This window comes from Caulobacter sp. 05T431, from assembly GCF_056665975.1.
In genome coordinates this window covers 57,672-115,342 of the sequence record NZ_JBFTKU010000007.1, presented here as the reverse complement: position 1 = coordinate 115,342, position 57,671 = coordinate 57,672, and the positions used below count along the sequence as shown (strand labels likewise).

The 57,671-nt window shown below is 70.4% G+C and carries 39 protein-coding genes (2 of these 39 cut by a window edge); 30 read left to right on the top strand and 9 right to left on the bottom strand.

Going from position 1 to position 57,671, the window contains the following annotated elements:
• A protein-coding gene (locus tag AC1U89_RS08775; RefSeq protein WP_479899337.1) for a TonB-dependent receptor domain-containing protein crosses the window boundary here: on the bottom strand, positions 1 to 524 show its 5' end (the start). It extends 2,524 nt beyond the left edge of the window; the window shows 524 of its 3,048 coding nt (coding positions 1–524); it begins with the start codon at positions 522 to 524; the stop codon falls past the left edge of the window.
• Between the two features lie 201 nt (positions 525 to 725).
• Between AC1U89_RS08775 and AC1U89_RS08770 the strand changes: the two genes are divergently transcribed.
• Positions 726 to 1,403, top strand: a complete 678-nt coding sequence (locus tag AC1U89_RS08770; RefSeq protein WP_479899336.1) for a TetR/AcrR family transcriptional regulator — start codon at positions 726 to 728, stop codon at positions 1,401 to 1,403.
• 13 nt (positions 1,404 to 1,416) lie between these two features.
• On the opposite strand, the gene AC1U89_RS08765 is transcribed toward AC1U89_RS08770, so the two are convergent.
• Positions 1,417 to 2,748, bottom strand: a complete 1,332-nt coding sequence (locus tag AC1U89_RS08765) for a spinster family MFS transporter (protein WP_479899335.1) — start codon at positions 2,746 to 2,748, stop codon at positions 1,417 to 1,419.
• A 282-nt stretch (positions 2,749 to 3,030) separates the two neighbouring features.
• On the opposite strand from AC1U89_RS08765, the gene AC1U89_RS08760 reads away from it, so the two are divergent.
• The 10 genes from AC1U89_RS08760 to AC1U89_RS08715 all read left to right on the top strand — a co-directional run bounded on the left by AC1U89_RS08760 (position 3,031) and on the right by AC1U89_RS08715 (position 17,931).
• Positions 3,031 to 4,680, top strand: a complete 1,650-nt coding sequence (locus tag AC1U89_RS08760; RefSeq protein WP_479899334.1) for a carboxylesterase/lipase family protein — start codon at positions 3,031 to 3,033, stop codon at positions 4,678 to 4,680.
• A gap of 40 nt (positions 4,681 to 4,720) precedes the next feature.
• Positions 4,721 to 6,292 (top strand): AMP-binding protein, encoded by a 1,572-nt coding sequence (locus tag AC1U89_RS08755; protein WP_479899333.1) that lies wholly within the window; start codon positions 4,721 to 4,723, stop codon positions 6,290 to 6,292.
• Positions 6,293 to 6,417: 125 nt separating this feature from the next.
• Entirely contained in the window at positions 6,418 to 7,326 is a 909-nt protein-coding gene (locus AC1U89_RS08750) for an SDR family NAD(P)-dependent oxidoreductase (protein WP_479899332.1), read from the top strand.
• A complete protein-coding gene (locus AC1U89_RS08745; protein WP_479899331.1) occupies positions 7,326 to 8,498 on the top strand; it encodes an acetyl-CoA C-acyltransferase in 1,173 nt (390 codons plus the stop codon). Before AC1U89_RS08750 ends, AC1U89_RS08745 begins: the two co-directional genes overlap by 1 nt.
• Positions 8,499 to 8,573: 75 nt before the next feature.
• The gene (locus AC1U89_RS08740) at positions 8,574 to 9,770 is read left to right on the top strand and encodes a DUF3089 domain-containing protein (RefSeq protein ID WP_479899330.1); all 1,197 of its coding nucleotides are present in this window, start codon (positions 8,574 to 8,576) and stop codon (positions 9,768 to 9,770) included.
• Between the two features lie 87 nt (positions 9,771 to 9,857).
• A complete protein-coding gene (locus AC1U89_RS08735; RefSeq protein WP_479899329.1) occupies positions 9,858 to 11,054 on the top strand; it encodes a hypothetical protein in 1,197 nt (398 codons plus the stop codon).
• Positions 11,055 to 11,223: 169 nt separating this feature from the next.
• Positions 11,224 to 11,826, top strand: a complete 603-nt coding sequence (locus tag AC1U89_RS08730) for an RNA polymerase sigma factor (RefSeq protein ID WP_479899328.1) — start codon at positions 11,224 to 11,226, stop codon at positions 11,824 to 11,826.
• Positions 11,795 to 12,820, top strand: a complete 1,026-nt coding sequence (locus AC1U89_RS08725; RefSeq protein ID WP_479899327.1) for a FecR family protein — start codon at positions 11,795 to 11,797, stop codon at positions 12,818 to 12,820. Before AC1U89_RS08730 ends, AC1U89_RS08725 begins: the two co-directional genes overlap by 32 nt.
• 149 nt (positions 12,821 to 12,969) lie before the next feature.
• Positions 12,970 to 16,173 (top strand): TonB-dependent receptor domain-containing protein, encoded by a 3,204-nt coding sequence (locus tag AC1U89_RS08720; protein ID WP_479899326.1) that lies wholly within the window; start codon positions 12,970 to 12,972, stop codon positions 16,171 to 16,173.
• Between the two features lie 123 nt (positions 16,174 to 16,296).
• The gene (locus AC1U89_RS08715; RefSeq protein WP_479899325.1) at positions 16,297 to 17,931 is read left to right on the top strand and encodes an alkaline phosphatase D family protein; all 1,635 of its coding nucleotides are present in this window, start codon (positions 16,297 to 16,299) and stop codon (positions 17,929 to 17,931) included.
• 221 nt (positions 17,932 to 18,152) lie between these two features.
• On the opposite strand, the gene AC1U89_RS08710 is transcribed toward AC1U89_RS08715, so the two are convergent.
• Entirely contained in the window at positions 18,153 to 24,779 is a 6,627-nt protein-coding gene (locus AC1U89_RS08710; RefSeq protein WP_479899324.1) for an MBG domain-containing protein, read from the bottom strand.
• Between the two features lie 28 nt (positions 24,780 to 24,807).
• The gene (locus tag AC1U89_RS08705; protein ID WP_479899323.1) at positions 24,808 to 26,496 is read right to left on the bottom strand and encodes a ShlB/FhaC/HecB family hemolysin secretion/activation protein; all 1,689 of its coding nucleotides are present in this window, start codon (positions 26,494 to 26,496) and stop codon (positions 24,808 to 24,810) included.
• Between the two features lie 287 nt (positions 26,497 to 26,783).
• Here AC1U89_RS08705 and AC1U89_RS08700 point away from each other — a divergent pair, with 287 nt between their 5' ends.
• From AC1U89_RS08700 to pflA, 12 genes are all read left to right on the top strand, one after another.
• Positions 26,784 to 27,911 carry an HlyD family secretion protein gene (locus AC1U89_RS08700; RefSeq protein ID WP_479899322.1) on the top strand — a complete coding sequence of 376 codons (1,128 nt, stop codon included), beginning with the start codon at positions 26,784 to 26,786 and terminating at the stop codon, positions 27,909 to 27,911.
• A complete protein-coding gene (gene rbbA, locus AC1U89_RS08695) occupies positions 27,908 to 30,652 on the top strand; it encodes a ribosome-associated ATPase/putative transporter RbbA (protein ID WP_479899321.1) in 2,745 nt (914 codons plus the stop codon). The genes AC1U89_RS08700 and rbbA overlap by 4 nt, the downstream gene beginning before the upstream one ends.
• A 4-nt stretch (positions 30,653 to 30,656) precedes the next feature.
• On the top strand, positions 30,657 to 31,787 hold the full coding sequence (locus AC1U89_RS08690; protein ID WP_479899320.1) for an ABC transporter permease: 1,131 nt from the start codon (positions 30,657 to 30,659) through the stop codon (positions 31,785 to 31,787).
• 17 nt (positions 31,788 to 31,804) lie between these two features.
• Complete coding sequence (locus tag AC1U89_RS08685; RefSeq protein ID WP_479899319.1) at positions 31,805 to 33,250, top strand: efflux transporter outer membrane subunit; 1,446 nt, start codon at positions 31,805 to 31,807, stop codon at positions 33,248 to 33,250.
• Position 33,251: 1 nt separating this feature from the next.
• Positions 33,252 to 35,447: a DUF3141 domain-containing protein gene (locus tag AC1U89_RS08680; RefSeq protein WP_479899318.1), complete on the top strand. Its 2,196-nt coding sequence runs from the start codon at positions 33,252 to 33,254 to the stop codon at positions 35,445 to 35,447.
• Complete coding sequence (locus AC1U89_RS08675; protein ID WP_479899317.1) at positions 35,440 to 36,423, top strand: phosphate acetyltransferase; 984 nt, start codon at positions 35,440 to 35,442, stop codon at positions 36,421 to 36,423. The genes AC1U89_RS08680 and AC1U89_RS08675 overlap by 8 nt, the downstream gene beginning before the upstream one ends.
• Positions 36,424 to 36,435: 12 nt before the next feature.
• Entirely contained in the window at positions 36,436 to 37,215 is a 780-nt protein-coding gene (gene fabI / locus AC1U89_RS08670) for an enoyl-ACP reductase FabI (protein WP_479899316.1), read from the top strand.
• A 16-nt stretch (positions 37,216 to 37,231) separates the two neighbouring features.
• The gene (locus AC1U89_RS08665) at positions 37,232 to 38,428 is read left to right on the top strand and encodes an acetate/propionate family kinase (RefSeq protein ID WP_479899315.1); all 1,197 of its coding nucleotides are present in this window, start codon (positions 37,232 to 37,234) and stop codon (positions 38,426 to 38,428) included.
• A gap of 156 nt (positions 38,429 to 38,584) precedes the next feature.
• Entirely contained in the window at positions 38,585 to 40,186 is a 1,602-nt protein-coding gene (locus tag AC1U89_RS08660) for an L-serine ammonia-lyase (RefSeq protein ID WP_479899314.1), read from the top strand.
• A 7-nt stretch (positions 40,187 to 40,193) separates the two neighbouring features.
• Positions 40,194 to 41,471: an MFS transporter gene (locus AC1U89_RS08655; protein ID WP_479899313.1), complete on the top strand. Its 1,278-nt coding sequence runs from the start codon at positions 40,194 to 40,196 to the stop codon at positions 41,469 to 41,471.
• Between the two features lie 21 nt (positions 41,472 to 41,492).
• Complete coding sequence (pflB, locus tag AC1U89_RS08650; protein ID WP_479899312.1) at positions 41,493 to 43,748, top strand: formate C-acetyltransferase; 2,256 nt, start codon at positions 41,493 to 41,495, stop codon at positions 43,746 to 43,748.
• 1 nt (position 43,749) lies between these two features.
• Positions 43,750 to 44,598 (top strand): pyruvate formate-lyase-activating protein, encoded by an 849-nt coding sequence (gene pflA / locus AC1U89_RS08645; RefSeq protein ID WP_479899311.1) that lies wholly within the window; start codon positions 43,750 to 43,752, stop codon positions 44,596 to 44,598.
• On the opposite strand, the gene AC1U89_RS08640 is transcribed toward pflA, so the two are convergent.
• Positions 44,595 to 44,981 (bottom strand): hypothetical protein, encoded by a 387-nt coding sequence (locus tag AC1U89_RS08640; RefSeq protein ID WP_479899310.1) that lies wholly within the window; start codon positions 44,979 to 44,981, stop codon positions 44,595 to 44,597. The two genes, pflA and AC1U89_RS08640, sit on opposite strands and share 4 nt — an antisense overlap.
• Before the next feature lie 347 nt (positions 44,982 to 45,328).
• On the opposite strand from AC1U89_RS08640, the gene AC1U89_RS08635 reads away from it, so the two are divergent.
• The 4 genes from AC1U89_RS08635 to AC1U89_RS08620 all read left to right on the top strand — a co-directional run bounded on the left by AC1U89_RS08635 (position 45,329) and on the right by AC1U89_RS08620 (position 49,234).
• Complete coding sequence (locus AC1U89_RS08635; protein WP_479899309.1) at positions 45,329 to 45,964, top strand: response regulator; 636 nt, start codon at positions 45,329 to 45,331, stop codon at positions 45,962 to 45,964.
• Between the two features lie 83 nt (positions 45,965 to 46,047).
• A complete protein-coding gene (locus AC1U89_RS08630; protein ID WP_479899308.1) occupies positions 46,048 to 47,406 on the top strand; it encodes a DUF1254 domain-containing protein in 1,359 nt (452 codons plus the stop codon).
• On the top strand, positions 47,403 to 48,263 hold the full coding sequence (locus AC1U89_RS08625) for a DUF2092 domain-containing protein (protein ID WP_479899307.1): 861 nt from the start codon (positions 47,403 to 47,405) through the stop codon (positions 48,261 to 48,263). The genes AC1U89_RS08630 and AC1U89_RS08625 overlap by 4 nt, the downstream gene beginning before the upstream one ends.
• Positions 48,260 to 49,234: a hypothetical protein gene (locus AC1U89_RS08620; protein WP_479899306.1), complete on the top strand. Its 975-nt coding sequence runs from the start codon at positions 48,260 to 48,262 to the stop codon at positions 49,232 to 49,234. Before AC1U89_RS08625 ends, AC1U89_RS08620 begins: the two co-directional genes overlap by 4 nt.
• Here AC1U89_RS08620 and AC1U89_RS08615 read toward each other — a convergent pair.
• The 4 genes from AC1U89_RS08615 to AC1U89_RS08600 all read right to left on the bottom strand — a co-directional run bounded on the left by AC1U89_RS08615 (position 49,231) and on the right by AC1U89_RS08600 (position 53,863).
• On the bottom strand, positions 49,231 to 49,947 hold the full coding sequence (locus AC1U89_RS08615; RefSeq protein WP_479899305.1) for a hypothetical protein: 717 nt from the start codon (positions 49,945 to 49,947) through the stop codon (positions 49,231 to 49,233). The genes AC1U89_RS08620 and AC1U89_RS08615 overlap by 4 nt on opposite strands.
• An 87-nt stretch (positions 49,948 to 50,034) precedes the next feature.
• The gene (locus AC1U89_RS08610; protein WP_479899304.1) at positions 50,035 to 51,408 is read right to left on the bottom strand and encodes a sensor histidine kinase; all 1,374 of its coding nucleotides are present in this window, start codon (positions 51,406 to 51,408) and stop codon (positions 50,035 to 50,037) included.
• Between the two features lie 84 nt (positions 51,409 to 51,492).
• Positions 51,493 to 52,203: a DUF3313 family protein gene (locus AC1U89_RS08605; protein WP_479899303.1), complete on the bottom strand. Its 711-nt coding sequence runs from the start codon at positions 52,201 to 52,203 to the stop codon at positions 51,493 to 51,495.
• Between the two features lie 118 nt (positions 52,204 to 52,321).
• Complete coding sequence (locus AC1U89_RS08600; protein WP_479899302.1) at positions 52,322 to 53,863, bottom strand: OprO/OprP family phosphate-selective porin; 1,542 nt, start codon at positions 53,861 to 53,863, stop codon at positions 52,322 to 52,324.
• Positions 53,864 to 54,112: 249 nt separating this feature from the next.
• Here AC1U89_RS08600 and AC1U89_RS08595 point away from each other — a divergent pair, with 249 nt between their 5' ends.
• The 3 genes in view from AC1U89_RS08595 to AC1U89_RS08585 are tightly spaced (at most 22 nt apart) and all read left to right on the top strand, a layout consistent with a single transcriptional unit that may run on beyond the window.
• On the top strand, positions 54,113 to 55,357 hold the full coding sequence (locus AC1U89_RS08595; RefSeq protein ID WP_479899301.1) for a DcaP family trimeric outer membrane transporter: 1,245 nt from the start codon (positions 54,113 to 54,115) through the stop codon (positions 55,355 to 55,357).
• A 22-nt stretch (positions 55,358 to 55,379) separates the two neighbouring features.
• A complete protein-coding gene (glsA, locus tag AC1U89_RS08590) occupies positions 55,380 to 56,423 on the top strand; it encodes a glutaminase A (protein WP_479899300.1) in 1,044 nt (347 codons plus the stop codon).
• Between the two features lie 19 nt (positions 56,424 to 56,442).
• Positions 56,443 to 57,671 carry the 5' portion of a hypothetical protein gene (locus AC1U89_RS08585; RefSeq protein ID WP_479899299.1) on the top strand. Its footprint extends 340 nt past the window's final position, so only the first 1,229 of its 1,569 coding nucleotides appear in the window; the start codon lies at positions 56,443 to 56,445; the stop codon falls past the right edge of the window.

Sequence of the window (57,671 nt, the reverse complement as noted above, 5' to 3'; positions counted from 1 at the left end):
TGCGCCTCGAGGCCGACGAAGCGGTCGCGGGTGATGAAGTTGACGACGCCGCCGGTGGCGTCGGCGCCGTAGATCACGGCCGCGCCGTCCTTGAGGATCTCGGTGCGCGCCAGGGCGATCGACGGCATGTTGGCGGTGTTCTGGTTCATCCGCCGGCCGTTCAGCAGAATCAGCGTCTTGTCCGCGCCCAGGCCGCGCAGGTTGTAGTTCACCGAACCCACCAGGGCGGGGCCGCCGAAATAGTAGGACTCGCCGGTGGTCGGGCCCGAGATGGTCAGGCTCTTGGCGAACTCCAGGGCCGACGGCGAGCCCTGCTTTTCCAGCGCCTGCTGCGAATAGACCTCGACGGGGAGCGCCGCGTCGAGCGCCGAGCCCCGGATGTTGGAGCCGGTGACGACGATCTCCTCGACCTGCGTGGCCTTGTCCGGCGAAGGCGGCGCGTCCTGCGACCAGGCCGGCGACGCCAGACCGGAGACCCCGATCAGCAGCGCGATGGCGGACACGCTCGTAAGCCCGATTTTCATGTGGCGTTCTCCCCTCGGGAATGAGTCTCTCAGACGCTCATTCTCACAAGAGTGAACGTTGCTATATTTGTTGCAGCGGTGTCAATCCGGGATCATTTGAAGAAATGGTCGTAGGCCGGCGGCGGGGCGTTGCCGTTATGGGAACATTGACACGAGCGCGTCCGGCCCCGACTAGGCGGGGGCTGGGACCAGGAGGACGGGTTGGCGGGAGCGACGGCTGAGGAGATCAAGGCGGGGCGGCGCACCAAGGCCGAGCAACGCGCCCAGAGCCTGGAGCAAATCCTGGACGCGGCCGAGTACCTGTTCTCGCGCAACGGCCTCTACGGCGTGACCCTGCGGGACGTGGCCCAGCGGGTGGGCATCCACACGACGCTGCTGAACTACTACTTCAAGGACAAGGTGAACCTGTTCGAGGCGGTGTTCGCGCGCCGGGCCGGGGTGACGTCCGGACGACGGATGGTGGCGCTGGAGGAGTACGAGAAGGCGGCGGGCGACAAGCCCACGGTCGAGGGCGCGCTGCACGCCTTCCTCGATACGGACCTCGACCTCTATTACGAGGGCGGCGAGCACTGGATGAACTACGCCGCCTTCTGCGCCCGGGTCAGCAACACGCCGGAAGGCGCGGCCCTGATGGACGAGCACTTCGACCCGGTCGTGCTGAAGCTGGTCGGCATCCTCAAGCGGGCCCTGCCGGCCTACGACGAGGAGGAGATCTTCTGGGGCTATCATTTCGTCAGCGGCGCGCTGATGAACACCCTGGCGCGGACGGGCCGGATCGACCGGCTGTCCAGCGGGCGCTGCCATTCCGACGACTTCCCGGCGGTCAAGAAGCGGATCGCCCGGTTCATGGCGGCGGGCTTCATCGCCCTGAAGGCGTGAAGCCCGCGCACCGTCAGGCCGCCCCCACGGCCTCGCCGGCCCGTTCTTCGCGTTCGTTTCGGGCGAAGATGCGGGCCAGCCACAGGAAGAGCGCCACCGCCAGCACGTAGAACGGGACCAGCGTGTAGAGCGCCATCTGCAGCGAGTTGTGCGGATGGGCGGCGCGGAAGAAGTCGCTGGCCGCGCCCACATAGGTGGGGCCCAGGCCCAGGCCGATGAAGTTCATGACCAGCAGCAGCAGGGCGCCGGACATCACCCGCTGTTCGGGCCGAACCTCCTGCTGGACCAGCGTCACCGCCGACGACAGGTAGAAGTAGTTCAGGAAGGTCGGGCCGATCAGGAAGGCCAGGGCCATCGGCCAGGTCGGGGCCCAGACGAAGCCGATGTAGAACGGGATGGCCAGGGTCAGCGAGATGACCGGCGCCATGGCGTAGGCCACTTTGGACTTCTGGGTGAAGCGATCGATCACCCGGCCGGAGACGAAGATCCCGGCGCTCATGCCGATCCCCACCACCAGGGCGTACCACAGCGCCACGTCGCCCAGGGCCATGCCCTTCTCGCGCATCAGGAACAGGGTGGTGAAGTTGCCCAGGCCGTAGGTGACGAACTGGGTCGCCCCGCTGCCCAGGGCGGCCAGCACCAGGGTCGGGCGCGAGAAGAACATCTTCAGCGTCGACCAGAAGCCGGCCTTGAGGGGCGCGGCGCCGGCCAGGCCGTCCAGGCCGCCGCGCGGCGGTTCCTTGACGACGAACGGCAGGATGACCGCCGTCAAGACCCCGATCGCGCCCAGCACGATGAAGGCGTGGCGCCAGTCGAAGGCCGCCGCGATCGCCGCGCCGAAGGCGATGCCCAGCGCCGCCCCGATCGGCGGGCCCAGGTTGTAGATGCCCAGCGCCGTGCCGCGCCGGCCCGGCGGGAAGTAGTCGGAGATGATGGCGTAGGAGGGCGGCACGCCGCCGGCCTCGCCGAAGCCGACCGTCATCCGCGACACGGCGAACTGCGCGTAGTTGGCGGAGAAGCCGCAGGCCGCCGTCGCCGCGCTCCAGATGCCGCAGGCCAGGGACAGCACAGCGACGCGGTTGGTGCGGTCGGCCAGCCAGCCCACCGGGATGGCGATGAAGCAGTAGAACATCGCGAAATAGAGGCCGCCGATCAGGCCCAGCTGGCCGTCGGTGACGTGCAGGCTGTCCTGGATCGGCTTGGCCAGGATCGACATCAGCTGTCGGTCCAGGAAGTTCAGCACATAGACGAACCACAGCATGGCCAGGACGATCCAGGCCCGGCCGCCGACGGCGGTCGGGGGCGTGGGGACGTCGATCTGAACGGGGGAGGGCGAGACGCTCATCGGCCGGCCGCCGGACGTCGTCGGCCGACCTGGACTTGGAGCGCGCGGGCGGGTCCGCCACGCGTTGCACGGGTGATCTTCAAAAGGTTTCCTCCCAGCCGCCGTTTTCGAGCTTGGCTTTCCCCGAGCATGCGCTCAAAAGGGATCGAAGATCAAGTTCACACGCATGAGAGTGAACATTGACAGGGTGCGGACTCGTCGGGCACGCTGGGTTCGCAGCGTCGGCGCCAAGGATCGACGCCTGAAACGGGGAGGAACGTCATGCAGGCTGGGAAAAGGTCCATGGGGTCGCGCGTCTTCCGAGCGCTGGTCCCCGCCCTTTCGGTCCTCGCGCTTTCCGCTCTCGCGGCGCCCGTCCTGGCGGCCGAGCCCGTCGTCCAGGCGCCCGCCGGCGCGCTGCGCGGCGTCGAGCAGGACGGCCTGCGGGTGTTCAAGGGCGTGCCCTACGCCGCCGCCCCCGTCGGCGCGCTGCGCTGGAAGCCGCCGGTCGCCGCCCCCGCCTGGAGCGGCGTGCGCGACGCCCTGGACTTCGGTCCCGTCTGCTACCAGCCCAAGCCCCGTCCCGGCGGCATCTACAGCTCGACCCTGAAGGCGATGAGCGAGGACTGCCTGTCGCTGAACGTCTGGGCGCCCGACAACGCCAAGAAGGCCCCGGTGCTGGTCTGGATCCACGGCGGCTCGCTGATCGGCGGGGCCAGCAGCGAGAGCATGTACGACGGGACGGCCCTGGCCAAGCAGGGCCTGATCGTCGTCTCGATCAACTACCGCCTGGGCGTCCTGGGCTACATGGCCCATCCCGAGCTCAGCGCGGAGTCGCCCGACCACGTCTCGGGCAACTACGGCCTGCTGGACCAGATCGCCGCCCTGAAATGGGTGAAGGCCAACATCGCCGCCTTCGGGGGCGATGCCTCGAACGTCACCATCGCCGGAGAGTCGGCGGGCGGCCTCAGCGTCATGTACCTGATGGCCTCGCCGCCGGCCCGGGGCCTGTTCCAGAAGGCCATCGCCCAGAGCGCCTACATGGTCTCGACCCCGCCGCTGCGCGAGCCGAAGTACGGCCACGTCCCGGCCGAGGCCATGGGCGCGTTAACCGCGCAGAAGCTGGGCGCCAAGAGCCTGGCCGACCTGCGGGCCATGGATCCCGAGACCCTGACCACCCAATCGCTGGCGGCGGGCTTCCAGACCTTCGGCGCCGTCGACGGCAAGGTGCTGCCCAGCCAGCTGGTCGACGCCTTCGACCGCGGCGAGCAGGCCCATGTGCCGGTCCTGGCTGGGTTCAACAGCGGCGAAATCCGCTCGCTGCGCTTCCTGGCCCCGCCGCCGCCCGCCGACGCGGCGACCTACGAGAAGACGATCCGCGAGCGCTACGGCGACCAGGCCGACGAATTCCTGCGGCTCTATCCGTCGGCCGACCTGGCCGAGACCATGCTGCTGGTCCCGCGCGACGCCCTCTACGGCTGGACGGCCGAGCGGCTGGCGGCCAAGCAGACGGCGATCGGCCAGCCGGGCTACTTCTACCTGTTCGACCACGGCTATCCGGCGGCAGACGCGGCGGGGCTGCACGGCTTCCACGCCAGCGAGATCCCCTACGTCTTCGGCAGCGCCAAAACCACGCCGCCGGCCTGGCCGAAGAACCCCGACACGCCCGCCGAGGCCAAGCTGTCGGCGGCCATGACCCAGTACTGGGCCTCGTTCGCCCGCGACGGCGTCCCCAAGGCCGCCGGCGAGCCCGCCTGGAAGCCGTACGGCAAGGATCGCGCCTACATGGCCTTCGGCGAGGGGCCGACGCCGGGCGTCCACCTGCGGCCGGGCATGTACGAACTGAACGAGACCGTCATGTGCCGCCGCCGGGCCCAGGGCGACACGCCGTGGAACTGGAACGTCGGCGTCCTGGCGCCGCCGCTCCCCGCCACGACGCCCGCATGCCGCTGACCCGCCCGGCCGACAACCCGCTTCGAAGAATAGAGTACCGATGATCGACGGTGAGATGCAGGCGTTCGCGTTGACGCTGGACAAGTTCCTGGAGCACGCCGCCAAGTGGCAGCCCGACGCCCAGGTGGTGACCGCCAGGGACGGCGGGGCGATCGACCGGATCGGCTATGCCGATCTGCTGGTCCGCAGCCGCAAGGCCTCGGTCCTGCTGGCCGGGCTGGGCGTGCGGACCGGCGACCGCGTGGCCACCCTGGCCTGGAACAGCCAGGCCCATGTCGAGGCCTGGTACGGCATCATGGGCATGGGGGCGGTCTGCCACACCCTGAACCCGCGCCTGACCGCCGAGCACCTGGCCGCCATGGTCGTCCAGTCCCAGGCGCGCGTCCTGATCGCCTCGGCCGACCTGGCGTCGCTGGCCGGCCAGATCCTGGAGCGCGTGCCCGGGATCGAGCACCTGCTGCTGATCGACCCCGTGGACGGGACGGCGCTCCAGGGCCGGGGCGTGCTGATGGAGCCGCTGCTGGAGGCGGCGACGGGCGAGGTCGTCTGGGGCGACTTCGACGAGACCGCGCCGTGCGGCCTGTGCTTCACCTCCGGCACCACCGGCGCGCCCAAGGGCGTGACCTACACCCACCGCTCCAGCTTCCTGCACACCCTGCGGGCCCTGCAGGCCGACGTGATGGCGATCTCGGGCGCCGACACCGTGCTGGCGGTGGTGCCGATGTTCCACGCCAACGCCTGGGGCCTGCCGTTCGCCGCCCCCGCCGTCGGCGCCCGGCTGGTCCTGCCCGGACGCCAGGCCGACGGCGCCAGCCTGGCCCGGCTGATCGCCGCCGAGGGCGTGACCATCGGCGTCGGCGTGCCGACCGTCTGGCTGGGCCTGGTCGAACACCTGGAAGCCGTCGGCGGCGAGCTGCCGTCGCTGAAGCGCATCATCGTCGGCGGCGCGCCGATGGCCCCGGCCCTGATGGAGCGCCTGGAGCAGCGCCTTGGCGTGCGGGTGCAGACCAGCTGGGGCATGACCGAGCTGTCGCCGTCGGGCACGGTGGCGCCGCTGAGCACCTCCTCCGAGGCCGCGGTCTCGGGGCGTCCGGCCATCGGCATGGACTTGCTGCTGACCGACGCGGACGGCGCGGCCCTGCCCCAGCAGCGCGACGTCGAGGGCCACCTGCGGGTGCGGGGGGCGGCGGTGATCCAGCGCTATTTCGGCCACGACGCGCCGGCGACCGACGCCGACGGCTGGTTCCCCACCGGCGACCTGGCGCGCATCGACGGCCAGGGCAACCTGATGATCACCGGCCGGGCCAAGGACCTGATCAAGTCCGGCGGCGAATGGATCAATCCCGCCGAGATCGAGGCGGTGGTCGGGGCCCTGCCCGAGGTGTCGCTGGCCGCCGTCATCGGCCGGTCCGACCCCAAGTGGGGCGAGCGGCCGATCCTGCTGGTCGAGACCCAGGCCGAGGTCAGCGACGAGGTGCTGCTGGCCTCGCTGCGCGGCCGCGTGGCCCCGTGGTGGGTGCCCGACGCCGTCTACCGCCTGCCGCGCATGCCGCTGGCCGCCACCGGCAAGATCGACAAGATCCGCCTGCGGTCCGAGTACGGCGGCGGGTGAGCGGCGCTCTTCGCAGATGCGCACAGTCTTCGCACTTGCGAAGGTGCCTCGCCAAGGATACTCACTAACATCAGAATAAATGAATGCGAACCGGGTTCGCCAAATCGGGGTCAGGAGAAAGTTCGATGTTGCTGCAAGGACGCGTCGCGATCGTCACCGGGGCGGGCGGGGGCCTGGGCCGCGCCCACGCGCTGTACCTGGCCAGCCAGGGCGCCAAGGTGGTGGTCAACGACCTGACCCAGGAGGCCGCCGACCGCGTGGCCGCCGAGATCGTCGCCGCCGGGGGCGAGGCGATCGGGGTCGCCGCTTCGGTGACCGATGAAGCCGGGGTTGGCGCCATGGTCGCGCGGGTCAAGGCCCTGTGGGGCCGGATCGACATCCTGATCAGCAACGCCGGCATCCTGCGCGACAAGAGCTTCGCCAAGATGGACCTGGCCGATTTCCGCCTGGTGGTCGACGTCCACCTGATGGGCGCGGCGGTCTGCGCCAAGGCCGTCTGGGAGACCATGCGCGAGCAGGGCTACGGCCGCATCGTGATGACCACCTCGTCGTCGGGCCTCTACGGCAACTTCGGCCAGGCCAACTACGGCGCGGCCAAGATGGCGCTGGTCGGCCTGATGCAGACCCTGGCCATCGAGGGCGAGAAGTACGGCGTGCGGGTCAACTGCCTGGCCCCGACCGCGGCCACCGGCATGACCGAGGGCGTGCTGTCGGAAGAGAGCCTGGAGCGCCTGAACCCCGCCCTGGTCAGCCCGGGCCTGCTGGCCCTGGTCCACGACGACGCCCCGACCCGCGCCATCCTGTGCGCCGGCGCCGGCCACTTCGCCACCGCCAACGTCACCCTGACCGACGGCCGCTACATCGGCGGTTCGGCCGATGCGGGCGAGCAGGTGATCCGTCAGTGGGACGCCATCTCGGACCGCGCCGGCGAGATCGTCCCGGCCTACGGCTTCACCCAGGCCGAGCGCGAAGTCGCCAGCGCCGGCCTGATGGCCAAGGCCGTGGGGGCCCAAAAAATGAAAGAGGAGGCGTGATGCGCGACGCCGTCATCGTCTCCACGGCGCGCACGCCGATCGGCCGCGCCTATCGCGGGGCGTTCAACGACACCCCGTCGACGGTCCTGGCCGCCCACGCCCTGACCGCCGCCGTCCTGCGGGCCGGCGTCGCACCGGACGAGATCGAGGACTGCATCCTGGGCTGCTCGCTGCCGCAGGGCTATCAGGCCACCATCGGCCGCATGGCGGCGCTGCGGGCCGGCTTCCCGGTCACGGTTTCCGGCATGACCATGGACCGTCAGTGCTCGTCGGGCCTGATGACCATCGCCACCGCCGCCAAGCAGGTCATCGTCGACCGCATGGACGTGATCGTGGCCGGCGGCGTGGAGTCGATCTCGCTGGTCCAGACGCCGCAGATGCGGGTGGACCAGGATCCCGGCCTCGTGGCCCTGCATCCGGACGCCTACATGCCGATGCTGGACACCGCCGAGACGGTCGCCGCCCGCTACGGGATCAGCCGCGAGGCCTGCGACCTCTACTCCCTGGCCTCGCAGCAACGCGCCGCGGCCGCCCAGGCCTCCGGTCGCCTCGACGCCGAGATCGTGCCGATGACGGCGACCATGAAGGTCGTCGACAAGGCCACCCAGGCCGTCTCGCACCGCGAGGTGACCCTCGACCGCGACGAGGGCGTGCGGCCCGAGACCACCCTGGAAGGGCTGACCGCCCTGAAGGCGGTGCGCGAGAACGGCGTGGTCACGGCGGGCAACGCCAGCCAGCTGTCGGACGGCGCCTCGGCCTGCGTGGTCATGGAAGCCGGCCTGGCAGCCAAGCGCGGTCTCGCGCCGCTGGGCCGCTATATCGGCATGGCCGTGGCCGGCACCAAGCCCGACGAAATGGGCATCGGCCCGGTCTTCGCCATCCCGCGCCTGCTGGAGCGTTTCGACCTCAAGATCGACGACATCGGCCTGTGGGAGCTGAACGAGGCCTTCGCCTGCCAGGTGCTGTACTGCCGCGACCGCCTGGGCATCCCGGACGAGCGGCTGAACGTCGACGGCGGCGCCATCGCCATGGGCCACCCCTACGGCATGTCGGGCGCCCGGATGGTCGGCCACGCCCTGATCGAGGGCAAGCGCCGGGGGGCGCGCCACGTGGTCGTCACCATGTGCGTGGGCGGCGGCATGGGGGCCGCCGGACTGTTCGAGGTTCTGTGATCTGAGGGGGCGCTTCGGCGCCCCTTCTTTTTGGCTGAAGAGCGCGACACGACGCTCGGCCAGGGAGGAATACCGATGAAGGCTCTGTCCAACCTGCTGCTCGGCCTGGCGGCCTTGGCCGCCGCCCACGGCGTCGCCCTGGCGCGAGCGCCCGACCCCACCGTCCAGCATCCCGACTACGCCGACCCGGCCCTGTGGCTGTGCCGGCCGGACCTTGCGGACAACCGCTGCAAGGTCGACCTGAACGCCACCGTCGTCGCGCCCAGCGGCCGGCTGACCCTGGAGCGCTATGTCCCGGCCAAGGACCCGAAGATCGATTGCTTCTTCGTCTATCCCACGGTTTCCAACGACGCCGGCTGGATCTCGGACTTCTCGCCCGACGCGGCCGAGTGGGACGACATCAAGGTGCAGTTCGCCCGGTTCGGCTCGGTCTGCCGCCAGTTCGCGCCGCTGTACCGCCAGGGTACGCTGCGCCGCCTGCGCTATCCCGGCGGCGGGGCCAAGCCGGTGGGCGAGCAGCCGCCGGCCGGCTTCGGCGGCTATGCCGACGTGGTCGACGCCTGGAACTGGTACTTGGCCCATGAGAACCACGGTCGCGGCGTGGTCTTGATCGGCCACAGCCAGGGCACGGTCATGCTGACCCGCCTGATCGCCGAGGAGATCGAGGGCAAGCCGGTCCAGAAGCAATTGGTCTCGGCCCTGCTGATGGGCGGGCTGGTCATGGTCCCGCCAGACAAGGACGTCGGCGGCTCGTTCAAGTCGACGCCGCTGTGCCACAGCGACACGCAGGTCGGCTGCGCGATCACCTACGTCACCTTCCGCGACCGCCTGCCGCCGCCCGCCGTTTCGCGCTTCGGCAAGGCCCATGACGGCCTGCGGGCCGCCTGCGTGAACCCCGCCGCCCTGGCCGGCGGCAAGGGCCAGCCGGAGTCCTATTTCATCACCAAGGGCTTCCTGAACGGCTCGGGCGGCGACATCCCGCCGGAGTGGGTGCGACCGATGCGGCCCATCCCGACCTTCTTCGTCAAGACGCCGGGCCTGGTCACCACCGAATGCGTCCGCAACGGCGACTTCGACTACCTGGCCCTGCGCGTCAACGCCGTGCCGAGCGACCCGCGCACCGACGAGCTGGGCGGCCAGATCATCCGCCACACGGGGGTGGACCTGTCGTGGGGCCTGCACCTGATGGACATCGACCACTCGATCGGCACGCTGATCCGCGTGGTCCGCAAGCAGGGCGAGACCTGGGCGGCCCAGGCGCCGAAGGGCTGAGCGTTTCGTCGAACCGTCACGCAGGCGTCACGCGTCTGTCGTGACGGCCCCTTAGCCCCGCCCAAACGCAAAGCGGGGCTTGGAATCATGTTCGATCGTCTTCGCCTGGCCGCCGCCGCATCGGGTCTGGCCCTGGCCTTGGGCATGGTCTCGCCGGTCCAGGCCGGCGCGGCAGCCCTGCCGCTCCAGCAGAACGGCGGGACCTGGGCGTCCGGCCACGTGCAGGGCGTCGCCGTCGATGTGAAGGGCGGCTACGTCTATTACTCGTTCACCAACCTGCTGGCGAAGTACGACTTCGACGGCAAGCTGATCGGCACGCTGGTGGGCTGGACCGGCCACCTGGGCGACCTGGATTTCAATCCCGCCGACGGCAAGGTCTACGGCTCGCTGGAATACAAGGAAGACAAGGCGTTCTACATCGCCGTGATCGACGTGGCCCGGCTGGACCGGGTGGGCGTCGAGGCGAGCACCAGCGAGATCTTCCGCACCGTCTACCTGCCCGAGGTGGTCAAGGACTACGCCGCCGACCTGAACGGCGACGGCCGGTTCGACGGCGACGACGGCAAGTTCAAGGGCGACGTCGTGGCCTCGCCCGATCACCGCTACGACTGCTCGGGCATCGACGGCGTCAGCTTCGGTCCGGCGTTCGGCCAGGTGGACGGCAAGCGCTACCTGACCGTGGCCTACGGGATCTATGGAAACACCAGCCGCGCCGACAACGACCACCAGGTGCTGCTGCAGTACGACGTCGCCGATTGGGGCCGTTACGCCAGTCCGCTGACCGAGGCCGCGCCGCACCGCAACGGCCCCGCGACCGTTCACGGCAAGGTCTTCGTCCGCACCGGCAACACCCGCTACGGCGTGCAGAACCTGGCCTATGACGAGGCCTCGAAGCGCTGGTTCATGGGCGTCTATCTGGGCCAGAAGCCGAGCTTCCCCAACTACGGGCTGTACGCCTTCGAGGCGCGCGCGACGCCGGCGAGCGGCGACCTGGTCGGCGTGCCCGGTCCGGACGGCAAGGACTGGGAGCAGGGGGCGCTGCTGCCCCTGGCCGACGACGGGCTGAAGGACGCCGCCACCGGCGTGCGCGGCTGGAACCAGAAGGCCGATGTCGGCCTCCAGCCGGTCGGCCACGGCCTGTTCTACCTGGCGGTCAACGCCAAGGTCGACGGCAGGCAGACCGCCGACCTCGCCCTGATGCGCTGGACGGGCGACGCCCAGAAGCCGTTCGCACCGGTCACGGCGGACGAGCGGGACGCCCTGGCCAAGGCGCCCGCGCGGTGACCGCCCCGGCGCCACCGAAGGTTGGAGATGCCTCGCGATCGTCCGTGGGCGTGCGCCGAGGGTCGAGTGTCACAATTGGCGGCTAGGCAGGGGGCGGATTCCAAGCGGCGCCGTCCTGTCGTTCCCGACGGCGGGCCGCGCGGCGCAATATCCAGTCAGCGGGTCAGGAATGAGCGACGCCGACAGGCAAAGAACACGGTGGTTCCTGCGGCACATCCTGCCGCACGAACCCGCGCTGAGGGGGTGGCTGTCGCGCAGCGCGCCGCCGGGCGTCGATCCGGGCGACGTGATCCAGGAGGCCTATACGATCCTGGCCGAGCTGGAGAGCGTGGAGGGGATCGTGCATCCCCGCGCCTACCTGTTCCAGGTGGCGCGCTCGGTCATCGTGCGCCACGTCCGCCGCGCGCGGATCGTGCCGATCCACACGGTCGACGACCTGGAACGGCTGGAGCACGCGGACGAGGCCGCCTCGCCCGAGCAGCACACGATCGACCGGGACGAACTGCGCCAGCTGGCGCACGCGATCGCGGCGATGCCGCGCAAGACCCGCGAGGCCTTCGTCCTGCGCCGGGTGAAGGGCTTGTCCCAGCGCGAAATCGCGGCGCGAATGCGGATATCCGAGAACACCGTCGAGACTCACATTTCCCGCGGCATCTCATTCTTGATTGATTGGTTCGGGCGTAGCGGAAACAGGCGGTCCCAAACCTCTAGGACTTTGGAAGCGGAGATTGCCTCGCTAGATGGCCGAACGAGACACCAGTCGAGACATTGATCAGGCGGCGTCCGACTGGACGGCGCGGCTGGATCGCGGGCCGCTGACTTCGGGGGAGGAAGACGCGCTCCAGGCTTGGCTGGGTGGGGACCCACGCGCCAGGGGCGCCCTGCTGCGCGCCCGGGCGCTGGCGATGCACAGCGAGTCCGCCCAGGCGCTGGGCGACGATTTCGACCCGGCCGATTTCGAGGAGCCCCGGGCGCCACGGCCTGGGCGCCTGTCGCGCCGTCAGGCCCTGGCCTGGACGGGTGGGGCGGCCGCCGCGGCCTCGCTGGCGGCCCTGGGCGTGGGCATGCCCGCGGCCGGCGCCGTGATCAGCACCGAGCGGGGCGAGATCCGCCTGGCGCCGCTGAAGGACGGCTCGACCGTGCTGCTCAACACCGAGACCAGAATCCGCGTGAAGTACAGCGCCGGCGAGCGCCTGGTCACCCTGCTCAAGGGCGAGGCCTATTTCTCGGTGGCGCGCGACGAGACGCGGCCGTTCATCGTCGAGGTCGACGGCCGCCGCCTGAGCACGGCCCAGGCGGGGTTCCGGGTCCGCAAGCTGGGCGGCGATCCCGTCGACGTGCTGGTCAACCAGGGGCAGGTCGAGGTCGCGCCGCTGAAGCTGGCCCCGTCGGCCGGCCCCGTGGCGCTGACGGCCAATACGCGGCTGATCCTGTCCGACCCGATCGGGGGTCGACCGACCGCCGAGCGGCCCCAGGCCGTCGGGCCCGAGGCGGTCACCCGCGAGCTGGCCTGGCGCGAGGGCAAGCTGGCCTTCGAGGGCGAGACCTTGCAACAGGCGGCGGAGACCTTCGCCCGCTACAGCGACACCCGCATCCAGGTCCGCGATCCGGACCTGGCGCGCGAGCCGGTGACCGGCCTGTTCGCCGCCAACGATCCTGTCGGCTTCAGCCGCGCCATAGCGCGGGTGTTCGACGCCCGGCTCGAGCAGAAGGGCGACGAGGTCGTCCTGACCCGCGATCCGTCCCGCGCGGCCGGGAGCCACTGAACGGGCGTCGACCAAGAAGTTTTTGTTACAAAATAGCGGAAGCCACCGGCTGACGGCTCTCAACCGCGAACGTCGCGACCAACGCGGCGATTGGGGGCCACCAGCCGATGAATTCCCGTTACTCCGTCCTCGCCTGCGGGGCCGCCGTCGTGGCGCTCGCGACCGCCGCGCCCGCCGTGGCGCAGGACCGCATCTTCGACATTCCCGCCCAGTCCGCCGTCCGCGCCATCCCCGAGCTGGCGCGCCAGGGCCAGGTCCAGATCGTGGCGCCCGCCCGCCACCTGGAAGGGATCATGACCCCGGCCGTGAAGGGCCGCATGGACGTCCGCACGGCGCTGAACCGCCTGATCGCCGGCACGCCGCTGCGCATCGATTCCGACGACGGCCAGGTCATCACGCTGAAGTCGACGGTCCAGGGCGCGTCCGACGCGACGCCCCAGGCGACGGGCGTCGGCGGCGTGCGCGGCCGCATCCTCAACACCGCGACCGGCGAATATGTCCGCAACGCCGAGGTCCGCGTCGAGGGCACCAACATCGTCGCCTATTCCGAGGACGGCGGCGACTTTCGCCTGACCAACGTGCCGGCCGGCGACGTCACCCTGGTGGTCAAGTACACCGGCCTGGAAGAGACCCGCGCCGTCGCCAACGTCGCCGCGGGCCAGACGGCCACCGTGGCCTTCGAGCTGCGGCCCCAGTCCTACGCCGCCCAGGACGGCGAGGTCGAGGCGATCACCGTCGCCGCCAAGCGCGAAGGCCAGGCGGCCGCCATCATGGAGCGCCGCGCCTCGACCAACGCCAAGACCGTGGTCGCCGCCGACAACTTCGGCGCCCTGACCATGGGCGACGTCGGCGAGTTCATGAAGAACATGCCCGGCCTGTCGATCGACTACACCGAGGTGGACGCCACCGCCGTCCGCATCGGCGGCCTGGACCCCAAGTACTCGACCTTCACCACCGACGGCGCCCGCATGGCGACGGCGACCTCGAACAACAACAACGGCCGCCAGAACTCGTTCGAGCAGATGTCGATCACCGGCATCGACTCGATCGAACTGAACAACACGCTGCAGGCCAGCATGGACGCCGACTCCCCCGGCGGCGCGATCAACATGCGCAGCAAGTACGCCTTCCAGCGCAGCAGCCGCCTGCTGCGCTTCCAGCTGGGCGGCGTCGCCACTTCGGACTCCAGCCTGGAGCGCAAGTACCTGCCGGACGACGAGAAGCACGCCTCGATCTATCCCTCGGGCCAGATCGGCTATGCCGACGTCTTCCTGGACGGCCGCCTGGGCGTGGCGCTCAACGCCAGCTACAACGCCAACTTCGTCGAGCAKGACCGCATCCAGACCGACTGGTCCTACCTCGCCAACGGCCGGGTCATGCCCTACCAGGTCATGTGGCGCCCGGGCCCGAAGCTGACCCACCGCAAGGCCGTCAACCTCAGCGTCGACTACAAGCTGACCGACCAGTGGGCGCTGTCCCTGCGCAGCAGCTACTCGTTCTACGACGTCGAGTACTTCAACCAGTACACCTACCTGATCTTCGGCACGGCCACGGCCACCCAGACGACGGCGGACTCCACGCCCACCCACATCGTCGTCAATCCGAACGGGACCAACACCCGCCTGCACACCCAGTATTCGCACCGCTACGCCGGCACGCCCTCGTGGCTGTTCGCCCCGAAGCTGGAATATCGCGGCGACACCTGGGAGGCCCTGCTGCGCGGCAGCTATTCCAGCTCGGAATTCAATTTCCGGGACAATTCCAAGGGCTTCTTCCAGCGGACGGACAGCTACCTGACCCGCATCGGCTTCACGCTGGACCGCGCGTCCACGGACTCCAACGACTGGACCCTGAAGCAGACCGCCGGCCGCTCGTGGAGCGACCCGACCAGCTTCAATCGTGACGACGACATCGGCAACAACATCCGCACCGCCGAGTCCGACGCCCAGAACCAGATGTACGGCGTGAACCTGGACCTGAAGAAGAAGCTCGAGATCGGTTCGGTCCAGCTGAAGGTCCTGGCCGGCGCCACCTACCGGACCAACGTCTGGAAGACCAACGAGGGCGCCTACCAGCAATTCCAGTACGTCGGCCCGACCCACGACCTGACCCAGAAGGCGCCCGAGGCCGTCATCCCCTGGACCCACAACTACAATTTCGAGATCCAGGGCTTCGACGCCGGCAACCTGAACGCCCAGAACTGGCGCGCCGACAGCAACTACGCCGTCTACGACATCTACAAGGACCACCCGGACTACTTCGTGCCCGACGCCGCGGGCAACCTGAAGCGCCGGCTCGACAACAACAAGAAGGTCGGCGAGACGGTCAACGCCGGCTATTTCGAGCTCCAGCCGCGCGTCGGCAAGGCCCAGTTCGACCTCGGCCTGCGTTATGAAAGCACCGAGACCGACGCCCGCGTCGCCGACGTCCGCAGCGACAAGGAAGTGAAGGCCGCCGGCCTGGATCCCGCAACCGTGCCGGGCCTGCTCTACAAGTACCGCAACGGGACCTACACCACCCGCCACGGCGAGTACGACGACTGGTTCTGGAGCGGCGGCGCCAAGTACGACTTCACCAAGAAGCTGGTCGGCCAGCTGGCCTTCAGCCAGTCGATCCTGCGTCCCGACTACGGCAACCTGGGCGGCGTGGTGTCGGTGGACGACACCAACCAGATCGTCACCGTGCCCAATCCGCAGCTGAAGCCAGAGCACTCCACCAAGTACTTCGCCAGCCTGCAGTACTATCTGGAGCCGTCGGGGATCATCGGCGTGTCCGCCTACCAGCTGGAGGTCAAGGACATGCAGGTGACCGGCTACGAGTTCTCCGATCCCACCCAGGTCGGCTACAGCCCCGACGACTATCCGGGCTATCGCTACCGCAGCGCCACGAACCTGCCGGGCGTCAGCATCAACCGCGGCGTGACGCTGGAATACGACCAGCAGATGACCTTCCTGCCGGGCGCGCTGCGGGGCCTGGGCCTGCGCGGCTCGATCACCAAGATCGATCCCGACGGCGAGCGCGTGAACATGCCCAAGACGGCGGCCAACTGGGGCCTGCGCTACAGCTACGGCAAGTTCGACGTCCAGCTGACCGGCAACGCCCAGGGCAAGTACCGGACCAGCGCCCTCAGCGCCACGCCGACCACCTCGCCGAACGGCATCCTCTACCACGCGTCCCGCGAGCTCTGGAACGTCAGCGCCAGCTACAAGATCAACAGGCAGTTCGAGGTCATGCTGGCCGGCCGCAACATCTTCAACGCGCCGGACGTCATCTATTCCAACGTCCGCGACCGGGTGCAGCAGTACAGCATCTACGGCTCGATGTGGAACGTCGGGATCAAGGGCACCTTCTAGCCCCTCCCGCCCCTGGCGTCGGCGGTGCTCCCCTGCCGCCGACCCAGCCTGGCCGCGCGCGCCCCGAGGGCGCGGCGCGCGCGGCCGCCTTCTTCCCCGAACTCAAGCGTGCGGAGGCCCGTCGTGGTCCTGAACATCGATCGTCGCAGCCTGGTCCTGGGCGCCGGATTGGGCCTCGGCGCGCTGGGCCTTTCCGCCGGCCGGAGCCTGGCCGCCGAGCTGCTGGGCGCCACGGGCTTCACCCACGCCGTGGCCAGCGGTGAACCCGGACCCGACGCCATGCTGCTGTGGACGCGCTACGTCCCCGCGACGGCCGACAACACGGTGCGGCTCGACGTGGAGCTGGCGCTCGATCCCGACTTCGCGAAGGTGGCGGCCGGCGGCGTCGTGCGCACCGGGGCCTATCGCGACTGGACCGCCAAGATCACCGTCGACGGGCTGAAGCCGGGGACCGTCTACTGGTACCGGTTCGTGGCCCCCGACGGGACGCGGTCCCCGGTCGGCCGCACCAAGACCCTGCCGGTGGGCGAGGTCCCGCGCTTCAAGCTGGCGGTGTTCTCGTGCTCGAACCTGCCAGTCGGCCTGTTCAACGCCTATGGCCACGCGGCCGCTCGGCCCGACCTGGACCTGTGGCTGCACACCGGCGACTACATCTACGAATACGGTCCGGCCTCGATCAAGGAGGGCGACTGGGCCGAGGGGCGGCGCGAGCAATTGCAGCCGTCCAACGAGATCCTGACGATCCAGGACTACCGCCTGCGCTACGCCTGCTACCGCGCCGACCCCGACCTGCGGCGGCTGCACCAGATGGCCCCGATGGTGGCCTTCTGGGACGACCACGAGTCGGCCAACGACAGCTGGGAGGGCGGGGCCCAGAACCACCAGCCGGCCACCGAGGGCGACTGGAACGTCCGCCGCGCCGCCGCCATGCAGGTGTATCGCGAGTGGATGCCGGTGTCGGACGAGCCCTGGAAGGCCTATCCGATCGGCGCCCTGGCCACCCTGTACCGCACGGAGTCGCGCCTGCTGGGCCGCACGAAGCCGGCCGACATCGGCGCCGCCTTCCGCGCCGCCGACCCCGACACGGCGCTGAAGGCGTTCCGCGACGGGCCGTGGCAAGACCCCTCGGCGACCATGCTGGGATCGACCCAGGAGAGCTGGCTGGCCCACCAGCTGAAGGCCAACGCCCGCTCGACGGCCTGGCAGTTGGTCGGCATGGGCACGATCCTGGGCCGCACGGTGATGCCGGCGGACGCCCTGGGCTGGCTGCGGCCCGAGGTCTCCGAGAAGAAGGTCGCCGGCTATCGCAACGACATCCGCGCCGCCCAGCTGGGCCTGCCGATGTGGATGGACCGCTGGGACGGCTATCCCGCCGCCCGCGCGCGCCTGCTGAAGGCCGCCCAGGCCGCCGACGCCGACTTGGTCATGCTGTCGGGCGACAGCCACAACGCCTGGGCCTATGCCCTGAGCCAGGACGGTCGCCCCGCCGGCGTCGAGTTCGCCGGCCACAGCGTCACCTCTGGCGGGGCCGAGGGTGATTTCGGGGCCGATCCGGCGGTCGTCGCCCGGGGCTTCGTCGCCGCCAATCCCGAGCTGAAATGGGCCGACACCAGCAGGCGCGGCTACATGATGATCGACCTCACGCCCCGGCGCGTGACGGGCGAATGGCTGTTCATGCGGACGATCAAGACCCGCGACACCACCGTGGCGGACAGCCACCGGATGTCCGTCGAGCGCGGACGCCGGGTCTTCGGTTAGGTCCGGCCGCTCGGGGTCGATCGACGTTCGAACCCTTTCCCAAGAGGTCGTCATCCCGGGCCTTGTGCCCGGGACCCCTCTGTCCGCCGCAGGTGCGGTTGGGTGGCGCGCCGGCGCGCCAATGCGCCTCACGTGCGAGCTGAACCAGGGTTCCCGGGGCACAAGGCCCGGGATGACGACAATAGGGGATCAAACCCCAAGGCCATCAAATCTGCATTCCCCTAACGCAGGGCCGCCACCTTGCCGCCGCCGGACAGGGCTCCGCTCTGGACCGGCGGAGACTGGCCTTCGGTGCTGAGATGGGACTCCGGATCCCAGTCCAGGGTGAAGTCCGGCGACTGGGTGATGTATTTCAGCGTCGAGGAGCCGTCGCCGCGCTCGTTCGACGGGATCGGCTGGATCGTGAGAACGGCCCCGGTGAAGGTCACGTCGTAGTTCGCCGACAGGGCCAGCGTGCCGCGAACGATCCCGTAGTCGCCGGCAAGCTCGCCGACGTCGCGGGCCAGGGCGCCGGTGAAGGCGTCGCCCGCCACCACCGAGCCCGCCGTGACGCGATAGGTCAGGGTCGGGTCGGGCTGGCCGAACGCCTTGTGTCCGTTGTCGGCCGCCACCGTCACTGACCGGCGCAGGATGTCGGCCAGGGCGGTGCTGACGCTGGTCAGGCTGTAGTTGCCGGCGTCGGCGCCCGCCAGGACGGCGCCAGACGCCGTCACGGTCTTGCCGACCCCAGCGTTCTTGTCGGCGAAGGCGTAGGTCCCGGAGGCCGTGACGGTCTCCCCGGCCAGCACGCCGGTCAGGCTGATCGCGCCCGTGGCGGCGGTCGCGCCGTCATAGGTCTTGTTGTTGGCGGTCAGTACGCCGGTCAGGGCCTTGGGATCGATGCGCAGCGAGCCGGTCCCGCCGGCGAACGCGTAGTTGAAGTCCGACGACAGGCCGCCGAGGTTGGCGGTCAGGGCGTAGGTCCCGACGTTCTTGCTGGTCGCGCCCGCCACCAGCGGAGCGCCCGACCAGGTGATGGCCTCGGCCGACAGGTCGCCGTTGACCAGACCGGTGATGATCGCCGAGGTCGTCGGAATGGACCCGTTGTAGGTCACGGTCTGGCTGACCGGCGTCACCGTCAGGATCGGCTGGTAGGCGTAGACGAAGCGGTTGCCGGCGTTGGGCGTCACGGCGAACCGCTCGTTGAAGAAGTCGTACGCCGAACCGTAGAAGCTCTTGCCCGACAGGCCGTTGAAGCTGTTGCCCGCCGTCGAGCCCTGGGCGTTGCCCACGGCTTGGGTGTAGATCAGCCAGCGGCCGGCCGCGTTGCCGGCGGTCACCGCGTCGGCCCCGCGGGCGTTGGTGAACACCCCGTCGGAGACCAGGGTCACGGCGTCGCCCGTCCCGTCGCCCCGGATCGCGCCGCCGGCGGCGATGGTCATGCCGCCGTGCGAGGTCAGGGCCACGCGCCCGGTGCTGAACACGGTCCCGGTCACGGTCAGCGACCGGCCCTCGACCAGTCTCAGCAGACCGCCGCCGGTGTTGGAGAAGTCGCCCAGCTCGGCCACCTGGTTGAAGGCCCCGAAGTCGGCCCCGCCCACCGACGAACCCTTCAGGGTCCTGGCGGTGATCGTGCCGGTCGAGACCTGGCCGATCGCGCCGTCCGAGCGCAGGTCCACCGTCTGGCCCACGGCGTTGACCGCGCCGTAGAGGTCGAAGCCGAGCGTGTCGTGGAAGGCGAAGCCGCCGGCCGAGACCGTCACCGCGTCCAGGTACCGGACCTGGTTGGCGCCCAGCAGGACGACGCCGGTTCCCGAGGTCACGCCCAGGTCGAAGGCGTGCAGCGCGCCCTGCTGGCTGATGTCGGTCGCCGCGTTCAGGGTCAGCGCGCCGGTGGCGGCGATCACCCGGCCGGGCGTGGCGTCGCCGAACCGCAGGCCGCCCGCGGTCGAGGTCACCGTCAGGTCGCCCGTGACGTCGGCCGAGACCAGCCGCGTGTCGCCGCCGCCGCTGACCTGCGAGGTCCTGCCCGCCGTCAGCTGGTCGATGGCCAGGGCGCCGTTGGCGACCTTGACGGCCGCGCCTAGCGCCGCGTCGACCGTGGTCAGGTTCGCGCCGGTGATGTGGTCCAGATTGACGTCGACCCGCCCCGTCACGCCGGTGACGTCGACCGTCGTGGTCGCGCCGGCCGAGGCGACGAGGTTGGCGGCGGTGATCGCGCCCGGCGTCGCGGCCCCCAGGATAGCGTCGCCCTCATAGGCCTTGACGACCACCTGCGCGGCGCCTGGGCCGGTCATGATCGCTCCGCCCAGGCGGGCCGTGCCGACGTCCGAGGCCCAGACCCGGGCGGTCGTCCCGGCCACGATCATGTCCACGTCGATGCCCCCGGCGATGCTGGTCGCCCCGACGAACTGGGGCCCGGTGAGCGTGCCCAGGTGTCCGCTGTCGACCTCGGCATAGATGTTGCCCGTGTCCACGGTGATGTCGCCGCCGTTGACGACGCCGTCCACGAACAGCTGGACGGCGCCGCCGTAGTGCAGGGTCTTGCCGGTGAAGTCGAAGCCGCCGACCCGGTCCTGGATGGCCCAGGTTCCGAGCATGCTCCCCTGGGGCGTCAGGGCGGCGTTGGCGAAATCGCCGCCACGCAGATTGTAGTTTCCCCAGACGTCGAGGCTGGTGGCCACGTCCACCAGACCGTTTCCGCCTTCTAGCGTCACCGACCCGTCGCTCGACACGGTGTCGAGGGCGATGCCTTCACCCGTCACGACGACCCGGCCGTCGTTCAAGCCGCTGCCCGCGCTCAGCTGGGCCGCGCCGGTCACCGCGCCGTCCGAGGCCAGGATGGTCAGCCAGTGGTCGGCATGGATGGCGGCGGTCCCCAGGTCCAGGTCGCCCAGCCGGTCGCTGATGCTGACGTCGTGGATGAGGCCGCCGGACAGGGTCGGGGTCAGCGCGTCGCCCAGGAAGTCGTGGGCGGCGATCGTGTAGTCGCCGCCGCTGATGGTGGTGAGGCCGGTCTCCAGCGTGCCGTCCGTGGCGTCGAGGCTGATGTTGTAGCCGAGCACCTGGTCGATCTTCAGGTCGCCGCTGGTCAGGACCACGGTCGCGCTGCCCGTGGGGCTGGCGGAGACCAGGGCGATCGGGTTGCTGAGCGCATTGACGTTGACCACGGCGTCGCCGCCGTCGGAGACGACCTGCAGTCCGTCCGGAAGCGGCCCGCAGCCGCAGCCCACGCCCGAATTGGCGGCGGTGAACGCGTAGTTGTCGGTGACGATCGACGCCCGGTCGTCGGCGCCGAAGGTCGCCTTCCCCGCGCCCGACGCATAAACCAGGATGCCGAGGGTGGCCTGGGCCCCGCGCAGCGTCGCGTCGCCGCCGGCCTGCACCACGACGACGCCGTTGGCGCCGTTGGCCATGGCGCGGTTGACCAGGACGTCGCCGACCAGCGCCTGGGCCGCGAAGCCCAGGTCGTCGCCCTGGGCGTCATCGACGAAGATGTCGCCGTTGAACGCGGCCACTTGGACCAGGACGCCGCCATGGGCCGACTGGATATCCAGGTTGCCGTCGTAGGCCGCCACGTTGATCTGGCCGTCGGCCTGCAGCGACCCGACGTCGACCGTGCCGCCGATGACCGTCAGGTCGTCGCCGCTGGAGATCTCGATGGCCGCCGTGCCGTCGATCAGGCCGTTGGCGCCGATCTGCACCGGGCCGTCGCCGTGCACCGTGCCCTCGATCGTCACCGTGTCGCCGCCCAGGTTCACCTCGTCGTCGCTGGTGACGGCGCTGGTCGAGGTCAGGTGCAGCAGGCCGTCGCCCTCGATGTCGACCAGGCCCGCGGCGTGCACCGCGCCGGTGATCGTCACGTCGCCGCCGCCGGCGCTGTAGAGCTCGACGTCGCCGTTGGCCGCCGTGGCCGAGCCGACGGTCAGGGCGCCGTCCAGCGCCTCGACATAGATGTTGTTGCTGTTGGCCGTGATCGAGTCGAACGCGGCCGGGCCGGTGCTGATCGTGACGTCGACGCCTTCGCCTTCCAGGCTGGTGAACGCGGCGCTGCTGTCGAGATAGGCGTGCGCGTCGCCGGCCGTCGACCGGATGGTGGCCGCGCCCGAGCTCCCGCCCGTGCGGCTGAACACGTTGTCGCTGGTGATGCTGGTGTAGTCGTCGGCGCCGAGGATGGCCTCGCCGGCGGCGACGATGCTGAGGTCGTCGCTCGCGCCCGAGCCGGTCAGCACGGCCTTGCGCAGGATCGCGTGGCCGCCGTTCGACTGGAGGGACACCCCGCCGCCCGACGTGGCCGAAGTCACGTCGATGTCGCCGGCCGCGGTCACGTCGACGCCGCCGTCCCCGCTCAGGTCGCCGACCGAGATCAGCCCGGCGCCGTCCAGCGAGAAGGTCCCGCCGGCGTGCAGCGTCCCGCCGGACTGGGTGATGTCGCCGTTGTCGGAGAAGAGGCTGACATTGCCGGCCGAGTCGACGTTCCCGGTCAGGTCGAAGCCGCCGTCGTTGTGGAACGAGATGTTCCCGCTGGTCCCGTTGGCCAGGACGCCCAGGCTGGTCACGAGGTTGGCCTGGTTCAACGTGACGCCGGTCGCCGCCGTGGCGTTCAGCGTGTCGGCCGTGATCACGCCGGCCGACTGACTGATGGCGCCGTTGTTCGAGAACAGCGACACGTCCCCGCCCGACGTGATGTTGCCGGTCAGGGCGAAGTTGTTGACGTCGCGATAGGTGAAGCTGCCCGTGCCGCTGTTGCTGGCGCCCAGGCTGGTGATGTTGTTGATCTGGCCCAGGGTGACCCCGGTCGCCCCGTTCAGGGTCAGGGTGGCGGCGGCGACCGAGCCGCCGCTCTCGGTGATCGCGCCCGCGGTCGAAGTGAACGAGGCCGTGTTGTTCGCCGAATAGAGGCCGCTGAGGTCGAAGCTGTTCGCGGCCGTGATCGACAGGTTGCGGCTGCCGAAGGCCCCGGCCACGGTCGCGGTGGTTCCCGCCTGGATCGTCGTGTCTCCTGCAGTGACGCCGCCGCCACGGCTTTCGGCGGACAGCACGTTGACCGAGCCGTTTGTCGAGCGCACCAGCACATGGCCGTCGTCGCTGCCCCCCGAGTATCCGCCCCACAGGTTGGCGTTGCTGGCCAGGACGTTGCCGCTGGTGGTGGTGATCTCGAGATCGTCGCCGGCGATGGCGTAGGTGGTGACGGTGGCGTTGCCGGTCGTGGCGGTGACGAAGAGGTCGCGCCCGGACTGGCCGGTCGTCAGGCTGGCGCTGGCGCCGCTGACCGTCAGGTCGCGGCTCGAATTGCCGGCGCCGAGCGTCGCGGTGGTGGCGGCGCTGATCGTCGCGTCGCCCTCCGCCGCGCCCGTTCCCTGGGTGATGGCCGAGCCGACATTGACCGTGCTGCCCGTCGAGCGCGCCAGGACATGGGCGTCGTCGGTGGCGCCGACGCCGGTGGACTTCAGCGTCGCGCCGCTGGCCGAGACGGCGCCGGTGGTGGCCGTGACCTCGACGTCGTCGCCGGCCGTGGCCGCTGTGGTCACGGTCGCGCCGCCGGTCGTGGCGGTCACGAAGACGTCGCGCGACGCCGAGCCGTTGGCCAGGCTGGCGGTGACGCCGGTGACCTTGATGTCGCGGGTGGAATCGGCCGTGCCGAGGGTGGCGGTGGTCGCGGCCTGGATCGTGATGTCGCCGGCCTGAGCGCCCGTGCCCTGGGTCAGCAAGGTGTTGCCGGCGTTGACGAAGCCGGTGTCGGACCGCAGCAGGATATGCGCGTCGTCGGTCGCGCCGGCGCCGGTCGACTTCAGATAGGCGCCGCTCGCCGTGACGTCGCCGTCGGCGGTGATCTCGATGTCGTCGCCGGCGAAAATCCGGTTGGTCACGAAGGCCGAGGTGGTTCCGGTGATGAACACGTCGCGTCCCGCGTCGACGGTGCTCACGAAGACCTGAGGCGCGCTGATCGTAACGTCTTGCGCGGAATTGCCCAGGGTCAGCGACGCCGAGCCGTTGCTGGTGATCAGGATGTCGCCCGAGGTCGTGGTCGTGGCCGAGCCGACCGAGGTGTTGTTGTTCGACGTGACCGTCACGCCCGTGTCGCCGGTGATCTGGGTGACCGTCGCGCCGGGGCCGCCGGCCGCGACCGAGGCCGCGCCGCTGGTGGCGGTGGCTTCGCTGACGGTGATCGAGCCCAAGGTCGTCGAAACGTCCACCGTCGCCCCTTCGACGATCTGGACGTTCAGGGCGCCGCTGGACGCGCTGAGCACGACGTCGCCGGTGCTGTTGATCGAGGCGCTGGTCGCCGAGCTGATCGTGGTCATCTGGATCAGGGCGTCGGTCGCGGCGCGCAGGTTGGCCAGCGGATCGGCGGCGCCGACGAAGGCCAGGTCGTTCAACCCCGTGCCGCGGCTGAACACGAAGCTCCCGGCGGTCATGGTCGCGCCCGGCGAGACGATCACGCCCTGGGGCGAGTAGAACCAGACGTTGCCGGCCGTGGCCGCCCCGATCTTGCCGGTCACCACGCTGCCGTTGTCGAACCGGATCTGGCTGGTGGTCTTGTTCAGCACGATGTCGCTGGCGGCGTCGAACAGGAAGTTCATCGCGTCGCCGCTGCTGAGGTGCAGGTCGGTCCAGTTGATCACCGTGCGGGGCGCGTTCAGGTCGATCTGCAGGGTGATGGCGTCGGGGAAGCTGATCGTCGGCTGGGAGCCGCCCGACGACACCGTGATGTTAGCGGCGCTGGGAATGCCCGGCAGGGTTCCGGCCAGGGCCGGCGAGGCCAGCATCGCGGCGACGCCGCACAGGGCCGAGGCGGCCAGAAGCCGGGTGCGGCGCGCGCTGTGCGGGGCGGTGCGGGAGACGGGGCGGATCGGGGACGGGGTCATGGGAGGACGCTCCGGAAACTTCAGCAGGCTAGAACGCGGCGGACAGCGAGATCAGGACGCGCGACGGGGGCGCGTCGCCCACGCCGTAGGGACTGTCGAAGGGCTTGGCCCAGGTCAGGTCGAAGCCCACCTGGCGGGTGACCTGGGCGCGCACGCCCACGCCGGCCGAGCTCAGGTCCAGCTTGTTGGCCCCGAAGCCGATATTGGTCAGCTCGGCGGCGTCGTAGAAGGCGTAGGGCCGCCAGGCGGACTTGCTGTGGTTCAGGGGCAGGGCGACGGTGGTGACCTCGAACGTGGCCGCGACGGCGCGGTCGGCCGAGGCCATCGAGGGGTCGTAGCCCCGCCCGATCGTCAGGTTGCCGACGCCGTATTCCTCGTAGGACAGCAGCGGGTCGTCCGTGTGCTGCCAGGCGACCTTCAGCTTGCCGACCAGCGGGCCGGCGGCGCCGCCGATCTCGCCCTCGGCGCGGAACACCGTGGCGTCCGGCTTGGCCAGGAAGCGCGAGGCGGTGAACGAACCGTAGGGACTGGCGCCCAGGTTGTGGATGCCCTGACGCACCTCGATCACGCCGGTCATGGCCACCGAATGGGCCGCCAGGCTGGCAGGGGCGTAGTGGCCGTCCAGGCGCAGGAAGAACACCCGCAGGCTGTCGTCGGTCAGCACGGCCACGCCGCCGCCGAACTCGACCTTCTGGTCGATCCAGTCCAGGCCGAAGCCGATGTTGAGGTTGCGGCTGCGGTGGCGCACCAGCGGATAGGTCAGGCGGACGCTGCCGGCGAAGGACTCGCCCTCCAGCTCCAACGGCTTGAGGACGTCGCCCGGCTTGGTCCAGCCCCACGAGCCCGAGAGGTCGACCGCCAGGCCGTCGCCGCCGACATAGAAGCGCTCGACCGCCTGCAGCACCTGCTGCTCGTCGCTGGACAGCGTGCCGTAGGCCAGGATCGAGGTCCGCTCGCCCAGCGAGGTGAAGCCGTTAAGGTCCAGGCGCGCCAGGGTCAGGTCGCGGCCGACGGTCTTGGAGCCGTAGTTCTGGGCCACCACCGCGCCGTCGACGGCGTCGCGGGCGACGGCGATGTCCAGGTCCAGCGCCCCGTCGCCCTGGGGCGAAGGCCGCAGCACGGACTGGATGCGCACGCCGGGCACGTCGGAGGCCAGCAGCAGGTAGCGCTGGGCGACGTCCAGGTCGAACGGCGCCAGGCCGCGCAGGTGGTCGAGGAAGCGCACGACCTGCTTCTGGGCCGGGCCGGCGTCGCCGTGATAGTTCACCGACGCGATCCGCGCCTCGACCACGGTCAGGGTCAGCTTGCCGTCGGCGATCCTCTGCTCGGGGATGACCACGGCGGCCAGCACCCCTCGCCGCAGGTACAGCGAGGCGGCCCGGTCACGGATGTCGCAGACCACGCTGAGCGGCGCCTCGCGGCCGATGAACTCGGCGTAGGTCGAGGCCAGGGCCTGATCGGAGATCGCTCCCGAGGTCGCGCCGTGGAACTCCACCGCCTTCAGGGTGACCTTGATGGGGCTGTCGCGGAAGGCGCAGGGGCCGGCCTCGATCCCCTTGAACAGGTTGCCGCGCGGCGCGGCCGCGATCGGCGCGGCGCGGGCCGGGTCCAGTTCCTGGCGAGAGGGCAGGGCCAGCTGCGCCGCTGCCGGGGAGGCGGCGAACAGGGCGGCGCCCAGGCACGCCACTGCGCTGGCGCCCGCGATTGCGCGGCGCATTCCAAGGAGAATCTGCAACCCCACCCCTCCAACCACCGGTTGTGGTTCCCGCCCTAACTTGGCGAAAGTATGAACCAAAACTTAACCAGATAACAGTGATCGGCGACCTGTAGGTTTTTTGACCAGCCGTTTCAACCCTGGGCGGGCGCCGTTCAACCGCGCGGGGGCGAGGGTCGCGCGACGGCCGGCGCCCCGGTGGATGGCCAAGGCGGCTTGGTAGTTCACCGGATATCGTGTCCCGGGACGCCCGGCTTAGCCTTGCCGAGACTTTCGGCGAGGTTGATGCGATGTCCGAACCGGCTGCCGTCAGCCGTCCCGCTGACAACACCAAGCCCCCGGCGCCCAAGCCCCCCGCGCCCAAGCCGCCGCCGCCGCGCAAGTCGCGCAAGACGCTGCTGATCGGCATCGCCGCCGTGGTGGTKATCGGGGCGGGCGTGGGCGCCTATCTCTGGCTGACGCGGCCCGACCTGCCGCCGGGCTTCGCGGGCGGCAACGGCCGGCTGGAAGCCAACGAGGTCTACATCGCCACCAAGTATCCGGGCCGGATCAAGGAGGTGCTGGTCGACGAGGGCGACACCGTCGAGGTCGGCCAGGTCGTGGCCCGGATGGACACCTCGGCCCTGGAGGCCCAGCTGCGCCAGGCCGAGGCCGAGATCTCGGCCGCCGAGGACGCCCGCCGGGTGGCCCTGGCCCAGGTGGCCGTCCGACGCGCCGAATACGCCTTCGCCGCCCTGCAGAACCGGCGGTCCAAGGAGCTGGTCCAGACCGGCGCGGTCAGCAGCCGCGAGGCCGAGACCGACACCGCCAACATGCTGTCGGGCCAGGCCCAGCTGACCGGCGCCCAGGCCGAGGTGGTGCAGGCGGGCTCGTCGATCGATGCGGCGAAGGCCACGGCCGACCGGCTGCGGGCCGAGATCGCCGACGCGGTGCTGGTCGCCCCGATCCGGGGCCGGGTCGAGAGCCGCCTGGCCGAGCCGGGCGAGGTGCTGCCCGCCGGCGGCCGGGTGTTCTCGCTGCTCGATCTGGCCGACGTCTACATGTACGTCTTCCTGCCCGAGAAGATCACCGGCAAGGTCCGGCTGGGCTCCGAGGCGCGCATCGTCCTGGACGCGGCCCAGGAATATCCGGTGCGGGCGGTGGTCTCCTACGTGTCGCCCGCCGCCCAGTTCACGCCCAAGACCGTGGAGACGGCCGAGGAGCGCCACAACCTGACCTTCCGGGTCAAGCTGCAGGTGCCCAAGGAGCGGCTGCGGCAGTACGAGCCCCTGGTGAAGTCGGGCCTGCCCGGCATGGGCTATGTGCGCTTCGACGAGAAGGCCCCGTGGCCTGACCGGCTGCAGGCGACGACCTCGCCGCCGACCAACCTCTGGCAAAGCACTGGTGCGGCGCCGGGCGCGACGGCGGGCCCCAAATGAATCCCCCGGTTCTGGAACACGTCGCCAGCATCCGGAATCTCACCCACAAGTACGGCAAGGTGACGTCGCTGGACGGGGTCAGCCTCGACATCCCGGCCCAGAAGACCATCGGCCTGATCGGTCCGGACGGGGTGGGCAAGTCGACCCTGCTGGCGATCCTGGCGGGCGTGCGCAAGATGCAGCAGGGCCAGGTCGAGGTGCTGGGCGGCGACATCGGCGACGCCGGCTTCCGCAACAGCATCGCCGCGCGGGTGGCCTACCTGCCGCAGGGCCTGGGCAAGAACCTCTACCCGACCCTGTCGATCTACGAGAACATCGACTTCTTCGGCCGCCTGTTCGGGCAGTCGGCCGAGGAGCGGGCCTGGCGCATCGACGACCTGCTCTGGAGCACCGACCTGACCTCGTTCCGCGACCGGCCGGCGGGCAAGCTGTCGGGCGGGATGAAGCAGAAGCTGGGCCTGTGCTGCTCGCTGATCCACGATCCCGACCTGCTGATCCTGGACGAGCCGACGACGGGGGTGGACCCCCTGGCGCGCCGCCAGTTCTGGGAGCTGATCGAGCGCATCCGCGGCCGCCGTCCGCAGATGAGCGTCATGGTCGCCACCGCCTACATGGACGAGGCCGAGGGCTTCGAGTGGCTGGTGGCGATGAACGCCGGCCAGGTGATGGCCACCGGCACCGCCGAGGAGCTGCGCCGGCGCACCGGCCAGGACACGCTTGAACGCGCCTTCGTCCGCCTGCTGCCCGAAGAGCAGACGCGCGGCCACAAGGAGCCGGTGATCACGCCCTGGGTGTCGTCCGAGGGGCCGCCGGCCATCGAGTCCCACGGCCTGACCCAGAAGTTCGGGGCCTTCACCGCCGTCGACCACGTCAATTTCCGCATCGAGCAGGGCGAGATCTTCGGGTTCCTGGGCTCGAACGGTTGCGGCAAGACCACCACGATGAAGATGCTGACGGGCCTCTTGCCGCCCAGCGAGGGCGAGGCCCTGCTGTTCGGCAAGCCGGTCAAGGGCGGCGACATCGAGTCCCGCCGCCGCGTCGGCTTCATGTCGCAGGCCTTCTCGCTCTACACCGAGCTGACCGTGCGGCAGAACATGATGCTGCACGCCCACCTGTTCGACCTGCCGCCCGACAGGGGCCAGGCGCGGGTGGCCGAGCTGATCGACGACTTCGGCCTGGACGAGGTGGCCGACACCCTGGCCGAGAGCCTGCCGCTGGGCATCCGCCAGCGGCTGTCGCTGGCGGTGGCGGTGCTGCACGAGCCCGAGGTGCTGATCCTGGACGAACCGACCTCGGGCGTCGACCCGGTGGCCCGCGATGGGTTCTGGGAGCTGTTGATCCGCCTGTCGCGCGAGCGCGGGGTGACGATCTTCCTGTCGACCCACTTCATGAACGAGGCCGAGCGCTGCGACCGGATGTCGATGATGCACCGGGGCAAGGTGCTGGCCCAGGGGCGGCCCGCCGACCTGGTGGCCGAGCGCGGCGCGCCCAGCCTGGAGCACGCCTTCATCGGCTATCTGGAGGAGGCGGCCGAGGAGCTGGGCGGGGCGGCCGACGCCTCGGCCGGCCCGGCCTCGGAGCCGCCGGCGGACATGGGCCACTCGGTCCCGCCCAAGGGCTTCAGCGTCGGCCGGGTCTGGGCCTTCGCCCGGCGCGAGGCGATCGAGCTGCAGCACGACGCCGTGCGGCTGATCTTCGCCGTCATCGGCCCGATCCTGCTGATGATCGTCTTCGGCTACGGCATCTCGCTGGACGTCGAGAAGCTGGCCTTCTCGGTCCTCGACTACGACAACACCCCGGCCAGCCGGGCCTATGCCGACACCTATCGAGGATCGATCTATTTCGACGAGAAGGCGCCGCTCTACAGTTACGCCGAGCGTGACCGGCGGCTGCGCAACGGCGAGCTGCGCTTCGCCCTGGAGATCCCCTCGGGCTTCGAGAACGACCTGCATGCGGGACGCCAGCCGACCGTCAACGCCCAGATCGACGCCGCCGTGCCGTTCCGCGCCGAGACGACGCGCGGCTACATCGAGACCGCCCACAAGGCCCACGACGTCCAGGTGCGCCGGGACCGCGGCATCCCGCCGGCCCAGACGGCGGTGAAGATCAATTCCCGGGCCCTCTACAACCAGGCCTTCCTCAGCGTCTACGCCATGGTGCCCGGCGACATCATGCTGCTGATCATGCTGATCCCCAGCATGCTGACGGCCCTGGCGGTGGTGCGCGAGAAGGAACTGGGCTCGATCGCCAACTTCTACGCCGCCCCGGCCAGCCGGACCGAGTTCCTGCTGGGCAAGCAACTGCCCTATGTGGCGGTGTCGCTGGTCCAGTTCATCACCCTGGTGGCCCTGGCGGTGTTCGTGTTCGGCGTGCCGATCAAGGGCAGCATCGGCGTCCTGGCCCTGGGCGGGGTGCTGTACGTGCTGGCCAGCACGGGCTTCGGCCTCTTGATCTCGGTGTTCGCCGCCACCCAGACCGCCGCCATCTTCGCGGCCGCCATCATCTCGATCCTGCCGGCGGTGCAGTTCTCCGGCATGTTCGTGCCCGTCTCGTCCCTGACCGGCGGGGCGGCGATCGCGGCCAAGATCTTCCCCTCGACCTACTTCCAGGCCGTCAGCGTGGGCACGTTCACCAAGGCCCTGGGCATGGCCGCCCTGTGGCCCAACGTGCTGGCGCTGGGACTGATCGCCCTGATCTATTTCGGGCTGTCGGTCGTCCTGTTGAAGAAGCAGGAGGCCTGATGCGATGCGCGCCGTCGGCCATATCTTCCAGCTCGGCCTGAAGGAGCTGCTCAGCCTGGCGCGCGACCCGGTGCTGCTGTTCCTGATCGGCTACGTCTTCACCTTCTCGGTCTACACGCCGGCCAAGAGCGCGGTGATGGACGTGATCAACGCCTCGATCGCCATCGTCAACGAGGACGACTCCAAGGCCGCCCGCCTGGTCGGCGACGCCATGCTGCCGCCGCTGTTCCTGCCCGCCCAGGAGATCGGCTTCAGCGAGATCAACGACGTCATGGACCGGGGGAAGTTCACCTTCGTGGTCGACATCCCGCCCGACTTCGAGGCCGACATCATCGACAACGACCCGCCCACCGTGCAGGTCATCACCGACGCCACGGCCATGAGCCAGGCGGGGCGCGGGCCCTCCTACATCCAGCAGATCATCGAGAGCACGGTCGCCCATCTGTGGCCCGGCCGCACCGATCCGGTGAACCAGCCGCTGGTCGGGCTGGAGACCCGGGCCCGCTTCAATCCCAACATGCAGCAGAGCTGGTTCGTGGCCGTGAACCAGGTGATCAACAACATCTCGGTGCTGGCCATCTTCCTGACCGGGGCGGCGGTGCTGCGCGAGCGCGAGCACGGCAATATCGAGCACCTGCTGGTCATGCCGCTGCGGCCGTTCGAGCTGATGTTCGCCAAGATCTGGGCCAACGGGATCGTGGTGATCCTGGCCGCCATGCTGTCGCTGTTCCTGGTGGTGAAGGGCGCGATCGGGGTGCCCATCGCCACCGGTTCGATCCCGCTCTTCGCCCTGGGCCTGGGCGTCTACCTGTTTTCGGTCACGGCGCTGGGCATCATGCTGGCGACGATCGTCAACTCGATGCCGCAGTTCGGGCTGCTGGCCTTCCCCGTCTACATCGTCATGAGCCTGTTGTCGGGCGGGCAGACGCCGCTCGAGAGCATGCCGATGGTGCTGCAGAAGATCATGCAGTTCGTGCCGTCGACCCACTTCGTGGCCTTCTCGCAGGCGGTCCTGTTCCGCGACGCGACGCCGGCGATGGTCTGGCCAGCGCTGCTGAAGATGTTCCTGATCGGCGCGGCCTACAGCGTCTACACCCTGTCGCGGTTCCGGAAAATGCTGGCCGCGGTCAAGTGAGAAGGGGTCTTTCGAAGATGAGCCCGCTCCGCATAAGCGCAACCCTGGCCCTGGCCGCGGGGGTCCTGGCGACCGCCGGCTGCAAGACGGTGGGACCCGACTACGTCCGCCCCGAGGTCAGCCTGCCGCCGACCTATCGCGACGCGCCGGCTTCCACGGAGACCTCGGCCTCGCTGGCCGACCTGCCATGGTGGGCGGTGTTCGACGACCCGACCCTGCAGGGTCTGATCGGCCAGGCCCTGACCAACAATCCCGACCTCCAGGTGGCGGTGGCCCGCATCGCCCAGGCCCGCGCCCTGGTCGGGGTCTCGGCCTCGCAGAGCAAGCCGCAGCTGGGCTATCGCGGCGACGTGGGGGCGCAGTCCGCCTACTCGCCGTCGGACAACGACACCCAGGACTACAGCAGCATCGGGGGCGCGCTCGACTTCTCATGGGAGTTCGACCTGTGGGGCCGGATCAAGCGCTCGAACCAGGCCGCCGAGGCCAGCCTGCTGCAACAGGAGGAGATCCGGCGCGGCATCCTGCTGAGCCTGACCAGCGACGTGGCCGAGGGCTATTTCCGCCTGCTGGAGCTGGACCGCGAGATCGCCATCGCCCAGGAGAGCACCCGCACCTACGGCGCGACCTACGACCTGTTCAACCAGCGCTTCGAGGCGGGCCGCGACAGCCGCCTGCCGGTCGAGCGCACCCAGGCCAACCGCGACGCGTCCGAGGCGCGGATCGAGGAGCTCCGCCGGCGGATCGCCGTGCAGGAGAACGCGCTCTCGGTGCTGATGGGCGCGCCGCCCGGACCGATCCCGCGCGGCCGGCCCCTGGCGGCCCAGGCCCTGCCCGCCGCCCCGCTGGGCGCGACGACCGAGCTCTTGCAGCGCCGTCCCGACATCCGCGCGGCCGAGCAGGGGATGATGCGGGCCAACGCCGAGATCGGGGTGGCGGTGGCCAACAAGTTCCCGCGCCTGGGGCTCTCGGCCCTGGCCGGCCTGGTGGCCGCCGACGTCAGCGGCGACACCGGCACGTTCGGCGTCGGCTCGCTGGGCCTGGGCCTGGCGGGTCCGATCTTCACCGGCGGGCGGCTGGAGGAGGTCTACAACAACCGCAAGGCCTATTGGGACGAGACCGTCGCCCAGTACCGCCACACGGCCCTGGTCGCCCTAGGCGAGACCGCCGACGCCCTGGCCGCCCAGAAGACGCTGGTGGCCCGGCGCGGGGCGCTGGAGCGGCAGGTGGCCTCGCTGCGCCGGTCGGTCGACCTGGCCCAGAGCCGCTACGACACCGGCCGCGCCGGCTATTTCGAGGTTCTGGAGGCCCAACAGCAGCTGTTCCCGGCCGAGGAGGCCCTGGCCCAGACCCAGCGCGACCAGCTGATCGCGGTCGTCAATCTCTACAAGGCCCTCGGCGGGGGCTGGAAGCTGACCGACGACGAATGGAGCAAGCCACAGACCGTGGCCGCCACAGGAGGTTGAGATGCCGGAAAAGGTCGATGTCGGGATCGGCCAACAGGTCGATCTGGGGCCGGTCCACGACTACTGGATCGACGCCTGGCAGCGTTCGCTGCTGTTCCTGGACGTCCTGCGCCGGCGGGGGAACACCTATTACGAGCACCGCGAAGGCGTCGCGCCGAACGTCCTGACCTTCGACGCCGAGCTGGTGCTGGACGGCCGGACCCTGCCGCGGCCGGTCAACTATCTGCTGGTGCGGATCACGCCGCCTGAAGGGACCCGGATCGATCCGGCCAAGCCGCCCTTCGTCGTCGTCGACCCGCGCGCCGGCCACGGTCCCGGCATCGGCGGCATGAAGCGGGACAGCGAGATCGGCGTGGCCCTGGCCGCCGGCCATGCCTGCTACTTCATCGGCTTCCTGCCCGAGCCGCTGCCCGACCAGACCATCGAGGACGTGTGGAACGCGCAGGCCGCCATGATCGAAAAGGTCGCGGCCCTGCACCCCGAGGCCGACGGCAAGCCGGTGGTCGTGGCCAACTGCCAGGCCGGCTGGCAGACGATGATCATGGCCGCCACCCGTCCGGAGCTGTGCGGGCCGATCCTGCTGGCGGGCTCGCCCCTGTCTTACTGGGCGGGCGTGCGGGGCGCCGCGCCCATGCGCTATCTGGGCGGCCTGCTGGGCGGGACCTGGATGACCGCCCTGGCTGGCGACCTGGGGGCGGGGATCTTCGACGGGGCCAACCTGGTCAAGAACTTCGAGTCGATGAACCCGGCCAACACCCTGTGGGACAAGCCATACAACGTCTATTCCAAGGTCGACACCGAGGCCGACCGGTTTCTGGACTTCGAGACCTGGTGGGGCAGCCCGGTGCTGCTGAACGCCGGCGAGATGCTGTGGATCGCCGACAACCTGTTCGTCGGCAACCGCCTGACCTCGGGCCAGATCCGCACCGCCGAGGGCTTGGCCGTCGACCTGCGGGCCGTCCGCTCGCCGATCATCGTCTTCTGCTCGTGGGGCGACGACATCACCCCGCCGCAGCAGGCGCTGGGCTGGATCACCGACCTCTATGACGACGACCGCCAGATCGTCGCGAACGGCCAGACCCTGGTCTATTGCCTGCACCAGTCGATCGGCCATCTGGGCATCTTCGTCTCGGGCAAGGTGGCGACCAAGGAGCACAGCGAGTTCACCTCGTGCATGGGCATGATCGAGGTGATGCCGCCGGGGCTGTACGAGGCGGTGATCACCGAGGTCCCGCCCGACTCCGCCAATCCCGAGCTGATCGACGGCCGCTACCTGTTCCGGCTGGAGCGGCGGACGCTGGACGACCTGCGCGCCCTGGGCGGCAACGACGCGGCGGACGAGCGCCGGTTCGCGGCGGCGGCGCGGGTCTCGGAGGTCAATCTGGGCCTCTATCGCACCCTGATGCAGCCGGCGATCCGGGCCATGGCCTGGCCGGGGGCGGCCGAGGCGATGCGCGCCCTGCACCCCAACCGCATGCGGTTCTCGCTGTTCTCCGACCGCAACCCCTTCATGCCGGCGGTGGAGCAGTTGGCGGAGCAGGCGCGGGCCGACCGCCGGCCGGTGTCGCCCGACAATCCGCTGCTGGCGATCGAGCGGGCGGCGTCCAACTGGGTGTCGTCCAGCCTGACGGCCTGGGGCAAGGCGCGCGACGCGGCGTCCGAGGCCCTGTTCCTGAACGTCTATGGCGCGGCGGCGGTGCAGGCGACGGTCGGCCTGGCCGGGGCCGAGGAACCGTCCGGGACCCGGACGCCGCGCGACGTCGGGGCCGAGCTGCGCCGGGACCACGCCCGCGCGGCGCTGGACGCCCGCTTCGAGGCCGGCGGACCGGCGGAGGCGGCCGTGCGCGCCCTGCTGTACGTGCGCCATCCCGGCGGCGCGGCCGACGAGCGGGCCTTCACCMTGCTGCGCGACCTGGCCGCCGCCCGGCCGGAGCGCCGCTCGCGGGCCGAGGTCAAGGCGCTGGTCACCGAGCAGTTCCTGCTGCTGGGCCTGGACGAGGAGCGGGCCGTGGCGGCGATTCCGCGCCTGCTGCCGGTTGCCTTCGACGAGCGCCATGCGATCCTCGAGGCGCTGCACGCGGTGATCGGCGCGCCCGGCCCGCTGTCGCCGGAGGCGCAGGCCCGGCTGTCGCGCATCGACGCCCTGTTCGACGCTCCCCCGGCCGAACACCCCAAGACGGAGCCCGCCCATGCCTGAGACCCTCGACGCCCCGAAGGCCCAGGCCGGGGGCCGCAAGCACGAGAAGTTCGAGCACCTGCTGGCCCGCGCCCAGCAGCATCCGCCGCTGGTCACCGCGGTGGTCCATCCCTGCGACGCGGTCTCGCTGGACAGCGCGGTCGAGGCGGCGCGGCTGCGGCTGATCGAGCCGATCCTGGTGGGACCCGCCGCGCGCCTCGCCGAGTTGGCGGCCGCCGCCAAGCTGGACATCTCGCTGTTCGAGCAGATCGACAGCGCCCACAGCCACGACAGCGCCGCCAAGGCCGTGGCGCTGGTCCGGGCCGGCCGCGCCGAGGCCCTGATGAAGGGCAGTCTGCATACGGACGAACTGATGGGGGCGGTGGTCGCCCGCGACACCGGCATCCGCACCGAGCGGCGGATCAGCCACTGCTTCATCATGGACGTGCCGGGCCATCCCACCCCGCTGGTCGTCACCGACGCGGCGGTGAACATCAACCCGACGMTCGAGGACAAGGTCCACATCGTCCAGAACGCCATCGACATGGCCCTGGTCCTGACCGAGCAGAAGGGCGAGGGGGTGGTGAAGGTGGCCGTGCTCAGCGCCATGGAGACGGTCAATCCCAAGGTGCCCTCGACCCTGGAGGCGGCGGCCCTGTGCAAGATGGTCGACCGCGGCCAGATCACCGGCGCCCTGATCGACGGCCCACTGGCCCTGGACAACGCCATCAGCCCCGAGGCGGCGGCGATCAAGGGCATTGTCTCGCCGGTGGCCGGCCACGCCAACGTGCTGGTGGTGCCCGACCTGGAGGCCGGCAACATGCTGGCCAAGTGCATGTCGTTCCTGGCCGACGCCGACGCGGCGGGGATCGTGCTGGGCGCGCGCGTGCCGATCATCCTGACCAGCCGGGCCGACGCCAAGCTGACCCGCCTGGCCTCCTGCGCGGTGGCGTCCCTGCTGGGCGCCGCGCGTCGGACCACCGCCGCCATCGTCTGACGGGAGACGGACATGGACACCCCGCACCGTCCGATCCTGTCCGGCCGCCGCGCCCTGGTGGTCGGCGTCGCCAACGAGCACTCGATCGCCTACGGCTGCGCCAAGGCCTTCCGCGAGGCGGGGGCCGAGGTGGCGATCACCTGGCTGAACGACAAGGCGCGGCCGCACGTCGAGCCCCTGGCCCAGGCCTTGGGCGCCCAGATCACCGCCCCGCTGGACGTCTCGGTCCCGGGCGAGCTGGAGGCGGTGTTCGACCAGATCCGCGAGCAGTGGGGCGGGCTGGACATCCTGGTCCACTCCATCGCCTTCGCGCCCAAGGAGGACCTGCAGGGCGGGCTGCTGGACTGCTCGGCCGAGGGGTTCGCCAAGGCGATGGACGTCTCGTGCCACTCGTTCGTGCGCATGGCCCGCCTGGCCGCGCCGCTGATGAACAACGGCGGGACGATGTTCGCCATGAGCTATTACGGCGCGACCCGGGTGGTGCCGAACTACAACGTCATGGGCCCGGTCAAGGCCGCCCTGGAGGCCGCGTGCCGCTATCTGGCCTACGAGCTGGGCCCGCTGGACATCCGGGTGCACCCCATCTCGCCCGGACCGCTGAAGACCCGCGCCGCCTCGGGGCTGAAGGACTTCGAGCTGATGCTGAACGCGGCGGCCCAGAAGTCGCCGCTGGGCGAGCTGGTCGACATCGACGACGTCGGCTTCGCCTGCGCGTACCTCGCCACCGACTACGCCCGGCGGATCACCGGCGGGACCATCTATGTCGACGGCGGCGCCAACGTCGTCGGCTGAACAGGGAGAGTCCCCGATGAGCGCCTGCCTGGCGGTCCTCAACGCCGGCTCGTCGAGCCTGAAGTTCGCCGTCTACGACGCCGCGCCCGGCGAGACCGTGCTGCTGAAGGGCCAGCTGGACGGGATCGGCGTCTCGCCGCGCCTGGTGCTGAAGGACGGGCGGGGCGAGGTGCTGGAGGAACAGAGCTGGCCGGTCGAGGGCTTCGACCACGCCGCCGCCACTCACGAGGTGCTGAACGCGGCGATCCAGCGCAAGGGCGACCGGACGGTGCTGGGCGTGGGCCATCGGGTGGTGCACGGCGGCCGGGCCTACGCCAGGCCGGTGCGGATCGACGCCTCGGTGATCGCCGCCCTGCGCGCGCTGGAGCCCCTGGCCCCGCTGCATCAGCCGCACAATCTGGCGCCGATCGAGGCCATCGCCGAGGGCGAGCCGCACGTCGCCCAGGTCGCCTGTTTCGACACCGCCTTCCATCGCATCCAGCCGCCCCTGGCCCAGAGGTTCGCCCTGCCGCGCGCGTTCCACGACGCGGGGGTGCAGCGCTACGGCTTCCACGGCCTGTCGTACGAGTTCGTCTCGGGACGCCTGCGCGACCTGGCGCCGGAGCTGGCCTCGGGCCGGGTGATCGTCGCCCACCTGGGCAATGGGGCCAGCCTGTGCGCGATGCAGGACGGACGCAGCGTGGCCAGCACCATGGGCTTCACCGCCGTGGACGGGCTGATGATGGGCACCCGCTCGGGCAATCTCGACCCCGGGGTGCTGATCCATCTGATCGACGCCTACGGCCTGGACGCGCGGGGGCTGGAGGACCTGGTCTACAAGCGCTCGGGCCTGCTGGGGGTCTCGGGGATCTCGTCCGACATGCGCGCCCTGCGGTCCTCGTCCKAACCCGAGGCGGCCGAGGCCATCGACCTGTTCGTCTATCGCGTGATCCGCGAGATCGGCTCGATGGCCGCCGCCCTGGGCGGGGTCGACGGCCTGGTCTTCACCGGCGGCATCGGCGAGAACGACGCCCAGGCCCGCGAGGACATCGTCCGGGGCTGCCGCTGGCTGGGGCTGGACATCGACGAGGCCGCCGACCGTTTCGGCCGGCAGGCGCGCCAGATCAGCCCCCAAGGCGCCCGCGCCGCCGTCTGGGTGGTGCCCACCGACGAGGAGCGGATGATCGCCCGCCACACCGCCTCGCTGCTCAGCCTGGCGCCGGCCTCGAGCTGAGACCGGTTCTCAACAAGGCCCCGCTCCGAGGGTTAGCCGGCGCCGATCTCGGGTCTTACCCTAATGGCCTGGCCGAGAGCTCGGCCGGACACTGCCGTCGCACGAAACAAAGGGGCGGGGGCGCCTTCGCGCGCCGCTCCAGAAAAGGGCAAGGCGATGGACAGGATGGCGGAGGGGGCGATCGTCCCCGAACTCGACACGCGTGAACCCCCGGCCGGATCCGATCGCCGCGCCTTCATGATGCGCAGCGCCCTGGCGCTGTCGATCGGCGCCCTGACCGGCTGCCAGCCCAAGGACGTCTCCAACATCCCCGCCAAGTCGCCCGGCGCGCCCGGCGGCGGCGCGGCTCCCGCCCTGGACCCCAATCTCGACGTGGTCAAGAAGTCCAAGGGGCCGGTGATGACCACGGTCCAGGAGTTCTACAAGGTCGGTCCCGGGCCCTCGTCGTCCCACACCATCGGCCCGATGCGGATCACCTACGACTTCTATCAGCGCTGCACCAAGCTGCCGGCGGACCAGCTGGCCCAGGCCACGGCGCTGAAGGTCAACCTGTTCGGCAGCCTCAGCGCCACGGGCAAGGGGCACGGCACCGAGCGCGCCGCCCTGGCAGGCCTGATCGGCAACGAGCCGGCCACGGTCGATCCCGCCTTCCTCGACAGCCTGGCGGCCAATCCCGACCAGACCTTCACGGTCAAGCTGGGCGGCAAGGACATCCCCGTCTCGCTGAAGGACATCATCTACGACGCCACCAAGGGCGACTTCCACCACCCCAACACCATGACCTGCAAGCTGCTGGCCGGCGACAAGGTGCTGCTGGAGCAGGAGTATTATTCGGTCGGCGGCGGCTTCATCGAGTGGAAGGGCTACACGCCGCCCAAGAAGAACCCGCCGAAATATCCCTATGCGCGGATCAGCGAGGCCCTGGCCCACTGCAAGCGCGACAACATCACCCTGGCTCAGCTGGCCATGGCCAACGAGACCACGATCACCGGCCAGAGCGAGGCCGACGTGAACGCCTTCCTCGACAAGATCCTGGGGGCCATGGACGCCACGGTGAAGACCGGCCTGGCCGCCCCGACCTCGGTCCTGCCGGGACCGATCAAGCTGAAGACCAAGGCCCACGACGTCTACGTCAACGCCCAGGGCCAGGAAGGCACGGCCCGCCGGGCCATCGCCCTGGTCTCGGCCTACGCCCTGGCGGGCTCGGAGGAGAACGCCCGCGGTCACCTGGTGATCACCGCCCCGACCGGCGGGTCGGCCGGGGTGCTGCCGGCCGTCATCTACTCGCTGGGTCCGGCGGGGGCGAAGATGTCGAAGGACAAGCTGCGCGAGGCCCTGCTGGCGGGCGCGGTCATCGGCTATCTGTGCAAGCACAACGCCACCCTGTCGGCGGCCGAGGGCGGCTGCCAGGCCGAGATCGGCGTCGCCTCGGCCATGGGCGCGGCGGCCATCGCCCAGGCCTACGGCGCCCCGCCGCAGGTGGCGGCCAACGCCGCCGAGGGGGCGCTGGAGCACCATCTGGGCATGACCTGCGATCCGGTGGCCGGCTTCGTCCAGGTGCCCTGCATCGAACGCTGCGCCTTCGGGGCGGTGAAGGCCTGGACCGGCTACCTGATCGCCACCAACGAGATCCCGGTCAATCGCCGCGTGGACTTCGACAGCACGGTGGACGCCATGGCCCTGACCGCCAAGGAGATGAACTCCAAGTACAAGGAGACCTCCGAAGGCGGTCTCGCGGTCTCGGTCACCCTGTGCTGAGGCGACGATGGCGCGGAGGATCGCCAGTTCGGGCGGCGTGGGCGGCGTGATCGTCGTCGCCTGGCTGGCGACCTCCGTCTTCTATTTCTACCAGTACATCCTGCGCTCGGCGCCGGCGGTGATGATGCCGCAGCTGTCCGACGCCCTGGGGGTGTCGGCGGCGGGCCTCGCCGCGCTGGTGGGCCTCTTCTACTACGGCTACGCGCCCTTCAGCCTGGTGGCCGGCGTGGCCATGGACCAGCTAGGCGCGCGCAAGGTCGTGCCCCTGGGCTGCGCCGTTGTCGCGGTCGGGGCGCTGCTGTTCGCCACCGGCGACAGCAACCTGGCGGCGGTCGGACGGCTGCTGCAGGGCGTGGGCGGGGTCTTCGCCCTGATCGGCGCGGCCTATATCGCCACCACCAACTTCCCCGCCTCGAAGGCCGCCACCCTGATCGGCGTGACCCAGATGTTCGGCATGGCCGGCGGCTCGGCGGGTCAGTTCCTGGTCGGGCCGGCCATCGCCGGCGGCGTCGGCTGGCGGACGTTCTGGCTGGCCATGGGCGTGGCGGGCGCGGTCATCGCCGTCTTGCTGGTCCTGGTCATGCCCGGCGGCCGCAAGAGCGGCAACCGGAACTGGCTCGGTTCGTCGGCGTCGGCCCTGTGGGCGGTGGCGTCCAACCCGCAGTCGATCCTGTGCGGCCTGATCTCGGGCCTGTTCTTCATCCCCACCACCATCTTCGACATGGTCTGGGGCGTGCGCTTCCTGCAGGAGGCGCACGACATGCCCTACGGCGTGGCGGTGCTGCGCTCGGCCTCGGTGCCGTTCGGCTGGATCATCGGCTGCCCGCTGGCGGGCGTGCTGTCGGACTGGATGGGACGGCGCAAGCCGGTGATCGTCGGTTCGGGCGTGCTGCTGGCCGCCTGCCTGGCGATGATCCTGTACGGCCCGCCGGGCCTGTTCCCGCCCTTCCTGCTGGGCCTGGTCACGGGGATCGCCTCGGGCGCGGCCATGCTGCCCTACACGGTGATCAAGGAGGCCAACCGCCCCGAGCACAGCGGCACGGCCACCGGGGTGGTCAACTTCATCAACTTCTCGTTCTCGGCCCTGCTGGGTCCGGTGTTCGGCGGCTGGCTTCTGGCGGCGTCGAAGGGCGGTCCGCGCGAGCTGGAGCACTACCAGGCGGCGTTCTCGCCGCTGCTCTACGGGGTCGCCCTGGCGGTGCTGCTGACCCTGCTGCTGAAGGAGACCGGGACCCGCGCCCGGTCCGCGGCGCCGCCGCCATCCGTCACCCCCAGTCCAGCCTGATTCCAGTCCTCGGAGGCGTGCATGAGCGACTCGATCCTGAAGCCTTCTCCCGCGGCCGAAAAGGCGGCGGCGCCCTTCGCGGCGGGCTTGTGGTCGCGCGAGATCGACGTGCGCGACTTCATCCAGGAACACATCACGCCCTATGACGGCGACGAGTCGTTCCTGGCAGGCCCCACCGAGCGGACGACCGCGATCTGGGCCCGGCTGCAGGCCATGTTCGTCGAGGAACGCAAGAAGGGCGTGCTGGACGTTTCGCAGATCCCCAGCACGATCATCGCCCACGAGGCCGGCTACATAGACCGCGACAACGAGGTCATCGTCGGCCTGCAGACCGAGGCCCCGCTGAAGCGGGCGATCATGCCCAACGGCGGGTTCCGCATGGTGCTGACCTCGCTGAAGACCTACGGCTACGAGCCCGACCCGGCGGTGGTCGAGACCTTCACCAAATACCGCAAGACCCACAACGAAGGGGTGTTCGACGCCTATACCGAGGCCGTCCGCCGCTGCCGCTCGTCGCACGTCCTGACCGGCCTGCCGGACGCCTACGGGCGGGGGCGGATCATCGGCGACTATCGCCGCGTGGCCCTCTACGGCGTGGACCGGCTGATCGAGGCCAAGCGGGCCGAGAAGGCCGCCCTGGACGACGCCTGGTCCACCGACGAGATCATCCGCGACCGCGAGGAGCTGTCGGAACAGATCCGCGCCCTGGCCGAGCTGAAGGTCATGGCGGCCAAGTACGGCTTCGACATCTCCGGTCCCGCCGTCACGGCCAAGGAGGCCGTGCAGTGGCTGTACTTCGGCTACCTGGCCGGGGTGAAGGAACAGAACGGCGCGGCCATGTCGCTGGGCCGGGTCTCGACCTTCCTCGACATCTATTTCGAGCGCGACCTGGCCTCCGGCGCCCTGACCGAGAGCCAGGCCCAGGAGATCATCGACGACTTCGTGATCAAGCTGCGGATCGTCCGCTTCCTGCGCACGCCCGAATATGACGACCTGTTCTCGGGCGATCCCACCTGGGTGACCGAGTCGATCGGCGGCCTGGGCGACGACGGGCGGGCGCTGGTGACCAAGACCAGCTTCCGCTTCCTGCAGACCCTCTACAACCTGGGCCCGGCGCCTGAGCCGAACCTGACCATCTGGTACTCGCCGCGCCTGCCCGAGGGCTTCCGCCGCTTCACCGCCAAGGTGGCCATCGACACCAGCTCGATCCAGTTCGAGAGCGACGAGATCATGCGCCGCGAGTGGGGCGACGACGGGGCCATCGCCTGCTGCGTCTCGCCCATGCGGCTGGGCCACCAGATGCAGTTCTTCGGGGCGCGCGCCAACCTGGCCAAGTGCCTGCTGTACGCGATCAACGGCGGCCGCGACGAGGTCAGCGGCGAGCAGATCGCCCCGCCGTTCGAACCGGTCCAGGGCGACTATCTGGACTTCGAGGACGTGCTGGTCCGCTACGAGCGGATGATGGACTGGCTGGCCGGGACCTATGTCAGCGCCATGAACGTCATCCACTACATGCACGACAAGTACGCCTACGAGCGGATCGAGATGGCGCTGCACGACTACGCGCCGTTCCGGACCATGGCGTTTGGCATCGCCGGCATGTCGGTGGTGGCCGACAGCCTGTCGGCCATCAAGTACGCCAAGGTGAAGGTCGTGCGCGACGAGACCGGCCTGGTCGTCGACTACCTGATCGACGGCGCGTTCCCGGTATTCGGCAACAACGACAACCGCGTCGACCACCTGGCCTCGTGGCTGGTCAGCACCTTCATGGAGAAGCTGCGCAAGTACCCGACCTACCGCCACGCGCGGCACACCCAGTCGGTGCTGACGATCACCTCGAACGTGGTCTACGGCCGGGCCACCGGCAACACGCCGGACGGGCGCCGCAAGGGTGATCCGTTCGCGCCGGGGGCCAATCCCATGCACGGCCGCGACACCCACGGCATCCACGCCTCGGCCGCCTCGGTGGCCAAGATCCCCTATCGCGACGCCGAGGACGGCATCTCCCTGACCACCACCCTGGTGCCCAGCGGGTTGGGGCGGACGCCCGAGGACCGGATCACCAACCTGACGGGCATCCTCGACGCCTTCTTCGGCTCGACCGGCTACCACATGAACATCAACGTCCTGAACCGCGACACCCTGCTGGACGCCATGGAGCACCCGGAGAACTACCCCTCGCTGACCATCCGCGTGTCGGGCTATGCGGTGAACTTCGTGCGGCTGACGCGCGAGCAGCAGATGGACGTCATCAACCGCACCTTCCACGGCGGCTGAGATGGTCGGGGCGGTCGACGAGAAGACGCCGGCCCTGGAGGCCGCCAACGAGTTCGAGCTGCGGGTCGGGCTCAGCCGGCACGTGCCGGAGATGAACATCCGCACCGGCCTGGCCACCGGCGAGATCGGCTTCCTGCACTCGTTCACCACCGGCTCGGCGGTGGACGGGCCGGGGATCCGGCTGGTGGCCTGGCTGGCCGGTTGCATGTTCCGCTGCCGGTTCTGCCACAACCCCGACACCTGGACGCTGACCAACGGCCTGCCCGTGCCGTTCGAGCGGGCCGTGGAGGAGCTGCGGAGCTACGCCAACGGGCTGAAGGTGATGGGCGGGGGGCTGACCCTGTCGGGGGGCGAACCCCTGATGCAGGCCCGCTTCGTCGCCCGCCTGTTCGCCGCGGCCAAGGCCATGCGCGTGCACACGGCGATCGAGACCAACGGCTTCTACGCCGAGCGCCTGTCCGACGACGAGCTGTCGAACATCGACCTGGTGATCCTGGACATGAAGGGCTTCACACCGGAGCAGCACGAGCGGGTGACCGGCGTGGCCGACAACGCCCGCGTCATCGCCTTCGGTGAGCGGCTGGCCCGGCTGAAGCGGCCGATGTGGCTGCGGTTCGTGCTGGTCCCGGGCCTGACCGACGTCCCCGGCGAGATGGCCGCCCTGGCCGACTACGCCGCCGGCCTGGGCGTGGTCGAGCGGGTCGAGGTGCTGCCCTTCCACCAGATGGGGGCCTTCAAGTGGGCCCGGCTGGGGCTGGACTACGACCTGGAGGCCACCCAGCCGCCGTCGGCCGAGCAGGTCGAGGCGGCGATCGGCGTCTTCCGCGCGGCGGGGCTGTACGCCTGCTAGGGCGTGGCGGCGGGCTTCTGGGCGGGCTTTTCGCGTTCCACGGCGCAGGGACCGCTGGTCTGCTTCAGGCCCGAGGCGCCGACCGTCTTCCACGATCCCCGGCCGCTGGCCCGGTCGACGCTGAGCGTCAGGATCAGCGAGGCCGAGGCGATGACGCCCTCCAGCTTGGCGCGATCCGCCGTGCAGCTGAAGACCTCGCACAGATTGGGTCCGAAGCCCTTTTCGGCCGGCTTCCATTCCTGCAGCAGCTTGGGTGCGACGCGGAACGTCCGCGTGGTCTGGGTCGTGCTGTCGATCCGGCACCGCAGGATCAGGGCGTCGCTCGTCGGAGGGTCGGCGAGACCCACGGCCAGCAGGGTGATGAGCAGGGCGGTCGACGGCACGGGGGACCTCCGATTTGCCCCATCATGCGCCGCCCGGATCTCAGCGCCCCTTGGGTGAATACCTGAGATGCGCTGGAGGTTTATGCGGATGGCGCCTCACCACCTTTGGGTGTCTGTTTCAGCATTGAAACGAACGGTTGGGCGCCGTTCGGGCGGGGGAAGTCCCTTCGACGGAGGGACGATCGATCCAGACAAACCCTCGTCCTAGTCCAGAGTTGGTGTTGAGGGGCGTTGAGGGACCAGGTTTCGCGAAGGCGACCGCGTGAGCGGGCCTGTCCCCCTGTCCTGCCGGCGGTCGCGCTTGGCCTCGGTCAAGCGCGGCGCATGTCCACAGGGAGGGGCGTGAAATGCTGCGTATTCTGATTGCCGACGACCACGAGCTGGTCCGTCGCGGCGTGCGGAACGTCATCGAGGACCATCCGGGCTGGATGGTCTGCGCCGAGGCCTCCGACGGCCAGCAGGCGCTGGACCTGGCCCTCCAGGAAAAGCCCGATGTGGCCATCCTCGACGTGTCGCTGCCGATCCTGAACGGGGTGGCGCTGACTCGCCTCCTGCAGAAGGAGTGCCCCAAGATCCGCGTCCTGCTGTTCACGATGCACGACGACGACGAGACGGTCAGCAGCGCCCTGGCGGCCGGGGCGCGGGGCTATGTCCTGAAGTCCGACACCGGCACCAACCTGGAGGGCGCGATCTCGGCCCTGCACGTCAACCGGCTGTACTTCTCGTCGCCGGTCTCGGAGCTGCTGCTCTACGCCGCGCTGAACGAGCGCAAGAAGTCGCGGCTGGAGAGCTTCACCACCCGCGAGCTGGAGGTCGCCCAGCTGATCGCCGAGGGCAAGGTCAACAAGGAGATCGCCCGCCAGCTGAAGATCAGCATCAAGACCGTGGAGAGCCATAGGGCGGCGGGCATGCGCAAGGCCGGGGTGCGGACCGCGGCGGCGTTCGTCCGCTTCGCGATAAAGCACAAAATGATCCAGGCCTAGGTCGGCGCCACGGTCGCCTCCGGGTTCGGCCTGATACCCCCCTCGCCGCGATCTCGAAACACTTCGCGTGTGCGGAGGCATCGGTGACCAAGCAGATCTTCAAGCCGCGAGGCCAGAACACCACCCGCGCGATCGCGGCCAACGTGTTTTCGCTGTGCTTCCCTCTGTTCCTGGTCGACGCCGTGCGGCGGGTCCATCCCATGGCGCTGCAGCAGTTCCATCTGCTGCCGCCGGACGGCGCGGACCTGGCGCCGGGGCTGCTGGAGGACGATCCCCGCGTCGTCATCGCCAGCGCATGGATCGACCTGACCGACGGCCCCGTGGTGCTGCACCTGCCGCACACTCACGGGCGACACTTCGACCTCACCCTGATCGACACCGCCGGCGAGCCGTTCGCCGCCCTCGGGACCCGCACGGACAACGACGACGGCGTGGACGTCGCGGTGGTCGGCCCGCGCTGGAGCGGCGAGGTCCCGCACACCCACCTGGCCCGCCGGGCGCCCAGCGACGCCTGCTGGGCGGTCAGCCGCATCCACGCCCACTCGGCGCTGGACCGCCCCGAGGCCGAGGCCGTCGCCCGGAACCAGCACATCAGCTCGCTCGGGCGGCGAGCCGACCATCACACCGACCACGTCACCAGCCTGGAGCCGCCGGCCGTGTCGAGCCTGCGTCAGGTGGTCGAGCTGGGGCCGGCCGTGTTCTTCCATCGCCTGGACTCGGTGCTGGACCGCGCCCCGATCGGCTTCGAGCGGTCGGTGCGGCCCCTGATCGACCAGTTCCGCCGCGACCTGGACGGGCCGCCGCCGGTCTCCAGCTGGTCGCCGGACCTGGCCGAGGCCCTGGAGCAGGGCTTCGCCGACGGCCTGGCGGCGATCCGGGCGGCCACGGCCGCCATCTCCGAGAGCCGGGGCATCGGCTGGCACGCGGTGGCCGTGCCGCAGCACGACGAGTCCGGCGCGTCCCTGGCCCAGGCCGGCCGCGCCTATTCCAGCCTCGGCGCCCCTTCGCGCGAGGAGCTGCTGACCCTGGTCTGCGAGCACGACGGCCACGGCCGTCCGCTGCGCGGCGACCGCGGCTCGCGCCTGCGTTTCCCGCCCGACGGCCTGCCGCCGGTGCGCGGGTTCTGGCGGCTCTACACCCGGCCGACCGCCTCGGGGGACCGGCGGCACGGGATCGGCGACCGCAACGACCTGAGCCCCGACGACGACGGCGCGCTGAGCCTGATCATCCACGACCGGCCGCCGCCGCCCGGCGACCTGGGCAACTGGCTGCCGGCCCCGCGCGGCGAGATGTGCCTAGTCATGCGGCTGTACGCGCCCCGCGGCGAGGCCCTGTCCGGCGCCTGGCGCATGCCGCCGATCGAGATCGTGGACCTGGACGGTCCCAGGTCGGGCGTCTCGCCCCCCGAAAGCCTCAAGCCAAACAGGAGGACTCCATCGTGAGACCACTGCCCTTCGTCGCCTGCTGCGTCCTGAGCGTCGCGGCGGCGGCCTTACCCTCCCTGGCCTCCGCCCAGGCGGCGCCGGCCCAGACGACGCCGAAGCCGGCCGCTCCGGCGGCCGCCCCGGCGACGACGCCGGACACCGGTCCCGCGACGCCGACGGTCGAGCCCGAGGCCCGCCAGGCGCTGGAGCGGATGAGCGCGTATCTCGGCACGCTGTCGAGCTTCGAGATCAAGACCCAGACCACCGTCGACATCATCACCGAGATCGGACAGCGGGTGCAGATCGACGGGTCGGCCCACTACAAGGTGCGGCGCCCCAACGGCTTCGTCATCGACGTCGTCACCGACATGAAGACGCGCAGCTTCTTCTACGACGGCAAGTCGTTCACGGTGTTCTCGCCCAAGCACGACTACTACGCCACGGTCCCCGCGCCGGACACCATCCTGAAGACGCTGGACGTCCTGTGGGATCAGTTCGGCCTGGCCCTGCCGCTGGAAGACCTGTTCCGCTGGAACGACACCAAGAGCCGGCGGGCCGAGGACCTGAGCAGCGGCTTCCTGGTGGGCCCCGCCACGATCGACGGGGTGCTCACCAACCAGTACGCCTTCCGCCAGGGCGAGGTGGACTGGTCGGTGTGGATCGAGCAGGGCGACCGCCCGCTGCCGCGCAAGCTGCTGATCATCGACCGATCCCAGGCCGAGCAGCCCGCCTATGTGGCGCGGCTGGCCTGGACCCTGAACCCGACGTTCCCGGCCGACACCTTCACGTTCAAGGCCGGCCCCAACGCCAAGTCCATCCGCATGAGTACGCTCGAGACCGACACCGGGAGCACGCCCGCCAGGAGCACGCCATGAAAGTCCGCATCCCCCATGTGATCGCCATCACGGCCGGCGTSGCGGCCTCGATGATCATCTATGTCGACGCCGCCGACGCGGGTCGTGGCGGCGGCGGCGGCCGTGGCGGCGGCGCGCGCGGCGGCGGCATGAGCAGCGTGAGCCGAGGCGGTGGGGGCGGCGGCGGCTTCAGCCGTGGCGGCGGCTCCTCGTCGTTCGGCGGCGGCGGTGGCGGTCGCTCCAGCTACAACCGGGGCCCGTCCTCGGGCAGCAGCTTCAGCCGACCCTCCACCGGCTCGCGCCCCAGCGCGGGGACGCGTCCCAGCACGGGCGCGGGCGGCGGCCTGGGCGGCGGCGCGGCGCAACGACMCAGCGGCGGAGCCGGATCCGGCGTCGGCGGCGGGGCGGGCGCCGGCTCCAGGCCCTCCACAGGCTCCCGGCCCTCCACCGGCGATCGGGCGGCGGGCGGCGGTCGCGCCGACACGGGCGCCCGGGGCGATCGCGGAGACGGCAGCCGGGGCGACCGGGGCGATCGCGGCGACAGGGGGGATCGTGGCGACCGCGGCGACCGTCCCGACCGCGGCGACAACACCATCGGCGGCGGCGACCGCAACACGAACATCAACAACAACACCAACATCAACATTGACGACGGCTGGGGCGGCTGGGACGACGGCTTCTACCATCCGATCGCGGCCGGGATGGTGATCGGCGCGACGGCGGCGGTGACGGCGGCGGCCCTGACGCCCTATCCGTATTACGGGGCGGCCTACTATTCGCTGCCGGCCGGATGCGGCGGCTATCCGTACTACGGCCACTCGTACTACCGCTGCGACGGCTACTACCTGGAGCCGCGCTACGAGGGCGACACGATCGTCTACGTCAACGTCCCCGACCCGGCCTCGCCGGAGGGCAAGGCCGCTCCCCAAGGCAAGACGACCTCGTCGGCGCCGACCCCGACGCCCACCACGCCGCCGCCCACCCAGCCCTAGGGCGGCGGGGCGGCGGCCGGCGGCGGCCCCAGGACCGTGGCCAGCGAGAACATGCCCGGCGAAGAGGTTGGGATGGTCAGCAGCATCTGCAGGCCGATCAGCCAGGTCACGATCGACACGGCCGCCAGGGTGAAGCGCACCGAGGTCTGGCGGAAGACCTGGCCGATGCCGCCGAAGAACATCGCCGTGGCCAGCACCACGCCCGCGCGGTTGTAGGCGTAGGAGGTGCGGCTGGCCGCCTCGCCCAGGGCGAACTGGGTCTCGGCCTCCTTCTCGGCCCGCGCGGCCTCCTCGAAGCCGGGCGTGCGGTAGCCGGGCATGGCGAACGGGGTCGGCGGCGCCTTCGGGTCGTCCAGGGGACGGGTGGCCAGCCAGGCCTCGAACTGGTCGTGGAAGTTCTCGGGCATGCGGGTGCGGTAGAACTGCGCCAGGGCTTCGTTGCCCCGGCTCTTGGCTTCGATCCAGTCGCTGAACAGGTCGATCTGCACCGAGCGGACCATGTCGCCTTCGAACCGGGCCCGCGAGGCGGCGCCGCGCTCGAAATTCGCCCGGCCGAAATGCACGCTCTGCATGCCGTTCCAGATCGCGCCCTGGTGGGAGGCCCACGACGCCATCAGGCCGGCGACCGACAGGACGACGGCGGTCACCGTCTCGACCAGCCTGGCTCCCGCCGAGGCGTTGGCGCTGTCGTTGTCGTCGTGCCGGCGGGCCATCCTTCGCTCCCGTTCCTCGTTTCCCCTGAATCCCTCAAAGAACGGCCCCGCACATGTGCGGGGCCAGTGAGGAGGCTTGGAGACCTCCTAGTCCGCCGTCTGAGGGGAGGAGGGCGGACGATCCAGGGTCGCGCCGGGAGGCGGCCGCGACGATCCGTGATTACCCCGAGGCCGGGACCGGAGCCGCCCGGGTTCCCCGGTCCGGGGCGACGATGGAAAGCGCACCGCCCCGGAGCCGGCGGGCAGGACGGCGACGACGACCGTGCCGTTTCCGGGGCAGGCGATCTCGATCCGCCCCTTCAGCTGGGCCGCGCGGGCCCGCATGCCCGCTATGCCGACCCCGGACTCCAGGCTGGCGCTGTCGCCCCGCAGCAGAGCCGCGACGCCCTTTCCGTCGTCGCTGACTCGCACGGTCAGGACGCCGTCCTCGCTGACCAGCTCGACGTCGGCGTGCTGGGCCTCGGCGTGGCGGTAGACGTTGGAGAGCGCCTCCTGGACGATGCGGTAGGCCGCGTGCTGCACCGGGGGCGGGGTGGCGTCGACCGGGCCGCGGGTCAGGAAGCTGGCGGTCAGGCCGGTGCGGGCCCCGAAGCCGTTGACGAAGCCGCGCACCGCGTGGGCCAGGCCGTCCTGCTCGAGGCCGGCCGGCTTGATCAGGTAGGAGAGGACGCGGATTTCCTTCATCACCTCGCCGACCGAGATCGACATGTCGTCGAGCACCTGGTCGGCCTTGGCGCCGGAGACCAACGGCCGTAGGCGTCCCAGCGACAGGTTGAGCGCCGCCAGGTGCTGGCAGGTGGAATCGTGCAGCTCGATGGCGATGCGCACGCGTTCCTCCTCCTGCGCCGCCAGCAGGTCGCAGGCCCGGGCCGGCGACGGCCGCGCCTTGGGCAGGGGCAGGTCGTCGTGCACCACCACGAACACCGGCCCGGGGCTGGAGGGCAGGGGGCTGATCCGCACGTGGCGACGATGGGGCGGTTCGCTGTCGGTCACCGTGTAGTGGTGGGTGAACGAGGAGCTGTGTCCGCTCAGCAGGTCCTGGACGCCGTTGCGGAACGCGCCCCGTCCCAGGACCGGGCTGATCCGCGTGCAGAAGTCCAGATAGGGCTCGCCCAGGCCGGCGTGACGCGACGCGCCCGAGCGCCGGGCGCCCTCCCGCCAGGCGGGATTGACGGCGATCACCACGCCGGCCGCGTTGATCAGGGCCGTCTCCTGGACCAGGGCCTTGGAGACGCCGGCCAAGAGCCGGGCGGCGGCGCGGCCGGCGGGCTTCAGCCCGGCGGCGGGGGGCGGGGAGGTTTCCGCCGGCGCCAGGGCCGACCTGGCCCGCCGCAGCATCCCGGTCACCGACAGGCCCAGTCCGCGGGGCGTGGCGGACGGGGACGGACCGCCGTGGCCGCCGAAGATCGGACGGGGCCACGAGGGCGGGGCCGCGAGCGTCTGGTCGAGCCGATGGGACATCTCAAGCGTCCTTCCGCTGGCCTCTCCCGACAGGAAGCAAGTCCAAGGCCCGCCTCCGCGCGCGGGCCCTCCACTGGAAACGGTTTACTTGGGTGGGGCTGGAGCCGGTTGTCCGGTGTCGCTGATCGGAGACCGCGCCTTCAGCTCGTTGATGCCGCGAATGCTCACCTCGGCCCAGTCCTCGACCAGCCGCCGGAAGTCCGCCCGGTTGCTGACCCGGGTACGCTGTCCGTAGGTGTTGTCGCCCGCCAGGCGCCGATCGACGGCGCGGCCCAGCAGGGCGCCGGTCAGCGAGTCCCGCACCTCCACGAAATAGGTCGCCTCGCCGGCGTCGTTGGCGAAGCTGTAGGTGCGGCCGGGCTGCATGGTGTCCGGCGCCGAGACGCGCACGTTCAGCACGCCCGTCCTCAGCCACAGCACGTCGGGTCCGGCCTCGGTGACCACCGGATAGCCGCCCTTGGTGAACTCCTCGGCGAAGATCTCGCTGGCGCCGGCGATCCCCTGGGTGATGGCCTTCTGGACGTCCTTTTCAGAGACGTCGCCCGAGAGGCCCATGCCCTGGGAGTTGTAGTCGCGCCGCCAGTTCTTTTCGAAGCTGACCTCGGTGGGGTCCAGCTTGACCTTGGTATAGCCGGCGAACGACGCGCCCGGGGCCAGGTAGACCAGGTCGAACCGCTTGGTCTTGACCTGGATCAGGCCGTCCCAGGTCTGGGGAGGCTTGGCCGCGAGGGCCGGGGCGGCGGTGGCGACGGCGAACGCCAGGAACACCACCGGGATGAGCTGTCGACGATCCATTTTCTCGGCCTCGATCTGCTGAAGCCAAGCATCGCCATGACGACCAAGATCACCATCGGGGAAAACCCTCGGGCCGGCGCCGTACACCCCGCGCAAGCGTATCAGGCCCTCAACCGTGTCAGAAGGCGTAGCGCAGGCGCAGGGCCACCACATCCAGGCTCTGGCCGATCTGGACGCCGACCGGCGGGGTGGTCGGGGCCGGGCCGAAGGGCTCGGGGTCGGCCGGGCTGGCGGGGTTCAGGCGGTCCACCTTCACATGCATGGCGTTCAGCATCAGGCGGATGCGGTTGGACGGATACCAGTTCAGCGCCAGGCTGAGGATGGCCTGGTCGCCGCCCCGGACCCCGCCGGGCGGGGGCGGCGCGCCCGGATCGCCGGCGTACGAGTTGGCGTCCATCCGGCTGTAGCGCGCGGCCAGCTCCCAGGCGCCCCAGCCGCCTTCCCGCAGCGGATGTTTCGTCAGCGGCCGGCCGAACACCGCGCGCGTCGGGTCGAAGCGCCGCGCCTCGCCCGTCAGCATCCAGCTGCCCTCGATGTAGAACCCGAAGAAGCGCGGGTCGCGCGGCAGGTCGCGGGAGGATCGCTCGATCGCGAAATGGAACGCCTCGGCCTGCAGGAACAGGTTGCGGCGGCGGGCGGCGAACTCCAGGCCCAGCACCCGGACGTGATGGGCGACGATGTCGCCGGTGTCCAGCAGGGGCGTGTCGTCGACCCGCACCTCCGGCGTGGCCTGCAGCCGCACGCCGAACCCCGGCGTGCGGCCGTCCTGGCGGTCGCCGGGCGACAGCACGTAGATCAGCGATCCGCCCACGTGGTAGCTGGAATCCGCCGACGGATAGAAGGCCCGCGAGGTCCGCACGATGACCGCCGACTTGGGCGAGGTCTCGTCGTCCTCGTGCAGGACGGGTCCCGTCAGGCTGACGGCGGTCATCCAGTTGCGGGTCGCGCGCCGCACGGTCACGCCCAGCCGGCCGTCGCCGCCGCCCAGGCCGCGCGCCAGGTTGGCCGCCGTCGCCCGCTCCAGGAACGGGTTGGCGTCGGTGCTGGTGGCGTCCTCCATGTTGGCCAGCTGGGGATAGGCCCCGGCGATGAACACCCAGGGCGCGAAGCGGCTGTAGCGGGCCCAGACCTCGGCGATGCGGGCCTCGCCGTGCTCGTCGCGGCCGCCGATGTCGAACATCGCCCGGTAGGACAGGTTCTCGCCCCACTGGCCCTCGCCGCCCAGGCGGGCCTTGCGCAGGTACGAGCCGTCGGCCAGGGCCCGGGCGTCCAGGGTGTCGCCGCTGCCCACGGCGCCGCGCCGGAAGTCGGTCTCCGGCGGACCGGCGGCGGGCTGGGTGTAGTTCGCGCCGTCGAACTGGATGTAGCCCCGGAAGGTCCAGGGCCCCAGGCTGAAGTCCTGGTCTAGGACCGACAGCAGCTTCAGGGGCACGACCAGCAGGGCGTGGGGCGCCTCGGCCTGGTCCTCGGCCGACGGCGGCTGTTGCTGGGTCGGTCCGGTGGAGGGCGTCGTCGCGGGCGGGGGCGCCGGGGCGGCCGGCTTGGTCGGCGCCTCCGTCGTGGCGAGCGCCGCCGCGACGAGCAGCGCCAGGGTCAGGTCCGGTCTCCGACGGCGAGGGGGCGGGCAGGGGTCATGGGAAGCCTCCAGGTTCGCGTCCACGGTCGGGTGGGTCGGAGGCCTCGGCCATCGGGCGTATTCCCGAGCCGTTGGGGCGCAGACGCCCGAGCCGGAGCCCCGTCCCGGTTCTGGGCCGGCGATCGCGGCGGGCGGGAAGAGGCCGGGCAATCCACCTCGGGTCGTATCAGGTCCCTACCGGATACGTTCGCTCCGGAGCCGCTTCTAGCCTCTGCCGAAGATGCGTGGATCAGCCGCGCCGGTCACCGGGTCCAGTACGATAGGGGCGACACGATGAGAACTCTCCACGGGCGGCTTGGGCCGCGGTTGCTGACGGCGACGGCGATGGCCGGCGGCCTATGCCTGGCCGGAGCGGCTCATGCCCAGGACGGGCCGAGCTTCGAGGTCTACGGCTTCGCCCAGGTCGACTTCACCCAGGACTTCCAGCGGGTGGATCCCAATTGGGACGACGCCCTGCGGCCCTCGAAGATCCCCACGACGGAGGGGATCTACGGCGACAACGGCCAGACCTCGATCAGCGTCAAGCAGAGCCGGTTCGGCGTGAAGGCGCAGCAGGAGATCGCCGGCAAGCCGCTGTTCGTGAAGTTCGAGTTCGACCTGTTCGGGGTCGGCGGCGACGCCGGCCAGACCACCTTCCGCCTGCGTCACGCCTACGGTCAGTGGGGTCCGGTCCTGGCCGGCCAGACCAACAGCGTGTTCATGGACGGCGACATCTTCCCCAACACCATCGAGTACTGGGGGCCGACCGGGATGGTGTTCCTGCGCAACCCGCAGATCCGCTACACCTTCGGCTCCGGCCCGGGCCAGTTCGCGATCGCGGTCGAGAAGCCCAGCAACGACATCGACACGGGCAACATCCGCACCGTCTCGCCGGAGCTGGGCGCCAACATCCGGGGCGACGAGAGCCTGCCCGACCTGACCGGCCACTATCGCTACCAGGGCGACTGGGGGCACGTGCAGCTGGCGGGCATCCTGCGCCGGGTCGGCTACGACACGGCCGGCACGCCCGACAACAAGCCCAAGAACACCAAGCTGGGCTGGGGCGTGAACGCCACGTCCAACGTCAAGGTCGGGGCCAAGGACGTCGTCCACCTGGGCGTGGTCTATGGCGAAGGCATCGCCAGCTACATGAACGACGGCGGCACCGACCTGGGGCCCGAAGCGGCCACCGGCGTCACCCTGCCGCTTCCCACGCCCGCGCCGCCCGGCTCGCTGCGCGGCGACGTGCTGCCGCTGCTGGGGCTGACGGCCTATTACGACCACTACTGGAACGACCAGTGGAGCAGCTCGATCGGCTGGAGCCTGACCAAGGTCGAGAACACCGATTTCCAGGAAGCCACGGCCTACAAGTACGGCCAGTACGCCTCGGCCAACCTGCTCTACACGCCCGATCCGCGGATCCTGATGGGCGCCGAGTTGCTGTGGGGCGAGCGCGAGGACTTCAACGACAACAAGGGCGACGACCTGCGGGTGCAGGTGTCGTTCAAGTACAGCTTCTCCAGCAAGGATTTCCGCTAGGCGGCAGACGGGAGACGATCCGATGATGCAGACCAATGCTTCCCGCCGCGACCTCGCCAGAGGCATCGCCGCCCTGGGCTTCGGCCTGACCGCCGGCGTCGGCCTCGTGGCCGCGCCGGCCGCCCAGGCCCAGGGCTCTGGCGCGGCCGCCGCCGCGGTCAAGGCCGCCTACGACAAGTACAAGGGCCTGCAGGAAGGCAAGAACGCCGACTACATCCCGGCCCTGGCCAAGGTGCCCTCGAACTATTTCGGCATCGCCCTGGCCACGCCGCAGGGGGCGCTGGCCACCGCCGGCGACATCGAGCCGACCTTCTCGATCCAGTCGATCTCCAAGGTCTTCACCCTGGCCCTGGTGTTCCAGGAGCTGGGCGAGGACTTCGTCGAGAACGACATCGGCGTCGACGCCACCGGCCAGGTGTTCAACTCGATCACCGCGGTCGAGCAGTATCGCGGCAAGGAGATCAACCCCCTGGTCAATCCCGGAGCCATCGCCACCACCGGCCTGGTCAAGGGCACGCCCGACGAGGTGTGGAAGAAGATCCTGGCCCTGCATTCCGACTTCGCCGGCCGCCAGCTGTCGGTCGACGAGGAGGTCTACAAGTCCGAGGCCGAGACCAACCAGCGCAACCGGGCCATCGGCGCCCTGATGTGGGCCTATGAGCGGTTCAAGAGCGACCCGCTGGTGGCCACCGACATCTACACGCGCCAGTGCGCCATCGCCGTCAACGCCAAGGACCTGGGCAACATGGCCGCCACCCTGGCCAACGGCGGCAAGAACCCGCTGACCAAGAAGCAGGTGATCGAGCAGAAGCACGTCTCGCGACTGCTGGCGGTGATGGCGACGGCGGGCCTCTACGACGACAGCGGCAAGTGGCTGTTCCACACCGGCCTTCCCGCCAAGAGCGGGGTGGGCGGCGGGCTGATCGCCGTGTCGCCGGGCAAGTTCGGGGTCGGCACCTTCTCGCCGCCGCTGGACGCCGCCGGCAACAGCGTGCGGGGCCAGAAGGCCATCATCGACATCTCCACCGCCCTGGGCGGCAACCCGTACGACGCCAAGCCGGCCTAACCGGGACCGAGGAGAGTTCATGCGACGCTCAGCGTATCGGCGTCGGGCCCTGCCCGGCGCGGCGTCCTCCCTTGCCTGCGCCGCCGGCCTGATGCTGGCGAGCGCGGCGACTCCGGTCCTGGCGCAGGAGGCGGTCCCCACGGCGACGCCGCCGCCGCCCGTCGCCAGCGCCGAGGACTTGGCGGCCATGCGCCGCGAGCTCCAGGCCCTGAGGTCCGAGAACGACGCGGCCAAGGCGGCCGAGGCCGCGCGGGCCAAGCGCATCGACGCGCTCGACGCCCAGCTGTCCTGGGCCGCGGGCGCTCCGCCGCCGGCGGCGACGGCCGGGGAGACGACGTCCGACGACATCGTGCGGCTGCCGACCCGAACCGCCGAGGGACCCGCCCCCGACGCGCGCTGGGGCGGTTTCGAACCCGGCAAGGGCGTGATCGTGATGCGCTCCGACGTGGGCGAGGTGGACCTGGGTTTGGTCAGCTACCTGCGCTACCTGAACCAGCACGGCATGGACAAGACCTATACCAGCGCCTTCGGCCAGCCCTTCGACGTCACGCCTCGTGAGGACTTCCAGCTGGCCAAGGTGCAGATCACGCTGCGCGGTTGGCTGTTCGATCCCCGGTTCGGCTACAACGCCTATGTCTGGACCTCGCAGGCCAGTCAGGGGCTGGGCGCCCAGGTGGTGGTCGCCGGCAACATCAACTGGACGTTCGCTGACTGGTTGAAGGTCTATTTCGGCATCCACTCGGTGCCGTCGACCCGCTCGACCAACCGGACGTTCCCGTACTGGCTGCGCAACGACAACCGGCCCATCGCCGACGAGTTCTTCCGGGGCTCCTACACCCAGGGCATCTGGGCCGAGGGCAAGCTGGCCAGGGGCCTGGAATACCGCGTGATGGTGGCCAACAACCTCAGCGCCCTTGGGGTCCAGGCCCGTCAGCTGGACGCCAAGCCCAACACCTGGTCCGCCGCCCTGACCTGGGCGCCGTCGACGGGCGAGTTCGGCCCGGGGAACGCCTACGGAGACTTCGAGGAGCATCAGACGCTGGCCACCCTGTTCGGCGCGCACTACACGCGCAGCACCGAGGACGCTCAGTCCCAGCCCGGCACCGACTCGATCGAGAACACCCAGGTGCGGTTGTCGGATGGGACGCTGCTGTTCAACGCCACGGCCTTCCAGACCGGACGGATAACCCAGGCCCGCTACCAGATGACGGCTTTGGACGCGGCCTTCAAATACAAGGGTTACGCCCT

Coding starts and splice junctions, on each gene's coding strand:
- AC1U89_RS08765 (WP_479899335.1), bottom strand. CDS start 2,748: ATGAGCGTCTCGCCCTCCCCCGTTCAGATCGACGTCCCCACGCCCCCG.
- AC1U89_RS08760 (WP_479899334.1), top strand. CDS start 3,031: ATGGGGTCGCGCGTCTTCCGAGCGCTGGTCCCCGCCCTTTCGGTCCTC.
- AC1U89_RS08755 (WP_479899333.1), top strand. CDS start 4,721: ATGATCGACGGTGAGATGCAGGCGTTCGCGTTGACGCTGGACAAGTTC.
- AC1U89_RS08750 (WP_479899332.1), top strand. CDS start 6,418: ATGTTGCTGCAAGGACGCGTCGCGATCGTCACCGGGGCGGGCGGGGGC.
- AC1U89_RS08745 (WP_479899331.1), top strand. CDS start 7,326: ATGCGCGACGCCGTCATCGTCTCCACGGCGCGCACGCCGATCGGCCGC.
- AC1U89_RS08740 (WP_479899330.1), top strand. CDS start 8,574: ATGAAGGCTCTGTCCAACCTGCTGCTCGGCCTGGCGGCCTTGGCCGCC.
- AC1U89_RS08735 (WP_479899329.1), top strand. CDS start 9,858: ATGTTCGATCGTCTTCGCCTGGCCGCCGCCGCATCGGGTCTGGCCCTG.
- AC1U89_RS08730 (WP_479899328.1), top strand. CDS start 11,224: ATGAGCGACGCCGACAGGCAAAGAACACGGTGGTTCCTGCGGCACATC.
- AC1U89_RS08725 (WP_479899327.1), top strand. CDS start 11,795: ATGGCCGAACGAGACACCAGTCGAGACATTGATCAGGCGGCGTCCGAC.
- AC1U89_RS08710 (WP_479899324.1), bottom strand. CDS start 24,779: ATGACCCCGTCCCCGATCCGCCCCGTCTCCCGCACCGCCCCGCACAGC.
- AC1U89_RS08705 (WP_479899323.1), bottom strand. CDS start 26,496: ATGCGCCGCGCAATCGCGGGCGCCAGCGCAGTGGCGTGCCTGGGCGCC.
- rbbA (WP_479899321.1), top strand. CDS start 27,908: ATGAATCCCCCGGTTCTGGAACACGTCGCCAGCATCCGGAATCTCACC.
- AC1U89_RS08690 (WP_479899320.1), top strand. CDS start 30,657: ATGCGCGCCGTCGGCCATATCTTCCAGCTCGGCCTGAAGGAGCTGCTC.
- AC1U89_RS08685 (WP_479899319.1), top strand. CDS start 31,805: ATGAGCCCGCTCCGCATAAGCGCAACCCTGGCCCTGGCCGCGGGGGTC.
- fabI (WP_479899316.1), top strand. CDS start 36,436: ATGGACACCCCGCACCGTCCGATCCTGTCCGGCCGCCGCGCCCTGGTG.
- AC1U89_RS08660 (WP_479899314.1), top strand. CDS start 38,585: ATGGACAGGATGGCGGAGGGGGCGATCGTCCCCGAACTCGACACGCGT.
- AC1U89_RS08655 (WP_479899313.1), top strand. CDS start 40,194: ATGGCGCGGAGGATCGCCAGTTCGGGCGGCGTGGGCGGCGTGATCGTC.
- pflB (WP_479899312.1), top strand. CDS start 41,493: ATGAGCGACTCGATCCTGAAGCCTTCTCCCGCGGCCGAAAAGGCGGCG.
- pflA (WP_479899311.1), top strand. CDS start 43,750: ATGGTCGGGGCGGTCGACGAGAAGACGCCGGCCCTGGAGGCCGCCAAC.
- AC1U89_RS08635 (WP_479899309.1), top strand. CDS start 45,329: ATGCTGCGTATTCTGATTGCCGACGACCACGAGCTGGTCCGTCGCGGC.
- AC1U89_RS08615 (WP_479899305.1), bottom strand. CDS start 49,947: ATGGCCCGCCGGCACGACGACAACGACAGCGCCAACGCCTCGGCGGGA.
- AC1U89_RS08610 (WP_479899304.1), bottom strand. CDS start 51,408: ATGTCCCATCGGCTCGACCAGACGCTCGCGGCCCCGCCCTCGTGGCCC.
- AC1U89_RS08605 (WP_479899303.1), bottom strand. CDS start 52,203: ATGGATCGTCGACAGCTCATCCCGGTGGTGTTCCTGGCGTTCGCCGTC.
- AC1U89_RS08595 (WP_479899301.1), top strand. CDS start 54,113: ATGAGAACTCTCCACGGGCGGCTTGGGCCGCGGTTGCTGACGGCGACG.
- glsA (WP_479899300.1), top strand. CDS start 55,380: ATGATGCAGACCAATGCTTCCCGCCGCGACCTCGCCAGAGGCATCGCC.